Origin of the sequence: Clostridium acidisoli DSM 12555 (assembly GCF_900176305.1) — a bacterium.
GTDB classification, from domain to species: domain Bacteria; phylum Bacillota; class Clostridia; order Clostridiales; family Clostridiaceae; genus Clostridium_I; species Clostridium_I acidisoli.
Window position 1 is genome coordinate 1 of sequence record NZ_FWXH01000017.1, and the last position, 57671, is coordinate 57671.

The window sequence follows — 57671 nt, forward strand, 5'->3', positions numbered from 1 at the left end:
TATCCCCCACTTTGAGGCAGGTTACCCACGTGTTACTCACCCGTCCGCCGCTAGAAACCCGAAGGTTTCTCGCTCGACTTGCATGTGTTAAGCACGCCGCCAGCGTTCGTCCTGAGCCAGGATCAAACTCTCAATTAAAAGTTTGATTAAGCTCATTTCGCTTAATTTATTATCTAATGTTATTTCTAACATCAAAAGAATTTGCTGGTTTACTTAATTCTTATACTCTGTTTAATTTTCAAAGATCACTGCGCTGTCATCTGACAGCTTATATAGTATATCACGGTTTCAAACTCTTTGTCAACATATTTTTTCATGTTGATTTGTAGCTTGTCACTTGCGACGTGTTTTATAATATCATAATTTATCACTCTTGCTAATATTATATACTTTATTGTATTAATTTAAACCTAAAATTCTAAATTTATCTACATTTTTTACACATTTACTTGTACTGATACACTAGGCAATGTGTATTTGTTACTTTTACATTTATTACTATATTAAACATTGTTTTTTAATCCACAAACCCATGAAGCCTTTTTATGATGAGTACTCTACTATTTTTTATCTATAACACTAATTTAAATATTATTAAAAATATAACACCAGGCACTCCAAAAAAGCCTGCTATTAATGAAGTTACTATATTTATCCCAATTGCTAGTCCAAAATGTACCCCAACTAAATTTACTAAAAATAAAAGTATAGTTCCAAGCACTGCATTTATTATCAACTTTATTAATATCTTAAGTGGCCATGCTAGAAGTTTAACTACGATAAACAATGCAATTATTGCAATTAAAAAATAACCCACGTATTCCATTTAATTATCCCCCCGATTACAAGTTAATCTACATTTTCTTCATCTATGTGGATATTAAACCCACTAACTTTTATATTTAACTTTTTAGCTTGTTTAATAAGATATGCATATTTTGATCTAGCAGCTGCTTCTTTATATATTGCATAATCAACAAGCACTGGTTCATTTACAGTTTCAAAATAATCTCTACATTCCTGTAACTCTTTTATTGCTTCTTCTATTGCTGAAATTATATTTTGTTTGTCCTCATCATAGCTTTTATCATTTTTAATTCTGCTTCCCTTTTTTATGGTCATAAAAAAACCTCCCATTTCATATCTCCTTACAATTATAGACATAAAATGGGACAAATATTCCTTATATTTCTTTTCTACCTTCAAGTGCTTTTGATAAAGTCACCTCATCTGCATATTCAAGTTCTCCACCAACTGGTATTCCATGAGCTATTCTAGTAACCTTAACGCCAAGTGGCTTAAGCAATTTCGATATATACATAGCAGTAGCTTCACCATCAACATTTGGATTAGTTGCAACTATTATTTCTTTTATATTATTCTTAGTTCTAGTAACAAGTTCTCTAAGTCTTATAGAATCTGGACCTTTACCCGACATAGGTGATATTACGCCATGAAGTACATGATAAACTCCATTATATTCTCTAACTTTTTCTATTGCCATTATGTCTTTAGGTTCTTCAACTACACAAATTAATTCTCTATCTCTACTTGGATTTGAACAAATTGCACACGGGTCTGAGTCTGTAAAGTTTCCGCATACTGAACAATATTTAATGGTTCCTCTTGCTTTTATAAGTGCATTTGCGAATTCATCCACTTCATCCTTTGGTAAGTTCAATACATAAAGTGCCAGCCTTTGAGCTGTCTTATACCCTATACCTGGGAGTTTAGCAAATTCTTCAATTAATTTTTCTATTGCCACTGGATAAAAATCCAAAATATTCACCTCAATTATTATTAGAAAAAATTCTAACCTTACATCATATTAGAACATTCCGGGTATGTTCATTCCACCTGTCATTTTCTTCATACCTTCTGATGAGTCTTCCTCTGCTTTTTTCAAAGCTTCATTACATGCTGACATTATTAAGTCTTGTAACATTTCAACATCATCTGGATCAACAACTTCTGGGTCTATTGTTATGTCAACTAATTGTTTCTTACCATTTACAGTAGCTTTAACAGTACCTCCACCAACACTAACTTCATAACTTTTGTTTTCAAGTTCTTTTTGCATATCCTCCATTTGTTTTTGGAACTTTTGTGCCTGCTTTAATAAATTGTTCATGTTTCCTCCGCCCATTCCTGGGAATCCACCTTTTGCCATATATAAAACCTCCTAAAATATTTTCAATTTAATTTTTATCATTTAATTATTTTACCATTTACAGTGTCATTCATCAATAATATCAACAATTTCTTCACCAAATGTTTGCTTTAAAATTTCTTCTGGAGAAACTTTTGACTCCTCACTATTTTCCACACTATACTTTATTTTAACTCTTTCCTTAAGTACTTCAGAAAAAATCTCTTCCACCTTTTTATTATTTTCTTGTCTTTGAAGATTTTGTTTACTAAAATTATAGTTTTTTTCAAACCTTATTTCTATTATACTACCTTTACATGATATTGGTTCACCATTTGTAAGATGGGCCCCTAAAACTCTAAGCCTTCTTGCTTTAAAAGTTTCAATTATATCCTTCCAAACTTTCTTCACATCTTCTAACGTTATTTTTGAATCATTGTTAACAAAACTTTCTTCTACCTCCTGGATAGGCTCTGCTTTTTTTATTTGTTTAGCTGTTCTCTTTATCTCCTCTTTAACATTTCCCAAAGTAGATTCATTATTAAAGCTAATACTTCCACTTTTTATAATTTTCTCTACCTTATTTAGTCTTGCTAGTATTACTTCATTAGATGTATCATATTCAAATTTACACATTTTTATAATTGCTAACTCTAAATATATCCTACTCTGCTTACTCCATTTAGATTGCTCTTCTGTTTCTTGGAGTATTCTAATACATCTCATTATTTCTTCTATTCTTATTTTATTGGATTGTTCTTTTAGTGTTATTATATTTTCTTCTGACATATCTATTATTTCTTCTGGTTTTTTGCTCACCTTAACCATCATAAGATTTCTCATATGAACTATGAAGTCTTTAATGAATATGTTTATATCTTTACCACTGATTACAACCTCATCTACTACTATCATTGCGTTCTCAACATTTTTTTCTATTATTGAATCAGTCATTTTAATAAGATATTCATTTGTTACAAGTCCAAGCATATTTACAACATCATCATATTTAACATTGCCCGCACCTACAGAAATAGCTTGGTCTAAAACACTAATAGCATCCCTCATAGCTCCATCTGATATTCTTGAAATCAATCTAAGACTCTTATCATCTGCCATTACTCCCTGCTTAGTAACAATTTTCCTAAGCAATTCAAACATATCATCCTTCTTTATACGTTTGAAATCGAACCTTTGACATCTAGAAAGTATTGTTATCGGAAGTCTTTGAGGATCCGTTGTTGCTAGAATAAATATCACATTTTTAGGTGGTTCCTCTAAAGTTTTCAAAAACGCATTTACTGCTCCCATGGATAACATATGTACTTCATCTATTATAAAAACTTTAAACCTACTCTCATGAGGAGGATATTGAACATCATCTATTATATTCCTTATGTCTTCAACACCATTATGTGATGCTGCATCTAATTCAACAACGTCAATAGCTAATCCTTCATTTATTTTTTTGCACATGTCACATTCATTACACGGTTCTCCATCAATGGGATTTAAACAATTTACCGCTTTAGAAAGTATTTTTGCAGTAGAAGTTTTACCAGTACCTCTAGTACCACATAATAGGTATGCATGTGCTATTCTATTACTTTTTACTTGATTTTTTAATGTTATAGTTACATGTTTTTGCCCTACAACTTCATCAAATTTTCTAGGTCTCCATTCTCTATAAAGTGCCTTGTATCCCACTTCTTCACCCTCTTTGTACATTAACTTATTATAATTATATTATACTATTAGTGTTTGATTTATTATATAACAAAAAAGATGCTATTATAAGCATCCCAATTTTTTAAATTATTAAATGTTGTGCACCTTGCTTCGACAATAGCCCATAACCGTTACTTATATAGTTAGCTCAAACTAGGTTTTTCCACGGCACACGGAAGTGTTCACTTACCGCTGCTTTCTTCCGAACCTGACGGGTTTCATGAATTTCCGTTGCGTGGGACCCGGCTCTCAACACCACTTTTATAAGACAGACATTACAGACTAAAGCCTACACAAGGACTTCAACCCTGCTATAGCGGATTGCAGGTTACAAGACACCGCTAACTCCCCGTCTAGCACAACAAAGTTTTAATGGCGGAGAAAGGGGGATTCGAACCCCCGGTTGAGTTGCCCCAACACACGCTTTCCAGGCGTGCTCCTTAAACCTCTCGAACATCTCTCCAAATAGATTTTCCTTATAAATTACGATATTAATTTTTACACATTTCATTTAGTTAATGAAACAATGCTTTTTTATTATAGCAAATAATACTTTTTAAATCAAGAAAATATTTGTGCAAGTGTTTTTAATATATCTATAGTCATTGTATTTTGTCATATACATATATCGTATTCAATTTCATTTTTTAATATATCTTCCAATTGAATTTTTTGAGACAATTTACTAGTATCCATCATAAACATATTAAGAACGTTTACATCGGCTTTTACAACATTTTTTATATATCCTAATTGTTCAATAATATCTTCTGGATTTTTACCTAAAACACTCAAAGATTTAATATATAAAGTGTCTCCCTTGTTTATTGTATTTTTCATCTTTTCATATTCATTAAACTCATCATAGTTTGCATCACAAAAAACATCCTCTCTACTTACCCCAAATTTCACAAAATCACTAATTTGCATATTTAAGGATTGTTTTTCTACCAAAGGTCTAATATATGCGATTTTTTTATTAATCATACCTAATATACCTCCCTTTTTTAATTAAATTATACTCTATTGACTAAAAAAATACAATTATCAAAATATTATAAAAATAAAATTAATAAAAGCATTTTATTATATTTTTATTAACTAATTTATTTTTTCATATCTATGTTGTAAAATTATGATTATATATAACTATATAAAAAAATTCACCTTAAGGAGTGATGAAATGAATCCAGTTGCATTTTCAATATTCGGTCTTAGTATACGTTGGTATGGTATAATAATTGCCTGCGGTATGTTGCTTGCAATTATACTTTCTAGCTATACTTCAAAAATTAGAGATGTTAATTACGATGAACTTTTAAATATTGTTTTAATATCCTTGCCTTTAGCAATAATAGGCGCAAGACTTTATTATGTTATCTTTAACTTCAAGGATTATATTAGCAGCCCAATGGATATAATTAATATTAGGCAAGGCGGTCTAGCAATACACGGCGGCGTAATCGTTGGCTTAATTACATGTTTTACATATTGTTATAGAAAGAATTTAAAATTTTTAGAATATGCAGATGTGGCTGCACCTTCAATTATAATTGCACAAGCAATAGGAAGGTGGGGTAACTTTTTTAATCAAGAAGCACATGGTGGTCCTGTTTCATATAGTTTTATAAAACACTTCCCAATGTTTATACAAAAAGGCATGTACATTGATGGTGTTTATTATCATCCAACCTTCTTATATGAGTCAATTTGGGATTTGTGTACATTTTTCATTTTAATAACTATATTAAAAAAGTCAAAACGTCCTGGAATAGTAATCGTAAGTTATATTGGTTTATATTCCATAGGTAGATTTTTTATAGAAGGCCTTAGAACTGATAGCCTTATGCTTGGACCATTAAGAGTAGCACAGGTAGTTAGCTTGTTAGGTTTTATATTCTGGATATGTTCCTTAATATTTTATTTTAGAAAAAAGCCTTCCAAATGATGCTTATTAAATAAAGATTGAGATTCCCATGAATACTTAAGAGGAATCTCATCTTTATTTTACAAATACATTTTATTAATAAATTTAATCCCACTTATAGTTTTAAAATATTTATTTCTAATTGATATAATAGCTTCTCTATTTATATTGTCTTCAAAAACATTTACAATAAAATCCGCTTCAATTAACATCTGAAACTCTTTGCCATCTATTTTTGCGTAGCTATGGTGATTTCCTATCAAATGTAATATTCTACCCATGCTTTCATCTGTTATTTTATATTTTTGTAATATACTTTTAGCAACTGCTGGTCCTTCCATTTCTTGATATTTACCGGCGGATGAATTGTATTTTTCTTCGCTTACTTTTATCCCAATATCATGTAATATTGCTGAAACCTCCAAAATAAACTGACTATTATTGTCTAAACCCTCAAGTTCTCCTAAGGTCTTAGCAAATCCATACACTTTTATTGCGTGATTTATTCTCCTAACATCCCCACCAAAATATTCAATCATGTCACTCATTATGTTTTTTATCATAAACCTCACCTCTTAATTTAAAACTTAGAACTCGTTATCCAGAGACGTAGTAGCCGTTATCTCCCACTTTGAACAAGGTAGGAGTGTTGCAGATGGTATTCATCTGATAACTATAGAGTACATCTGTATTTGAATTTTATCAATAATTAAAAAGTGTAAGCAATATAACTTTGCTTACACCTTTTAATTATTGATTTGCTTGATCGCTTCCACTAGCATTATTATTATTATTATTTTGTCTGTTGCCCATTACACTTTTCATTACTGTGTCTGCTTGTGTTTGTGTTATAACTCCTTGTTTTACCAGGTCATTCAAAGCATTAGACCCACCATTTCTTCTGCCACCTCCATTTGACCCTTTCCCAGCTTCATTACCTTGAGTTCTAGTTGTAAGAGCAGTTAGTATCTTTGATGATTGACTATCTGTTATTGTACCGGCTTTAACTAGTGAATCTAAGTTAGTTTTGATCCTTTTCTCCATAGCACTCTTATCAAATTTTTTTCCTTGCTGTGTGCCGCCTCCTGCATTTGAAGCATCCTTACTCTGACATCCTACAAACGAGAAAATCGACATGCTTACTATTGCTATTACTATAAGTATTTTACTAAATCTTTTCATACTTTCACCATCCCATATATTCGTTCTATGCTTAAAATATTATCTTTTATTTGTGTAAATCACTTGGCAACTTTGTGAATAATTCATGAACCGCTTATTTTGAGCAAAAAAATAAATGGATTATTTAAATCCATTTATTAAAATATTGGCGGAGAAAAAGGGATTCGAACCCTTGGTGGAGTCTCCCCCACAACAGTTTTCGAGGCTGTCACCTTCGACCTCTCGGACATTCCTCCACGTTATTTTTAATGCAAGTTTCACCTTATTATACTATTTTATATATAAAAATCTCAAGTAATCGCTATATCATTTTAAAAAACATTATCTATTATATACTGTAGTGTTTGATTTTGGATATTTGTTTAAATCCCACTGATGATCTCTAGCCATTTGCTGGTCGGAAAGATCAAAATATCTGTATGATAGAATTTTTTTCCCATTTGTAGTCACAGGATCATCAAATGTAGCATCAACTTCTGTATAATTTCCATTAATTTTTACTATATTCCATGCATGAGATTCACCATTTGCAGTTCCCTTAACAACGTAACATTGCACTCCTGCCATATTTAAAAGCCTAAACATAGCCTTAGAATAGCCCTCACAAACAGCCTTTCCCAAAACTAAAACACCATAATCTGTGAATGATTGTTCTGGAAGTGTTCCTTTAATATAATTATCATAGTCATAGGAGGTATTATTTACTATATAATCATGAATTGCAGTTTCTTTTTCTAAATCATTCATTTTAGGATTTATAATCTTAGATATTATTTCTCTTGCTTTTATTTCTGTTTTATTCTTCATATCAAGCATCTGAGCTTTAGGTAATTTATATTTAAATTGAATTTTAATAACATATATATTCCCACTAGAATATATCGTGCCACTTGCACCTTGAACACCATAATCAATATCATAATAATCATCTAAAATCTTATTGATTGTAGTTAGATTATATGTACTTGAATTATAGTTGTTTATCTTTATTGATACACTGTCTTTAAAGTTTTCCAATGAGTTTTTTATTACATTATAATACTCATCGTAAGTATTTACAGTATAATCATAAACTTCTAATTGATCTTTTATCTGTGTTTGTGAATTATCTTTACCTATATTGTCGTTCACATCAATTTGCTTGTCTGACTGAGTGCTACTACTTGGAGCATTACTCAAAGATTTATTTAAATCGCTCTTATTTCCTGCCTTACCTGCTTGAGTCTGAACCTTATTATTACCTCTTTTTATATCTGCACTTTTATTACCATATATTGATGCTGTATAATTAAGTAGTTTGTAACAACTCTGAACTATATTTTCTTTATATACAATCCCACATGTAGCACCTAAAACAATAAGAAGTATCAAAAATTTATTTAAAACTTTCACTAATTCACCCCCAAATTAGATCTGCCAATAAATGCAAAGTCACCTAATATTTTTAAAAAAATCCGTAATTATATTGCTGCATTCCTGCGAGTACAACCAATTAACGTCCACATTATAATTTAAATAATCATTTTGAAGTAAATTTAAACAGGAACCTGCTGCACCCATAACAGGATCAAAAGTTCCAATATATACTTTTTTTATTCTTGCTGCAGCTATTGCCGCTGCACACATTGGACAAGGCTCTAAAGTAACATACATCTCACAGCCACAAAGTCTCCAATTTTCAATAATACTTGATGCTCTTCTTATAGCCAATATTTCAGCATGTGCTGTGCAATCCTTAGACTTTTCCTTTTCATTATGTGCCTTAGCAATTACTTTTCCTTCTTTTACAATTACAGCACCAACTGGGACTTCACCTTCATTAATTGCTTTTTTTGCTTCATCTATTGCTACATCTAAAAACCTTTTGTCCATTGCTTTGCTCCCTATTATAAATCTGTTCCTCTTATTATATCATAATAATCATATTAAAAATGTATAATTATTACATTCATATGCCTTATTTTTAAGTTCTTAAAAACAAAAAAAAATGCCAGTTTTATTACTGACATAAAATATATTTAAAGGGGTAATCTTTATATTACTATAATACCCCTCTTTTGTTATGTTTATGTTGATATATTGTTACAATATTACTTTAATTTGATAATATTTTGTGAACTACTTTTATTTAAAGTTTTTCTTTATGGCTTCAATTACTTCTTTATATTCAGCAACAGAAAGTGTAACGGGATTTTCTCTGTTCATTGCAAAAGTTCCACCCCATTCAACTTCACCTTTATGTTTAGGAACTATATGAAAATGTAGGTGATGAAGTGTATCTGCATACGCACCATAATTAACTTTATCTGCACCAAAAGCTTTAGAAACAGCCTTTGCTGCTCTAGCCACATCTTTTGTAAACAGCGCTAATTCTTTGTCATCTAAATCAAATAATTCCTTAACATGATCTTTATAAGCAACTATACATCTACCTTTATGTGTTTGATCTTTAAATAAGTATAATGTAGAAACCTCTAAAGGACAAACCTCTATCATTATTTCATCTAACTTTTCATTTTTATTACAATAAAAACAATCCTTATCTTTTGACATTGCTATTCCTCCTAAAATTTAATATCTCATTTATAATATCTTCAACTTTCATTATAATTATTTATGTTAACATTAACAATATATATGTTCATATTATTTTAAATTAACTATATTTCTTCATGTTAACGTGTTCTTTCATTGTTCTAATTATAAAAAAATAGCCAACTCATCTAAAAAGATAAGTTGACTATTTTTTGGTATATATATAAATTTAATTACTGTGCGTCTTCACTCTTAATTGGTTTTTTCAAAATTGCTAACAAAAGACAAGTTACTATTGCACCAATTAAGATTGCTAGAATGTAAAGTAGTGGATTTCCATTAACTAAAGCAATTACAAATATTCCGCCATGTGGAACTGGAAGTCCTATATTGAAAAATAGTGCAAGTGCACCTGCTACTGCAGATCCAATTGCTGTTGCTGGAATTACTCTAGCAGGGTCTGCTGCTGCAAAAGGTATTGCACCTTCTGTTATAAAGCAAGCTCCCATCACATAACAGCTAAGTCCAGCTTCTCTTTCTTGTTTACTAAATTTGTTTTTGAAGAAAGTAGTTGCAAGCGCAATTCCAAGCGGTGCAGACATACCTCCTGCCATAACAGCTGCATGTGGATAATAATTTTTCTGTTGTATCATTGCAATTCCAAATGCAAAGGCAGCTTTATTTATTGGACCACCCATATCTATTGCCATCATTCCACCTAAAATTAAACCAAGGAACACTTTATTAGCAGTTCCCATAGAACCTAACCAATGTTGAAGTCCAAGATTAATTGCTTCAACTGGACCATCTATAGCAATATACATTATTGCACCTGTTATAAGAATTCCGAATAACGGATATATAAGTACTGGCTTTAAGCTCTCAAGCGATTGAGGAAGCTTAGAGAATAACTTTTTAAGAAATAATACTACATAACCACCAAGGAATCCAGCAATAAGACCACCAAGGAATCCAGCTTTACTGTTATATGCTAAAAATCCACCTACCATTGCAGGTGCAAAACCAGGTCTATCTGCAATACTCATACCTATAAAACCGGCAAGTACTGGAACCATTAGTGCAAATGCGTTATCACCACCAACAACTGATAGCAATTTAGATATATATGCAAGTTGAGGGTTACTACTCTTTTCAAAAATAAATGAAAGAGCTATCAATATTCCTCCACCTATGATAAATGGAAGCATATTTGAAATACCACTCATAAGATGCTTATAAAAACCCACTCTTTCACCTGAAGATGATTTTTCTGTGCCACCTTCATGTTTATAGATCGGAGCGTCTCCATTTAAAGCTTGGTTTATAAGTTCTTCTGGCCTCTTTATTCCTTGGACAACAGGTACCTGAATAACTTTTTTACCATTAAATCTTGCCATTTCAACTTGCTTATCAGCAGCTACTATTATACCTGCCGCTCTCTCTATTTCGTCGTCAGTTAATCTATTTTTAACACCAGTAGAACCATTTGTTTCTACTTTAATGTCTACTCCCATATCTTTTGCTTTGTTCTTTAATGCATCAGCTGCCATATAAGTATGCGCTATTCCTGTTGGGCAAGCTGTTACCGCTAACACTAAACCTTTTGAACCTTCAGACTCTACGACTACAGATTCTTCTGCCTTTTCTTCTTCTAGTTTTTCTTCTTCTTGACTATCAATTAAACTTAAAACCTCTTCTTCTGTTTTAGCTGCTAGTAATTTTGTTTTAAAGTCTGGATTCATTAGTAGTGTTGATAATCTTGATAATGTTTCTATATGAGTGTTGTTTGCACCTTCGCTGGCAGCAATCATAAAAAATATATTTACTGGAGCGCCATCTAATGCGTCATAATCAAGACCAGCATCAGATCTTCCAAAGGCTAGCGCTGGTGTTTTTACTGCAGCAGTTTTTGCATGAGGTATCGCTATCCCATCACCTATACCTGTAGAAAATTCTGATTCTCTTTTTAATATTGCCTTTTTATACTCTTCTTTATCATTTAGTCTTCCAGCGCTGTCCAACTTATTCACTAATTCATCAATTACTTCTTCTTTACTGCTTGCCTTTAAATCTAAAATTATAGTGTCTTTTTTTAAAAGTTCTGTAATCTTCATATTTTCCTCCCTTACACACCCTTATTTTTCTCAAAATTTTTAAATAATATATTAAATACCATAACATTTTTATATAAATTCACTACAGATAAGTGGTGCATCAATTAATCAATTTTAGTTACGACCACGCCTGATAGGTAATGCTCCACATCTTCTTTTTTGCATAAATCCTTTGAAAATGCTGTAGCACTTCCTGAAGTAGCTCCCCACCTAAATGCTTCAAGCAGGTCTTCTGTCTCTGAATATTTAGCTAAAAATCCTGCTATAACTGAATCTCCTGCTCCAACTGAATTTTTTACTATTCCCTTTGCTGGAGATGCATGATACACTCCACTTTCACAAATTAAAAGGGCTCCTTTTTCAGCCATAGATATAATTACATTTTGAGCACCCATATCTATAAGTTTCTTCGCATATTTTATAATTTCATCTATATTTGTAAGTTCTTTGTTAAAAATTTCACCCAGTTCGTGATTATTAGGCTTTATTAAAAATGGCTTATTCTTAAGTGTAGCAACTAAAGCATCACCAGTAGTATCTACTATAGTTTTTACATTTTTAGCTTTGCACTTTTCTTGCAATACAGCATATATATCACTAGGAACAGATTTTTGAACATTTCCTGCTAGAACAAGATAATCATCTTCTGTAAGATTTTCTACTATTTTAAATAATTTATCTAAATCTTCTCCTGTAATTAAAGGTCCTGATCCATTTATTTCTGTTTCTTCTTTTGACTTAAGTTTAACATTTATTCTAGTGTCTTCACTTACTTCAATAAAGTTAGTTTCAACACCTTGACTCTCTAATGAATCAATTATAAATTTTCCAGTGAACCCACCAATAAAGCCCAAAGCTTTACTTTTTACTCCAAGATTATTTAAAACTCTTGATACATTTATACCTTTTCCACCAGCAAATTTTTCATCGCTAGCTACCCTATTAACCAATCCAGATTTAAAATCGTCAACATTTATAACATAATCTATGGCAGGGTTGAAAGTTACAGTATATATCATTTTTACCCACAACCTTTTCTGTTTTTTAATTACTACATACCTATAATAATATAAAAATGCGCATTAAACAACACATATACGCAAATTCAATCAAATATTTTTTATATTTTTTTAATTTCACTCACATTTAAACATATATATGTAAATTTTTATCACCACAATAATCTAATTTAAATCAAATTATTAACCTATTATTCCAAATTATTAAGTAATAATTCATTCAATTTAAATGATTAAAGCTTTCATCCCCTTACTTTGAAGATGAAAGCTTTAATCTAATTAATTTCCATTGTCCTAATATTATATATAAATATTGCTACATAGCTCTATAGTATTTAAGCAAATATATTTATTAACAGTACCCCAATTAATCCCATGACTGAAATTATTGTTTCCATTACTGACCATGAACGCATGGTTTCGCCAATGCTAAGTCCAAAATATTCCTTAAACATCCAAAATCCAGGATCATTTACATGTGAAAATATAAGACTGCCTGCACCTGTTGCTAATACCATTAATGCTGGATTTGCATTTGTAGAAGAAATCATTGGTAATACAAGCCCTGCAGTAGTCATTGCTGATACCGTAGCTGATCCTAAAGATAATCTAAGTATTGCTGCAATTCCCCATGCTAAAATTAAAGGGGATATATTGCTTCCTGACATAATCGCTGCTATATACTTGCCTACACCACTATCTATAAGTACTTGTTTAAATGCACCACCGCCTCCTACTATTAATAATATCATTGCAATTCCGCTTGCTGCCTCGGCTAAGATTTTCATTATCTCTTCCATTTTCTTGCCTCTCATTATACCTAATGTAAAGATTGCAACAATAATGGATATAAACATTGCCATCAATGGGCTTCCCACAAATTCTGCAAAATGTCTAACACCAGATGTCTTTGGAAGCACAATTTCACACACAGCTGAAAAAGCCATTAATATAGGTGGGATAATTGCAGTTAAAACACTGGCCGAAAAACTTGGCATCTCTTCCTCTTCAAAAATTTTAGCTTTAAACATATTATTGGTAGCTTTATGATCTATGCCTTTTAAAAATTTAGTAAAAACAGGTCCTGCTATTATTACTGTAGGTACTGCTATTATAATTCCATAAACCAACGTCATGCTAATACTTGCACCATATATAGTAGCTATTGCTACAGGCCCTGGATGTGGTGGCAAAAATCCATGTGTAACCGACAGTGCCGCTGCCATTGGAATTCCTATGTATAAGAGTGGTAATTCAGTAAATTCTGCAATTGTAAATACTAGTGGTATTAATAGTACGAAACCAACTTCATAAAACATTGCTATTCCAACAATAAAACCTGTTATAACAACTGCCCATTGTATTCTTTTTATACCAAATTTATTAATTAAACTTCTTGAAATTCTTTGTGCTGCTCCAGAGTCTGCTATTATCTTTCCAAACATAGCACCAAAACCTAAGATAAGAGCGAGACTTCCTAGTGTTCCTCCAACACCATTTTGTATAGAAGTAACTGTATTAACTGGATTCATCCCTTCTGCGATTCCAACAACTAAAGCTACAAGAATTAATGATATAAAACCGTTTACTTTACATTTAATCATAAGTACTAACAACAATAACACACCAAATGCTACAATAACTAATGGCATTTTTATTCCCCCTAAAATTTTTTCAAAATTCTGATAATTTATTTTTGTTTATTCCTTATATCTTCTTAATCATTGAAGGCGCAAAGGTTCTTAATAGTAATAAATTGCGAAGCATGGGTGAAGGGTTTTCACCTATGCTTCGCGGTGAAAAGGCTATGGATCTATCCATAAACACTTCACCTTTTATCCGCGCTTAGCAGGGATAAAACCCATCAACTCGCCATTTGGCGACCCTTCACCTTTTAACGTGCGAAGCAATCGCTAAAACCCTTCACTTTACTTCGCAATTTCTTCATATTATGAAACAGCTTTATTCCATATATCCGCCCTTCATAGGTGATACTGCACATTTAGTATAAATACCTAAAACCCCTTTAGTATATTTAGGTGTTGGCTTAATCCATTTTTCTTTTCTATGTTTTAATATACCTTTAATCTCATCTTCAGTTTTTTTACTTCCAACTACCCCTATTATGTCTATACTCCTTGCTGGTATGTCTATCTTAATTAGATCATCTTCTTCAACAAGTGCAATTGGTCCACCTTCACTTGCCTCTGGAGATACATGTCCTATTGCTGGTCCTCTAGTTGCACCTGAAAATCTACCATCTGTAATAAGTGCTATAGATTCTACAAGTTCTGGGTCTGACGCAATTGCCTCCGTTGTATAGAACATCTCTGGCATTCCTGAGCCCTTCGGTCCTTCGTACCTTACAAATACTGCATCACCCGGTTTTATGTTTTTAGTTAATACCGCTTTAATTGCATCTTCTTCACAGTCAAAAACTCTGGCCTTTAAAACTACTTGCATTAACTTTTTTGATACTGCAGAATGCTTTACAACTGCCCCCCCTGGTGCTAGATTTCCTTTGAGAATAGCTATAGCACCCTGTTTTTGAATTGGATTTTCTTTTGACTTTATCACATCTTCTTTTTTAACTCCAAGGCTTTCTATAAGCCTTTCATGTTCTTCATAATATCCACTTTTCTTTATATATTCTAAATTCTCTCCTAATGTTTTCCCTGTAACAGTCATAACATCTAAATGTAAAAATTCTTTAATTTCTTCCATTATCGCTGGAACACCACCCGCATTCCAAAAATATGAACCTGGATAAAAACCACTTGGTCTTATATTAAGAATGTATGGTATTTTTCTATGAATTTCATCAAATAATTCTGGTTCTATTTCTATACCAAGTTCGTGAGCTATTGCTGGAAGATGTAACAATCCATTGCTAGATCCAGCAATTGCCGCATGTACCATTATTGCATTTTCAAAAGCTTGTTTAGTCATTATATCTGAAGGTTTTATTCCTAGTTCAACAAGTTTAAGTGACTGTACCGCTGCCCTTTTAGCTGCATTTTTAAGTTCCTTTGAATTTACTGGGATTAATGCTGTTCCAGGTAAAGCAACCCCTAAGGCTTCTGCCATAACCTGCATGGTTGAAGCTGTTCCCATAAATGAACACGCTCCGCAACTTGGACAGGCATTATGTTTATAATAATCATATTGCTCTTTAGTTATTTCTCCTCTTTTATACTGTGCATCATAAGTACCAATTTGTTCAAGTGTAAGCATTTTAGGTCCTGGATTCATAATCCCACCTGGAACTAATATTGCTGGCATATTAAGCCTTGCAATTGCCATTAGATGTGCTGGTACTGCTTTATCACAACTAGTTATAAATACACCTGCATCAAAAGGAGTTGCTTCCACATGTATTTCTATCATGTTTGCCATCATTTCTCTTGATGGAAGTGAAAAATTCATACCATCATGACCTTGTGATTCACCATCACATATGTCTGTTACGAAAAATTTAGCTGCCCTGCCTCCACTTTCATTTACAACCTTAAATGTTTCATCTACCAAAGTATCAAGATGTGCACTTCCTGGATGACTGTGTCCAAAGCTACTTTCTACTATTATCTGTGGTTTCTCAAGATCTTCTAGTTTCCAACCTGCACCAAGTCTCAAAGAATCAATTTCAGGAGCTTTTTGTCTTATTTCTTGACTTTTTAACATATAGATCACCTCATATTTATAATTATTTGTATTACAAATTAGTGTATATTTTAGTAATAACTTGTGTTTTATTAATATTTATTTGATTTATATCTAAAGTTGTATTATAACTTTAGATATATAATACTATGTAATCGTTTTTTAGTCAATAGTTTTTTCACAATGCAAAATAAAGTTTCACATAGCAAAACACCCCAAGAAATATCAATATATCTCTTGGGGTGTTTAATTATTTATTTTAATTTTCTTAGGTCACTTATAGTTCTCTCAGCATGTCTTCTAGCATAAATTGCTGCAAGCTCTGAATCCTTATTTTTAATTGCGTCTAAAATAAACTTATGTTCATGGATTCCGCCTTCTGGTCCAAGGCTTTCATATAAAGTTCTCTGATGGTATTCAAGCACATTTCTTAGTAATTCATTTACTTTTATAATCAAAGTATTTTGTGTTCCCTCCGAAATTTTCGTATGAAACTTTAAATCCTCTTCTGTGAATTTCTTCATGTCATTGCTATAACTTTTCATTTTTTCATAACTAAATTGAAGTTCTTTTATTAAATCTTCACTTGCCCTTTCAGCACATAATCTAGCTGTTTCGGGTTCAGTAATTAATCTAAATTCCAGTATATCCATATAGTTATCTCTGTCCAAAATAAGCATAGGCAGTAAACTGTTTAAATAAACTGATGGTCCCAAATCATTTACAAAAGTTCCCCCACCTTGTTTTTTAGTTATAATGTTTAGCGTTGCTAGTTTTTCAATGGCTTCTCTAACAGATACCCTGCTTACATTTAACTCCTCTGAAAGTTTTATCTCTGACATAATCTTTTGTCCAGGTTTCCATTCACCAGTAAAAATTTTTTCCTGAATATTTTCTAGAACCTTATCACTTGTTCTACCATCTTTCATATGAAATCTCCTATTTTATCTATCTTTGAACACTACCAGAAGTATTTCCACCTGCAACAGCCATTATTTCATCTTCACTACAAAGGTTAAAATCACCTTCCACAGTATGTTTCAAAACAGCTGAAGCTGTAGCAAACTCTAAAGCATCTCTTGAATTTGCCCCATTAACCAACTTATAAACAAGTCCTGCTGCAAATGCATCTCCTGCGCCAACTCTATCTTCAATTGTAAAATCGTATTTCTTAGATTGATACAATTCATTTCCATCATAAATAAGGGCTGACATTGCATTATGTGTTGCTGAATAGTTCTCTCTTAAAGTAGTTACAACATATTTTATATTAAATCTTTTTTGCATATTTGAAAAGATGTTTTTAAAATTATCTAACTCTACTCCTTGCTTTGCAAAATCCGCAACAGAATATTCTTTATCTTCTTCACTATTTATCCAACCAAAACAAACATCCACATCTTTTATTATATTAACCATAACTTTTTCAAAATCAGGATAATCCCAAAGTTTGTTTCTATAATTTAAATCTACGCTAATACGTATACCTTTTTTCTTTGCATAGTCAGTAGCTTTTTCAACTAAAGTTATACATTTTTCTCCAAGAGCAGGTGTTATGCCTGAAAGATGAAACCAATCCGCATCCTTAAAAACCTCATCAAAGTTTATTTTCTCTGCATTTATATCACATATTGATGAATGCTTTCTATCATATACTACCTTAGAAGGTCTTGTTGATGTACCTTTTTCAAGAAAGTATATTCCTAGTCTTTCCCCACCTCTAACGATATAATCTGTTTTTACTCCATAACTTCTTAAAAAATTTACTGCACTTTGACCAATTTCATTTTCAGGTAATCTAGTTAAAAAATAAGAGTCCATACCCATATTAGCTAAAAACACAGCTACATTTGCTTCTGCTCCACCATATATAGCGTCAAAAGACCTAGCTTGCGTAAATCTGCTATGACCTGGTGTAGTTAGTCTTAGCAATAACTCTCCCATTGTAACTATTTTCTTTGCCATTGTTATTCCTCCTGAAATATTATTTTCTAGCTTCTTTTACTTTTGCAACGAATTTTTTTGCTGTTTCTGTTATCTCTTGATAATTTCCAGTTTTAGCCCCACCTATAAGTTGGCCACCAACGCCAACAGCTACACAGCCATTTTTGATCCATTGCTCTACATTATCAAGACTAACTCCACCAGTTGGCATTATTGGAACTTGTGGAAGAGGTGCCTTTACATTTTTAACCATACTTGGTCCATAAGCATCTCCTGGGAATAACTTAACTATATCTACTCCAGCTTCCATAGCTCTTATCATTTCAGTTATTGTCATACAACCAGCCATGTATGGTATTTGATACCTGTTACATAGTTTTGCACTTTCTAAGTCAAAACCAGGGCTTACAATATATTGTGCTCCAGCAAGTATTGCAATTCTAGCTGTTTCACTGTCAAGTACAGTACCAGCTCCAACTATTAATTCTTCTTTTGAAAATGTATTTTTTAGTGTAGTTATAACCTTGTCAGCACCAGGTACTGTGAAAGTAACTTCTATAGCAGGAATTCCGCCCTCTATGCAAGCCTTTGAAATTTTAACTGCTTGTTCTTCATTATCTGCTCTAACTACTGCAACCACACCAACTTCTTCAATTCTACTTAAAGTGTTTATTTTTTCGATCATACTATATTCCTCCTAATTTTTATTATTTATTTTATGCAAAAATTATAGTCTTATCCTTACATGTTTCATTATACAAAACTGTGTTTCATTAATCAAAACCTATTTATGCTATATTTGATATTTATCATTAAATATCATTGTTTAATTAAGCATTTCTTTGAATTTCTAATAAAATGAAAGGAAACCTATTACTTATCCTCTGTAACCAAGTTCCCTAGATATTTTTCCTGCATATTCAATTATAAGCTTTGAAAATTCCTCAATTTTTTCCTCTTTAAAACTTATTATAGAACCAGAAATACTAATTGCACCACAAACATCACCTTTATAATCTAATATCGAAGTAGCTGTGCATCTTATTCCAATTTCATTTTCCTGTTCATCTATTGCATATCCCTTTTCTTTTACATCTTTAATTACTTCCTTGAACTTATTAAAATCTGTTATTGTGTATTCTGTTAATTTTTCTATTTTGCTGCTATTCCAAATATTTAGAACTTCTTTATCTGTCATATGTGCAAGCATTGATTTTCCAACTGCAGTGCAATATACCTGACTCCTCTTTCCGATTTTTGAATACATTCTTATTGGGTTCTGAGATTCAACTTTTGCTATATATATGATTTCAGTACCTTCTCTAACTACTAAATGTATGACTTCATTAGTTTTTTCCATAAGTTCCTGTAACAATGGTCTAGCTGCTGTAACCACATTCATTTTTTCAACCTTTTTGCTTCCAAGCTCAAATAACTTTAAAGTTAATTTATATTTGTTAGTATCTTCATTTTGCTGCACATAGCCTTTAACCATTAACGTATATAAAAGTCTATGCACCGTGCTCTTATGCAGATCCACCTTTTCGCTTATTTCAGTTAAACCAAGTCCTTCGTCATATTCAGATAAGACCTCAACAATCGATAAAGATCTCTCTACTGATTGTACTACCTCCTGCATTTAAACACTTCCCTTCTTATACACAATATAAATATAATATATTTACTAGTGAAATATTTCAAGCTTTTTTCTTTAATACAAAAAACATCTATTTTTTAAATTTAGTCACATTAATTTAAAATTATTGTTGCATATTTTTTAATGTTGTGGTATATTAACTTTACAATTTACATATGAATACTATTCTTTCATAAGTTTATCTGCGCCACGATATTAAATTGTGGTTATTATAAAAGGAGGTTTTATTTTATGAACAAACATGTAAAAACACTACTTTTATTTGGACTTATTTTAGGGACAACTTTGCTTCCAACCAGTTTTTTAGTCAATGCCTCTTCCATATCTTCTAATGCAAAAAAAGCTCCAGCCACGTGGAAAGCCTATCCACTGATTAGAGTAAAGCAAGCATCAACAGCCGGTCCTGTGGGTTACACCGTTTCACAAATTAAAAATGCCTATGGTTTAAATCAAGTTTCAGCAACCGGCAAAGGCCAAACCATAGCAATCGTAGATTCCTACGGTAGTCCCACAATACAAAATGACTTAGCTGCATTTTCTAAACAATTTGGAATTTCTTCAGGAACCCTAACCGTAGCCTATCCAACTGGAAAACCCAGTAGTACAGATGGAGGTTGGGCCCTTGAAACAGCTATGGACGTTGAATGGGCTCATGCTGTAGCACCAGATGCAAAAATTCTCTTATGTGTTGCAAAATCTGATTCTAGTGATGATTTAGTAGCTGCTATTGATTATGCTAGTTCTCATGGCTCTCAAGTTGTATCAAACAGCTGGGGTGGTTCAGAATTCGATGGCGAAGATTCCTATGACTCACATTTCCAGCATTCAGGAACTGTTTATTTAGCATCTTCTGGTGATGATGGTTCTGGTGTAGAATGGCCGGCAGTATCACCTAATGTATTATCCGTTGGAGGTACAACATTGAATATTGATTCTGCTGGAACATATAAAAGTGAAAGTGGATGGTCTGGCTCTGGTGGTGGGACAAGCTCCTATGAACTTACACCAAGTTATCAATCTAATTTAACAAGCATTATAGGAGACTACCGTGGAAATCCCGACATTTCTTGGGATGCTGATCCTAATACTGGAGTTGCAGTTTATAGTACTACAAAATACAATAGCAAGTCTGGCTGGTTTCAAGTTGGTGGGACAAGCCTTGGATCTCCAAGTTGGGCTGGTCTTGTAGCATTATTTGATCAAAGTCGTGGAAGTGCTCTTAACAGCTTCGATACTATTTCTAGTCTTTACAGTGCATCAACTTCAGCATATAATACAGACTATCATGATGTTACTACAGGAAATAATGGCGATTTCTCTGCTAAATCTGGATATGATTTAATTACTGGTATTGGTAGCCCAAAAGCCAACGCACTTGTTCCATACATTACTAATGCAACTAATTTAAAAACTAAATAGCTTCTATTAATATAATTATATATTTTGTTTTAAGGTTGATAACTGTCTTATTGTTATCAACCTTCTTTTAAATTGTAGGCCTAATCTTATATTTTAGTTAAGGTTTTATTTCATTGATAATTATAAGCATGTATAATAAATATAGAATCATACCTCAATTTGATTTTAGTTAGGAGATTTAAATTAATGAAAAAAAATAAATTTATACTATTTACCGCCATTTTTATAATGATATCATTGGTTTTTAATGGTTGTAGTTATAATTCTAGTAGTTCAAATACATCAATAAATATAAACAAAAAAATAATTGCCTTTCCATCCAATAGCAAATATTATACAGGCCTTACTTCTATGGATAAAGTAAAATGGGGTTTTATTGACGAATCAGGCAATGTTGTCGTAAAACCAAAATATGATAGTGCAACAAACTCAAATGATGGCTTAGCAATAGTAACTCTTAATGGTAAAAAAGGTTATATAAATTCAAATGGTGTGATGGTTATTAATCCTCAATTTGATGCTGCTGATCAATTTAAAGATGGTATTGCAAGAGTTTTTATTAATAAAAAATGCGGGTATATTGATATGACTGGCAAATTTATCATTAAACCTATATATGATTTGCTTGGTAATATTTCTGATGGAATGATATCAACATGGCTAAATAAAAAATATGGATTTGCCGATACCACTGGCAAAATAATTATTAAATCTCAATTTAGTGATGCAAATGATTTCCATGACGGTTTGGCATTAGTTAGAGTATCAGATAACCATTATACCTACATTAACAAAAAGGGTACTATTGCTATTGATAAACAATTTATATCCGGAAGTGATTTCAGTGAAAATTTAGCAATGGTAAAAACAAACGATAGCCTAGGTTTTATTGATACAAATGGAAACTTTATTGCAGAGCCTAAAGCTAATTATATGCTTTCATTCTCAGACGGATTAGCACCTATACTTATACATAATGAATGGGGCTTTATTGATACAAAAGGCAATATTGCTATTAATCCACAATATCAAGGCGTACAAGCTTTTGAAGATAAATTAGCCGCTGTAGAGATAAATCATAAATGGGGTTTTATTAATACCAACGGTACTATGATTGTTAAACCTCAATTCGAATATGTTTTTCCTTCTGAAGACGGAATTAAATTAGTATCAAAAGGTACTGGCATTAATTCACGATATGGATATATGGACAAAAACGGAAACTACATGTTACCTCCTAGCTTAAAGTATGCCAAATCTTTTTCAAATGGTCTGGGCTTAATAAGTAAAGATGGATTTAATTTTGAGTATATTGATGCAAAAGGTAAAGTTATTTTTAAATTAAATACATAATTTCTAATTTATTTAGGTATACAAGCTATAACAACTTGCTCCGTTTTTTATGCGTAATTTTCAAATGACAAATAGAATATCAAATTTAAGCAAAATTAAAAACCTTGCAATCCGTTGAGATTACAAGGTTTTTCTTTGGTGCACCTGAGAAGATTCGAACTTCCGGCCTGCGGTTTAGGAAACCGTCGCTCTATCCTACTGAGCTACAGATGCATACCGTTTACCTAAACATTTTATTACAGTTCTTATATAATGTCAATATTAACACTGCTTTAAAAAGCAAAACTCATTAAATTAGCAATTCCTCAACATATAAATCTTTTCTAACCTTTAAATCTATAAATTCGTTTTCATCAAATAAAAGCGGTGCGTTTAAATTATCTGGATCTACCTTTATTATTTTGCATACTCTTCCATCATTAAGTAGTGCTTTTTCTCCAATATAAAAATTCACAATGTGATTTGTAAACAATTTACAGTATTCATAATCTAGTTTTCCTAACTCCTCCTTCTGAATTATTGCTAGTGCTTCAAAAGGTTTTCTTTTTTCTCTGTATGGTCTTCTTGAATTTATTGCATCAAAAACATCTGCAATAGCTATTATCTTTGCAAAGGTAGGAATCTTTTCGCCTTTAATTCCAAGTGGGTAACCAGAGCCATCCTCTCTTTCATGATGTAATAACACACCTTGACTAACTGTTTTATCTAAAAATGGTATTTTACTTATATAGTTATATGCAACTAATGGATGAGACTTAATGTCCTTAAGTTCATTTTGAGTTAGTTTTCCTTCTTTGCATAATACTTTATTATTTATCTTGGTTTTACCAAAATCGTGGAGAATTGCACTATATACTAACAAATTCAATTGAACTTCATTAAGTCCAATCCATTTTCCTAATATTAAGCTTAAAGCTGAAACGTTAACACCATGTCTATATACTGTGTCCATCCCACTTCCGTGTAGTACAATGTTTTTTATAATAAGGTTTGCTGGATCCATTTCGCTTTTTACTTTTATTGCAAAATTTCTTACTTCTTCTATTCCTGAAACCTGAAGGTTGTCCATGCCATTAAAAATTTTTTGTAAATCCCCTGTGAGTTCATTGAAACTTTCTTCAACTCTCTCCATCTCTTCTTCTTTTAATTCATCGGCATTGGGTTCTGCATATACTTCTATTTTATTATATAGATATCTTTCCTTCAGTTTTGATATTGCCATTTCCGTAATAGGAATTCCTTCTGCTATTAAAACCTTATTATCATACATAATATTTTTTACAGCTATCATTCCTGCTTCTAAATCATTTATAGCCACATTCCTTTTCTTGGTTTTCATCCCCGTTAACCCCCAAACAGAACTTATTGTCATTTTTTCATTATAATAAAAAACATATATACTTATATTATAATTATTTTTAGCTTATTGGTAAATATATTATTAACATAATTTACAAACTTGTATTGATTTGATATTATTGTGGTATACTTATTAATAAATGGAGGTGTATTAATTATGGTAGACCAGTTAAAAAAAGCTCTTCTTGCAGGACTTGGTTCAGCTGCTTACACCTATGAAAAAGCGTCTAAAGTAATAGATGAGATGGTAGAAAAGGGTAAGCTAACTGTTGAAGATGGAAAAGAACTTTCTCAAGAGTTAAAAAAGAATATTGCTGAAAAAAGCGAAAAATTTAAACCAGTAACAAAAGATGAAATAACTGAACTTTTGGGTAATGTAAACTTTGTTACAAGAGACGAAATTGAAGACATAAAAAACAGACTTAGTAAACTAGAGGAAAAACTTCTATAATATATACTTAAAAGCCCAAACCTATGTGTTAGGGCTTTTAGTTTTAATTTGAAGGAGAAATGATTATGCGTAGAGAATCTGTACATAGGTTAAGACAAATTGTAAAAGTTTTTATTTATTATGGCTTTGGTTTTCTTGTTGATTCCAAATTCAGCAAAGACGACAACTCTCCTGCCAATTTAAGAAAAGCTTTCGAGGAATTAGGCCCAACTTTTATAAAAATAGGTCAGATTTTAAGTACTAGAACAGATCTTTTACCTTCGAATTATATTGATGAGTTATCTAAACTTCAAGATAATGCTCCTATTGAAGATTTTAATAATATTGAACAACTTTTTATAAACGAATTTCATGATACAATAGACAATAGTTTTTTATACTTTAACAAAAATCCTATTGGTTCTGCTTCAATTGCTCAAGTACATGAAGCTATATTAAAAGATGGTAGATTTGTAATTGTAAAAATTCAGCGTCCACAAATAGCGGATGAAATGCATATAGACTTATCTATTTTAAGTAAGATACTCCATCTTACTAAAGCTAAATTTACAGATACTATAATTGACTTAAAAGATGCTATTGATGAACTTTTAAAATCAACTGAAGATGAGTTAAATTTTAGGAATGAAGTTTTAAATTTAAAAAAATTTAAGGCTTTAAATAATGATGTCAATTATATTTACGTACCTTATATAATTGAAGACTTTTGCACAAAAAAAGTTATAACTATGGAAAAAATAGACGGTATTAAGATAGATGATATATCTTCACTTTCTAAGGCAGGTTATAATTTGGAGGATATAGGACGAAAACTTTCTATTTCTTTTTTTAAACAAGTTTTTCAAGATGGCTTTTTTCATGCAGACCCCCATCCAGGAAACGTAATTATTCGCCAAAATCAAATATGTTATATAGATTTTGGTCTAATGGGTTCACTTTCAAAATCTCTAAAAGATTCGCTAAATAAGGCTATTGTTGCTTTAGCTTACCGAGATATAAATGAACTTGTGTCCATCCTTATGTCTATCGGTGTTAGAAAAGGTCATATAGATAAAAACTCTCTCTATGAAGATGTAGAATACCTTCTTAGTACTTATCTTTCAACTTCACTTATGAATATAAAGGTATCTTTGCTATTTGAAGAAATATTTGAAATAACAAAAAGAAACAATATCCAAATACCGAAGGAGTTAACAATATTAGTACGAAGCCTTGTTATAACCGAAGGAGTTCTTTCAACGATTTCACCTGATTTAGTATTAATTGATTTAATTATGCCCTATATAAAATCACAAAATAGAAATACATTTATTAATGATTTTGAGTTTGATGAGTTTATGTTACATAGCCTTAAATTTATGAGAGCTTCTTCTCTCGTTCCATCAAAATTCATTGAATTTTCAGATAGTATTATAAGTGGAAGAGCTAAGATTCAGCTTAATCACAATAATTTGGATCAGCCAATTAAAAATCTACATAGAATGGTTAACAGGATTGTCTTTGCAGTTATAATATCTTCAATGATTATTGGTTCATCTCTTATTTTAAGAACGAATATAGGTCCAAAACTTCATGATATATCAATTATAGGAATAACTGGTTTCATTATTGCTGCTTTAATGGGTTTCTATCTTCTTATATCAATATTAAAATCTGGAACCTTATAATCTTATTTTTAGTCCATCTAAAATGCAATCCATTACACATTCGACAGTATCTTTTATATCTTCTTGACCTACTGATATTTCATAAATGGCAGAAGAACAAAAAGTTCCTATTAATGAATATGCAATTAATCTAGAATTTCCTTTCTTTATTATTCCTTCATCCATAGCATCTTTAATGTACATTTCTATATCACACATATATTTTTTCATTATATCTCTAAGTTCAAACTGCCTAATTTCTCTTCCCCAAAGTTGACTTGCAACAACTTTAAAAAAATCCCTATTCCTGTGTACAAGAATTAGTATTCCTTTAAACATTGCTCTTAATTTGCCAATAGAATTATCTTCATTTTCTAGTGAAGTATCGATTTCATCTTGAGTTAATCTCATACCTTCATCCATAATATATTTAAATATTTCCTCTTTACTTTTAAAATGATAATATAAGGTTCCTTTTGCAACACCTGCACTCATAGCTATTTCATCCATTGTTGCTCCATCATATCCTTTAATTGAAAAAACTCTTACAGCTGAGTTAAAAATTAAATTTTTAGTTTTATTCATAAAATCACCTCAAAATTTCCATACTTATACTAGGGTCACCATACATTAATATATGATAAACTTGTTAATTTATATATTATACTATGAAAATATCATAATACAATATACAAATTAACAAGTTTTGTATTGTACTTTGACATATATAACGAAACAACTTATAATCTAAATTAAAAACAAGATGAGGTTTTTTTTATGATTAAGTATTATGATAGGAAAGCAAAAACTTATAATATAGAAAAAGTTGCTGGAGATAGCTATTTAAACTGGACTTATTCTTCACCAATTGGAATGTTTTTATTAGAAAAATTAATAAAGAAAAAAATTTTTTCTAAGTTCTATGGTTATTATTGCAATACAAAGCTAAGCAAGGGCAAGATAAAAAAATTTATAGATGATTTTAATATTGATACATCCCAGTTTAAAGATAACCCAGAAGCCTATAATTGCTTCAATGATTTTTTTTATAGGAAACTTAAAGAGAATGCTAGACCAATTGATAAAGTTTCTAATTCTCTTATATCTCCTGGAGATGGCCGTCTTACAGCGTTTACTAACATTGACCTTAAAAACTTAATTCAAATTAAGGGTATAACTTACAGTCTATATGACTTTATAAAAAATGATGATGTTTCTAAAAAATATGCTGATGGAACTTGTCTTATTTTAAGACTTTGTCCAACTGACTATCATAGATTTCATTTTTTAGATAGTGGTTTTTGTGATGTTTCTAAAAAAATTAACGGTGCTTATTATTCAGTTAATCCTATAGCCCTAAAGAAAGTAAATAACCTTTTCTGTGAAAACAAAAGGGAATGGAGTTTATTTCATTCAGATAACTTTGGAGACGTACTTTATGTTGAAGTTGGTGCGACTTGTGTTGGATCAATTATTCAAACTTATTCTCCTAACAAAAAGATATCTAAAGGTGAAGAAAAAGGCTATTTTAAATTTGGAGGCTCAACAATAGTGTTATTTTTTGAAAGTAATGCTGTTTCTATTGATAAAGATATATTAGAACAATCTAGCCTTGGTTTTGAGACTAAAGTTAATATGGGTGAAACTATTGGGAATAATCTATAAAAGATTGTTAAAAAAACAATTATATGTTGAAATGTTTATCAGTTGGGATTATTGCCTAGTTTTGTGGTATTAATTTAATAATTTAATCATGAAATCATTAATAATTTCATGATTCCATGCTAGACTTAGTAGTTTTTTTAACAATCTTTTAAATGAAGTTCTTTCATTCACTTAAATATGTTATAATTGTTTTTGGATTTTTAATTTACTTTTTGGGAGGAAAAAGATGATTACAATAGTTCTAGATGGTAAGGAGATACAAACAGAACAAAACAAGACTATTTTAGAGGTTGCAAGAGAAAATGGTGCTGATATACCAACTCTTTGTTTTCTAAAAGACTGCGGAAATTTTGGTAAATGTGGTGTTTGTCTTGTTGAAGTAGACGGAAAATGTGTAGCTTCTTGTGTAGTTAAAGTTAAAGACGGCATGGTAATACAAACAAACACAGAAACAGTAAATGAAAGAATAAAGAAAAGGGTGTCTATGCTTTTAGACAAACATGAATTTAAATGTGGCCCTTGTTCAAGAAGAGAAAACTGTGAGTTCTTAAAACTTGTAATAAAAACTAAAGCTAAAGCTTCAAAACCATTTTTACCAGAAGATAAATCTGAATATATAGATGCTAGAAGTAAAGCAATCGTAATCGATAGATCTAAATGTGTTTTATGTGGACGATGTGTAGCTGCTTGTAAAGAATTCACTGGAACATGTTCAATACAATTTGTAAAAAGAAACGGACAAAGAGCTGTTGGAACAGTAGACGATAAATGTTTTGACGATTCTACCTGCCTTTTATGTGGACAATGTGTAATTGCCTGTCCAGTTGCTGCAATTACAGAACAACCTGGAATAGCTAAAGTAAAAGCTGCATTGGAAGATCCTAAAAAGCATGTAATTGTTGCTATGGCACCTGCTGTTAGAACTGCTATTGGTGAATTATTTAATATGGGCTTTGGAAAAGATGTTACTGGAAAACTTTATACAGCATTAAGAATGCTTGGTTTTGATAAAATCTTTGACATAATATTTGGTGCTGATATGACTATAATGGAAGAGGCCACTGAATTACTAAAGAGAATTAAAAACAATGGTCCCTTTCCAATGTATACATCATGTTGCCCTGCTTGGGTAAGACAGGCTCAAAATTATTTTCCTGAATTACTAGAAAATCTTTCATCAGCAAAATCACCTCAACAAATATTTGGTACTGCAACTAAAACTTATTACCCTGGAATATCAGGAATTGATGCTAAAGATGTATTTACAGTTACAGTAATGCCTTGTAATGATAAAAAATACGAAGCTGATCTTAAAGGCATGGAAACCGACGGCTTAAGAGATATAGATGCTGTTATAACAACAAGAGAACTTGCTAAAATGATTAAAGATGCAAAAATTAAATTTGCAACACTTGAAGACAGCCAAGCTGATCCAGCAATGGGTGAATATAGTGGTGCGGGTGCGATTTTTGGAGCAACTGGTGGAGTTATGGAAGCTGCTCTTAGATCGGCTAAAGATTTTGCAGAAAATGCAGAACTTGAAAACATAGAGTATAAAGAAGTAAGAGGCTTAAAAGGTATAAAAGAAGCTACTGTTGAAATTGCTGGCAATAGTTATAATGTTGCTGTCTTAAACGGAGCTGCTAATGTATTTGAATTCATGAAATCAGGAAAAATGGATGAAAAACAATATCACTTTATAGAAGTCATGGCTTGTCCTGGTGGCTGTGTAAATGGTGGCGGTCAACCTCACTTAACTGCATTAAACAGAGATACTGTTGACTATAAAACATTAAGAGCGTCTGTTTTATACAATCAGGATAAAAATCTTGCAAAGAGAAAATGTCATAAAAATCCTTCTATAATAAAGATGTATGAAACTTACTTTGGAAAACCGGGTGAAGGGCGTGCCCATGAGCAATTACACTATAAATATAGTAAGTAAATATTTTTAAATAAAGAAAGCAAACTCAAGATATTTTGAGTTTGCTTTTTTTTACCCTTAACAAATTGCAAATTTATTACTATAATAGGATTAATGTTATTGTAACTTTGTGTTATAATATTAAATAAAAAGTATAGCCTATTTGTTTATTTTCACGCTAATATGAGTTATATTATCTTGATGGGGGATTAATGTGTTATGTTATTAGAAAAAGAGCTTAGCGACAAAAGCATTGAAAAAAATTTTAAGTATCTAAATCTACTTTCCAAACAATATCCTACAATTAATGAGGCTTCAACTGAAATAATAAATCTTCAAGCAATTTTAAATCTTCCAAAAGGTACTGAACATTTTCTTACGGACGTACATGGAGAATACGAACAGTTTATACATGTGTTAAAAAACGCTTCTGGTGTTATTAAAAACAAAATTGATGATATATTCGGAAATAGACTGATACAAAATGATAAAAAAAGCCTATGTACTTTAATTTATTATCCTGAACAAAAGCTAGATATAATTTTAAAACAGCAAAAAAATATTGATGATTGGTATAAAATAACTCTTTACAGATTAATTGAAATTTGTAGAAATGTTTCTTCAAAATATACGCGTTCAAAAGTTAGAAAAGCTCTTCCAAAGGACTTCTCTTACATTATAGAAGAGTTATTACACGAAGAATCTGATGATATGGATAAGCAAGAATATTATGGAGAAATAATAAACACCATAATTAGTATAGATAGAGCTCGTGATTTTATAATTGCAATATCAAAACTTATTCAAAGATTAGTTATTGATAGATTGCACATAATTGGTGACATATTTGATAGAGGCCCTGGTGCCGACATAATCATGGAAATGCTAACAAATTACCATGCTGTAGATATTCAGTGGGGAAATCATGATATAGTTTGGATTGGTGCCGCTTCAGGCTCTGAAGTGTGCATGGCAAATGTAATAAGAAATTCTGCACGATATGCTAACCTATCAACAATTGAAGATGGTTATGGAATAAATCTTATGCCACTTGCTACTTTTGCTATGGATTTTTATAGTGAGGATGACTGTGAAAAGTTCTTACCAAAAATTGAATACAATAGAAATTACACTGTAAGTGAAATTCAATTAATTGCAAAGATGCATAAAGCTATTGCTATAATTCAATTTAAACTTGAAGGTGAAATTATAAACAGACACCCAGAATTTAAAATGGATTATAGACTGCTTCTAAATAATATTAATTATAATAAAGGTACAATTAATATAGATGGAAAAACTTACACTTTAAATCAAACTAGTTTTCCTACAATTGATCCAAAAAATCCTTATAAACTTTTAGATGAAGAATTAGAGCTTATAGAAAAGTTGAAGTCTTCTTTTATTAACAGTGAAAAATTAAATAAACACGTTCGTTTTTTGTTTTCAAATGGAAGTTTATATTTAAAATTTAACTCCAATTTATTATATCATGGATGTATACCTTTAAATGAAGATGGAAGTTTTAAAGAAGTAACTATTAAAGATAAAAAATATAAAGGAAAAGCTCTTTTGGATAGGCTAGATATACTAGCTAGAGAAGGTTTCTTTTACAAAGAAAATACATCTGTTAAACAATATGGCATGGATATTATTTGGTACCTTTGGACTGGTCCATTTTCTCCACTTTTCGGTAAGGAAAAAATGACCACTTTTGAACGATACTTTATTGATGAAGATGAAACTCACTATGAAAAAAAAGATCCATATTATAAATTCAGGAATGATGAGAAGGTTTGTGACAATATATTGATTGAATTTGGATTAGACCCAAAAGAATCCCATATAATAAACGGTCATGTCCCTGTAGAAAGCAAAAATGGTGAGAACCCAATAAAAGCTAATGGTAAACTTATGGTCATAGATGGTGGTTTTTCTAAGGCTTATCAATGCAAAACCGGAATTGCTGGATATACTTTAATATATAACTCCTTTGGTTTACAACTTGTATCCCATGAACCTTTTGAATCTACAGAAAAAGCAATAACTGAAGAAACTGACATACTTTCTTCTAGAATATTGTTGGAACAAGTTGTAAAAAGAAAAATGGTTGGTGATACTGATATTGGTTTTGAATTAAAAAATCAACTTCATGAATTAAAGCTTCTACTATTAGCTTATAAAAAAGGGCTTATTAAAGAACAAACAAAAAAATAGATAAATGATGTTTCTTAATAATTAGAAATTACAAAGTGCAGATGAAGGGTTTGACTGGCGCAGCAACCGTTAAAACCCTTCACCTACTTCTTTTAGTCTTATCCTATCTTTATTGCTCTCATAGATAAAGATCTGTTATATATACCTTCATATATGAATTTAGCCTCTTCATTTTCTTCTTGCAATGCTGCTATATATAGCAATGGTAAAAAGTGTTCATCCGTAGGCAAAGATAATTTTGCTGATTTACCTATACTTTTGTAATTAATTAAATCTAAATGATTTTTATTTTTTATAGCATTTGCAACATAATTATCAAACTCTAATGCCCATTCAGCAGGCTTTGCATAAACATCATAGTCAAGCTCTCTTAAATTATGCACTATGTTGCCGCTTCCAATTATCAGAATTCCATTTTCCCTAAGTGCTGCAAGTTTTTTACCAAGCCTGTAATGTTCCTCATTGCTAAGTGTGGCATCAATACTCATTTCAAATACCGGTATATCTTCTTTTGGATATATATGTCTTAAAATAGTCCAAGCTCCATGATCAAGTCCCCATGCAGTTGTTCCTTTAACCTTCTCATCCTTTAACTGGTTTAGTGCTATTTCAGCATATTTTTTTGCACCTTTCGGGCTATATTTTATTTTATATAGTTCTTCTGGAAAACCATAAAAATCATATATAGTCTTAGGTTGATCTTCATCTGTAATATATGTGCCTTTAGTCATCCAATGTGCCGATATAACCATTATTGCTTTGGGTTTTTCTATCTCATCTGGAAGCTTTTTAATTGAATCTATATAATCATTTGTTTCTATTGCATTCATAGGACTTCCATGTGCTATAAATATTGCTGGTAATTTTCCACTCATAATATCTCCCCCTAAATAGTATGTTTATTACTTTATGTAAGTATGATACTATAAATTACTTTATTATGTCAAGTAATTACATTCCAAAGTAATTTTATAATCTAAAAAGGATTTATTTTTTTAAAAGGATAAATTCTTAAAACAACATGACCATCTATTGATTTAATATTTATAGGTCCAAAATTTCTGCTATCATTACTTACAGATCTATTATCACCTAACACGAATACAAATCCTTTCTTTATTTTAATTTTTTGATTTTCATGAAGATACGTTCCTCCATTTGTAATTATTGTGCTATCAATGTATTTTTCATCTAGTTTACTTCCATTTAAATAAATTTTACCGTTTGTAATTTCAATTTCATCTCCTTCGATGGCTATAACTCTTTTTATATATTTATCTTTACTTACATCCCCACTGTCAAATGTTATTATTTCTCCCCTTTTTACATTTAAAAAATGAGGTGATATATTCTCTGTAATTACTGAATCATTTGGTTTAAGCGTAGGTAGCATAGATGTCTGATTGACAACTGCCCTTGCAAATACATAAGTTCTTAGTGTTAAAGAAAAAACAATTGCTGAACCTATACAAATGGTCCAATTGATTACTTCCTTTTTTATATTCTTCATTATAACTATCCTCCAAGTTTTATTTCTTATGTATAAATTTTACCATTTATGCTTAAATAATAAAAGACACGAAATCATTACTGAATGTTCTCTTGTTTCTTTGTATAATATTTTATTTACATTTAAAAGAATGGAATATGTCAATTTAAAAAAATTGTCATATCCCATTCTTAATATATGAAAATTACTATAGTAATTAGATTTATTTTTTTATTTAATATCAAAATCCTGCGATGAGGTACTAACTATTTTAGCATCCTTTTTACCAATTATAGCCCCAGTTTTTGATAAAAACACTTTTTTTGAAACTATAGTATCCATAAGATTACTTACATCAGTTTCAGTTAAAATAGGCTGTCCATTTGTATCCTCCTTAATATTATCTATAGCTAAAGAGAAATTTTTTCCGTCTTCTTCAGTGGTAAATCTCATAGTAAGTTTGTGTGACATACTTTTCACCCTCCTTTTTTTAATTTATAAACTTCGCTTATGCATTTGTTAATACATTCTCATCAATTTTTTCAATTTCTTGCACTGGAAAATTTAAAACCTTACCTATTGCAGATACCACATCGTATATGTCTTGATCTACAGCTGATGTAGCTACATTCTTTATTGTAGTTTTTTTAAGTACGTTTTTACCATCTGAAGTTTCTCCTACTTTTGTTACTATAACAACAGAAGTTGAAACCTTTGTTGCTGCTGCCATACCTATCCCTCCTCTCTCATTATTCACTTATATATATGCTTTTGTTTAGTTTAATGCTAAATTTTTTACAATTTTATAAATTTAGCTCTTTGCTGTTACAAAAGATATATATGCTCTTTAAGATATCTAGTACACAAGTTTGAAACATAAAATTTAGTAACTTATCTTATATTGATTTGTTGCATATGTTGTTAATATGTTGTATATTTATTACATGGGAAAGTACGATGAATTAAGGTGATATAATGAAATTTTTAACTCCCGGTGAAAAAGTAAAAAAACTAAGAACTCAACTAAATTTAAAACAAGAAGACTTGCAGGATGAAAAAATCACTCAAGGACTAATAAGTATGATTGAAACAAACAGGAGAGAAGTTACACCTCAAGTTGCTTTAAAAATATCTAATAAATTTAATAAGAAAGCTACCGAGCTTAATCTTATTTTAAACATAGACGAGAATTATTTAACTCGGTATCCAAAACAAGATGCTGAGTTATACTGCTTTAAACAACTTAAAAATGAAAAGATAACAATTGTCAAAATTGATGAAATTTTTGAGATTACAAATATGTTTGATTTATTAGCTGTTAAAGCCGAAACTTATTGCAAACTAGGTGCAATCTGGTCTGATAAGAGAGAGTTTAAAGAATCTTGTGACTGTTACACTCATGCTAAAGAAATATTTATTAGTATTGGTATAACTGAAAAGTTAGGATATATATACTGGAAAATAGGAGATTCTAAAGCTAACATTCTAAAGTATGATGAGGCAATTGAGTATTATTTATTAAGCCAACACTATTGTATATTGTATAATGACTCTAATACTAATAAACGTCTTCTCTGTTCATTATCAAATGCTTACCAAAAATCAAACAAGCTAGGACTAGCTTTGGATACTATTAATGAATTTTTATCTATTTATGACGAAAAAAAAGAGCATAGACTGTATATCTATGCTCAAATAATTAAAGCAGCTTGTTATGAGAAAAGTGGAAATTTTGATACAGTTATAAGTATATGTAATTTTACCATATCAAAAATTTTCGACTCTAATGATCCTGCTTTAGGTTATTTATATTCCCTTTTAGGTTTAGCTTATTGTTACAAAGATAATTTTAAAAAAAGTAGCTATTATTTTGATTTAGCTGAAGCCTTAAGAAGTAAGATTGATAAAACAAATCTAGGCTCCACTCTTATAGATAAATCAACTATATTTATAAGACAAAATCTATACACTGATGCTATAGTTTCTACTAATTTAGGTTTAAAATATTCAAAAACTTACAAAAATCTTGAATATCAATTAAGAGGTAATTATACATTAGCCTATATATATTTAAAGTTAAACGATGTTAAAAATTTAGAAGCTGTGTATCTAAACATTATTGAATTATTAGAAAATAACGATGTAAAAAACCTCTGCAAAATTTATAATAAATTAGCACTTATATATCTAAATCAGGAAAAAGCGGAGTTATGCAAAAAATATCTGTTATTATCCGATGCCATTTTAACAAAATAATTCAATTAAACTACAATATACAATCTTACAACTTAAACTTAAGTACCATCTCATTTAGAATTTGCGCCATTTCAGCTTGACTTTGAGCAGTATTTGCAATTTCATCTACACCTTGGGATACTTCTTCCATGCTTTCTTTTATAACTTCTGTACTTTCTAAGGAACTTTTTGCCATGGAAGACATATCTTTCATTCTATAATTAACTTCATCAATTGTGCTTGTGAGTTCACCTGTCATATCTGCTATTTCTGACGACATTTTACTTATAAAAGTTGCATCATCATAATATTGTCCACCCATAGTACTAACTCCTTCAAGCTGTGGTCTTACATTTTCTCTAATAAATTTTAATATCTCATCACTATTTTGTGATAGATTAGCAAATGCACCCTGTACTCCACCAATAGTACTTTGAATACTTTCAACGGATTTAGAAGTCTGCTCTGCAAGTTTTCTAACTTCCTCAGCTACAACCGCAAATCCTTTTCCCTGTTCACCTGCTCTTGCGGCCTCTATAGCTGCATTTAATGCCAATAAATTTGTTTGTTCAGAAATACCTGCAATAGTATCTGCCATTTCTTTTATATCTTCAACTACTTTTCCTTTCTCAATAGCCTCTAATATATTTGATTCTTTCTGAACCAATATATTCTCAATACTTTTAATGGCTTGTTTACCTTCACTTTGTACATTAACGGCTCTTTCCTTTGATTTTACTGAACTATCGCTACCATCTGTGGCTTTTTGAGACAATACATTAATCTTAGAATCAACTGCTCCAATTGATAATGTTATTTTCTGTGAAGTAGTATTAGTATTATCAACTTTTGTAAATATATTTTTCGTCTCTTCATTTATTTGTTGGAATTTTGAACTTATTTCTTCAACAGTTGCTGAAAGTTCTTCACTTGAAGCACTTAAATTCTGAGAATTATCCAGTATATTTTTTATAATTCCAATAAGTTCATTTTTCATTAAAATAAACGCACTAACCAATTCTCCAACTTCATCTTTTGACTTTAATAAATGATTATAGCTGTCATCCTCTGACAAATCAAAATCTGCTGTCTTTTTTACCAGCTTTGTTGCTAAAACTATAGGTTTTGAGATTCTATTTCCAATTATCAAACCTGTCACTGAAAATATACATGTCATAATAATAGCAAGTACAATTATAATCTTTTGCAAATTGGATACCTCTGCAAATATATCTGATTGCTTTACACTTATAACCATTATATTCCCATTTATCAATTTGCTATACCCATATACATTTTTATCACCATTAAAATTTGCATAAGTGAACCCTGATTTGTTTTTCCCCATAGTTGCTGTAACAGCTTTCAAACTACCATTTTGAATTTTTGATAAATTATCTTTAGATGTGTATACTTTATCTACCAAAAAATCATATTTATCATTCATTAAAAAAGCAAATCCATTATTATATACTTTTACATTATTAATCATCTTAGCATAGTCATTAAAAAATAAGTCTATAGCAATAACCGCAACTAACTTGTTGTCTTTGTATATAGGCTTCGTATAAGCAATTCTCATATCTTTACTGTCAGCTTTACCGCTTGCGTCCACATGTGGGTCACTCCATATAGCACTTCTAGATTTTATAGGATTATAATACCAGCTCATGCTACTTTTACTCTCATCAAAATCATTTATTGTAAATTTGTTTTCTTTTTGAAATTGTCTATTAGTACTTGTTCCTTCATAACAAATTTGATATAAATCCTTTGTTATTTCTGGATTTAATATTAAAGTTATACCAAGTGTTTTATTTTGACTTTCTCCTATCCTTTTTATTGTAGGATCAAGCGAATCAACATAAGACTTAACATATTGACTATCAGTAGCTGCTCTATTCTCATCATACGTTGAAGAAAATATACTTTCTACATTACTTGCAGTATTTTCTGTACTTAAAAGCAATTTGTTTATATCATTTGATTTATTTTCAGAAATCTCTACAAGTTTATCCTCCGCCTCCTTTTGTATAGAAGCCTTGCTCTCATTAACACATATTGTAGAAATCACAACTGAAGTTATAAGACAGCATATAGTTATTGATGCAATTATTTTGTATCGGATGCTTGCCTTAAAATTTTTTAGTTTTTTCAATTTTAACTACTCCTTTTTAATTTATAGAATTTTCTTACTTTTATTTATCGTGTTATAACTATAAATCTTTAAAGCAATACGCTGTTTTTTTATTCCAACTTAAACCAATATGTAACTTATTTTACAATATAGTTTAATTTATGTTATTATTTATATGAAACACAACAAACATTTTACCAAGGAGAATTCATATGAAGTTTAATAAAAAACTTATCTACTCTCTATTAACACTTTTGTTGTTATGTTGGATTGGAAACATAATTTATTATAAAAACCACATTATAGATAATCCCATATTTTTAAAGCATTATTACAGCGTGAACTCTAATAATTTTTTATTATATTATCTTGATGATATTAATTCTCAAAATAAAGTAACTAACCTGGAGTTTCCTGAACTTGGTACTGAGTCCATACCTTTTAGTGAATCTGACTTGAATACTGACAACCGCTATTATAGTCTAAAAACATTATCTGTCACCCCTTTTTATTATATAAATGGTACTGTACCAAATAGATATAAAAATAAAGTTATTACTAAAGCAAACATCACTTTTTCTAATGGCAAAACCCAAACTATAAAAATAGGTCAAATAAAATTACTTGATAATAATTTGAAGACAAGCAGTTTAAATCAAGGTGGTGTTTCTTGCTCTAGTGACAATAGTGGAGACTTCAGCTTTACTACGGACAAAGACATTTATATTACTGGTATAAATACTAAGTCTTATTACCTGGTTAAGGATGTCATTGAAATAAGCATTGATGGGAAACCTCTATCTAAAGTAAAATTTCCAATTATGTTAAGAGCAAAATATCAAATTGATATATCTTACAATTTTAATTTTAGCAAAAATCCATCGGTTAAAAATAATGTATATTTATTTAATTTAGAGCTACTTACAAAAGATCTAAATGGAAATAACGGCATTACTCCCTGCTATATAGAAATGCAACCTAACATGCCAGATGATCTTAACATTGATGTTTTAAAAAATGAAAAAGGAAGTGATTAATATATATTCTTCTGGTTATAACAGATTATTTTGGGGAATGGTATTTATTTTATTTCACATAAATATTGGATACATAACTATACTCCCAAGTTTTATTGCGTATTTGTTTATTTACTCTGGCCTTAATATTTTATCATCACAACATGAAGCATATAAAAAATTGAAATTAATTGTAATTATACTAATCCTCCTTTCTTTAAAAGATATATTTTATAATTCTGCTACTAATTTTCTATCAGCCCAATTTTACGTTTTAAGCTTGAGTTCTTTAATTGATATTGTTTCAGGTATCCTTAATTTATACTTAATATACACTATACTAAATACAATATATGAACTTTGCAAGGCTAGGGCTCTGAATAAAACTATAGATAATGTAGTAGACTCTTTTACTTTTTATTTTATAACTTCTTTAATAATTTTATTTTTTATACCCTTTTCACTAAATCTAACTAGAGATCTTAAGCTTTTAATTATTATTCCTGCAATTTTTAAATTCATTGCATCTGTGATTATTGCTGGCATATTTAGGCGCTGTAGATTATTACTAAAAGAATAATTAATCATTAGAAAGGCGGACTTTGCAAATGAAAATTAAAAACCTTAACTTTTACTTTTTTGGAGACCCTGGCAATTATGATGAATACAATCCATCATATATCTGTAATAAAAATCTTGTCCCTGAGATATTATACATAATAGCATCTAACAAACCATTTTCAATATCTAACTATGAAATATCTAATATTCTAAATATAAACATTTCAAAAATTGATGAGCTTATTAATAATCTTAAAATTATTAACGCTATAGAAATTAAAGATGATACTTATAGATTGAATTTTCCAGTATTTTTAGAAAAAGATACTTTACAAATACAGAACTATTTAAAAGATATAGGTGAAATACTTTGTAATAAAATAATTTCTTTAAGTCCTTTGATTAATGAAAAAATATCAAAATTGCAATGCTCAAAATATCAAACTACAAAAAGAACTCTTTATCATGTGATTTGTGATTATGTTTTTGACGATATTGCATTCGACTTCTTTGGAGAAAAAAATATTTTTTGCACATCAAAATTACAACCAGACAATAGAGATTATATTATTATTGCATATGAGAATAGTAAACTGATAGACACTTACAGCAATCATCTATTATGCAGCAGTAACAATTACAAGAGTAATGGCTTTACTTTTAACAGTTTTGGAGATTCAGATGGTTCAAGAAAAGATATTTTTAGGTTTTTCAGAATGATTCAAAAAAACATTACTGATTCTAATCCTTTTTATAATTTAAGCATATCCTATATAAAAATATTAGATGATATGAATAAAGAATTGATAAAAAATTGTGGACAATTAGTAAACTTCATAATTAATAAGCATCCAAAATATCTTGACCTATGTCTCAATGAAAAAAAATTGGTTGACTTTCTAAAAGAACTTGATTATATAGATATTAATGAACTTGATAATTCTATATCTATAAATGTTCCATTTTTCTATACATATGAAAAGCCTATTATAGAGGATATATCGTCTATAATTCTTGAAACTCTATTCCCAACAATAAAGGATTTTTTTGAAAATTTGTCTTTTAACTTACCTGATTTAACATCCGTGAAGCATAACGTACCTACAAAAGAAATCGGAAATGAATTATGGCATCAAATTTTTGGAGCTACTAACGAGTATCTAGTCAAAACTAATTTTGTTCAATCACCTGAAAAATTAGATGGTGAGGGTAGATATTTAAAAAGTATTACATTGAATATTTAATAAAATTTTCCTTTATTACTATTGTTATTGACATTAATTTCTTATAGATTTATAATTCTTATAAATCATATAGGAAAGGTTGGTATATTATGTCTGATATTAAAACTAGCTTTATTACAAAATGTATTCATGTTGGCAACGATATAGATAAGGAAACTGGAGCAATTCGAAGACCTCTTACTATGGCAAACAGCTATAGACTACCAGAAGATGCTTCTACTCTTAATTGGAGCGATCCAAACAATTTAGTCTATACTAGAAACACCTCTGCTAATCAAACATACCTTCAAGAAAGATTGTCAGCTTTAGAAGAAGCTGAAGATTGTGTTGTTTTAGCCAGTGGTGTTGCTGCTCTTTCAGCTGTATTTTTTACATTTCTAGATAAGGATTCTCATGTAATTTGTTCTAACGTCTCATACATAGCTGTTTACCGTTTGTTAAATGAATATTTACCTGAAAAATATGGTATAGAAGCTACCCTTGTGGACAGTTCAAATATAGAAGAAATAAAAAATGCAATAAGACCTAACACCAAACTTATACATATAGAAACACCTGGAAATCCCACTACTAGAATAAGTGATATTGAAGAAATATCTAAGATTGCAAAAAAAGCCGGAGCTCTACTTTCTGTAGATAGTACTTTTGCATCTCCGTTTTTGCAGCATCCTCTTGGTCTTGGAGCAGATCTTGTTGTTCACAGCTTAACAAAATACATAAATGGACATGGAGATGCTATGGGTGGAGCTGTGCTTGGAAGCAAAAAACTTGTAGATAAAATCAAACGTGAAGCTATGGTAAATGTAGGTGGTGCAATAAGTCCTTTTAATGCATGGTTAATAATGCGTGGTGTTGTTACTTTACCATTACGTATGAAGCAACATAGTGAAAGTGCACTTAAAATCGCACAGTTTTTAGAAGCCTATCCATCTGTAAAATTTGTTGCCTATCCTGGTCTTAAAAGTCATCCTCAGCATGAAATTGCAAAAAAACAGATGAGCATGTTTTCTGGAGTTATATCTTTTGGGCTTAATGCCAATGTTGAAACTCATAATAAATTTGTTAATTCTTTAGAACTTATTATTTCAGCAGTTTCTATAGGCCATGATGAAAGTTTAATTGTTTATACTGGTCCTAATGATGAAAGAAACCATTTTTACCCTGAAGAATTTAAACATGGTCATCTTAGATTTAGCGTAGGCCTTGAGGATCCTAATGATATTATAAATGATTTAAAACAAGCCTTTAAAAAATGTGGATTATAGTATCAGCTCATACATCAATGAATATTAATCATGTGGTCTGCATACGATAATTATCTAAAGGAGGCTTTTACATGGAAAAAACTAAATATAATTACAATTTTGAAGAAACTTCTCAAATAGAAGGTTTTGATATCGAATTAAACGAAGAAAGTGCAAGGCGTATTGATAGATTAGTTGACAATTATGAAAAGAGTATTGTTAATCATTTAGATGAAGAATATATACGCAAAACTAGTTTATCTGATCGTATTGCAGATAAAATGGCATCTTTTGGTGGAAGCTGGACATTTATTATAATTTTCGCTTTGTTTCTTGCTATTTGGATTATTTGGAATACATTATCGTTTACTGTATTTCATTTTGATCCATCACCCTTTATTTTGCTAAATCTATGCTTATCCTTTATTGCAGCTTTCCAAGCTCCCATTATTATGATGAGTCAAAACCGCCAAGCTTCAAGAGATAAAAATGAATCAATTATAGATTTCGCAATTAATTACAAATCCGAACAAGAAATTGATGATATACAAAACCACTTACATCGTCTTCAGCAAGAAGTTAAAGAGATAAAAGCATTACTTTTAGCTATTAAAGAAGAGGAAAGAAAATAACAAATGAAAAAAATCCCACAAACTAAGTGTTTGTGAGATTTTAATACGTCATATGAGATTTAAATCTACCACTAATTATTTCATATTGAATCTTTAATTATATGCTTCTTCTACAGCGGATTTTAAAATTTCATATGCTTTATCACAATCTTCTTTAGTTACTATAAGTGAGGGAACCATACGAATTACGGAGGTTCCTATTAATGTAACCAATAATTTTCTATCAAAACATCCATGTTTTATATTCTTACCTACAGGCGCATCAAACTCAACACCTACAAGTAGCCCTTTTCCACGAACTTCCTTCGTATGTGGCAGTGTCTTTAATTTTTTCATGAAATAGTTACCTACTTCTTTTGCTTTTCCTGCTAAATTATTGTCTAAAAGTTCATTGATTTGGGCAAGTGAAGCTGCACAACAACAGGATTACCACCGTAAGTTGTGCCATGAGATCCCGCAGTGAATGCTTTAGAAATTTCTTCTGTTGTACAAATAGCGGCTATTGGCATTCCACCCCCCATAGCTTTTGCCATAGAAACAATATCTGGTTTTATATTATAATTCATATAAGCCATAACCTCACCAGTTCTACACCATCCTGTTTGTACTTCATCTATTAGAAGTAGCATACCTTTTTCATCGCAAAGAGCTCTAATACCCTCCGTAGATTTTGGTTTCTGTAGCCAAAGATCTTCTCAAGAATTTGATTGGATACCACTGCATGATGATCCTCTTATGGCGATCCTACCAAAAGATTTTGAAATTCCAACAAGTGGCACTTATTCAATTTGTGATTTTCAAAATCAGCCTTTTATTATATCTGCAATGGATATTGATTATGACATACATCTTGCATTAACAGATTCAAACGTAACCCCATATATTAGATTTTCTTCAACCGATGATCATGCAATTATTTCTATGGTAGCAAATCACCTTGGCATTAGCATACTTCCAAATTTAATTATTCAAGAATGGTCAAGTCAAATTACCGCCCTACCCCTTGAACCATACTCCTTCCGAAGCTTAGGAATTGGAATAAAATCGCTAAAAAACACTTCACCTGCTTCTAAAAAATTTATTGAATACGCAAAACGGATTATACATGCTACTTCTCTTGAATTATAAATAAAAAAAAGATATCAATGGTTGATTTGTATAACCATTGATATCTTTAGTTCGTCACTCGTTGACTGTCCTATCATTTTTTTTGTTTAATAAATCACGAATATTACCTGAAGTAAAACCCATAGGACATATAGTGCACCAGCTCCTTGGCTTAAAAATTACGCCTACCAAAAATGCAATTAATGTTGCTACTTCCATAAAATAAAGTACTGTTCTACCTAAAGTATATATACCCTTAGGTACAGCCCAGAACATCAATCCAATAAAACTTCCCATCATAACTAACCAAATCAGAAATCTAAAACCTTTCGTGTGTGTCCATGAAGGCATAACACGTTTTCTTGAAAAAGGAATTGTGACCTTACCTATAAAAGATCCTCTTGGACAAATACGAGCACAGCTCATTTTTCCTCTTCCAGATAACGCTATTAAAATCGGTGTAAACATACATACAAAACCATAAAGACCAAATGGTGGCCAAATATTAGCTACTACCATCCAGCATATAGTAATAATCCATGTCCATTTTTGCTGAGACTTTATCCATTTTTTATTGCTTATATTATCCTTTTTTAATGCAATTAATTTTTGTTTCCCCAATTTCCACACTCCCTATAAACATATTTATTTATTAATTATACAATACCAATATGTTTTATAGAAATTATATTTCAGTGACTAATCACTGTCAATAAACACTTGAAATAACTCTTCAATTAAATAGTACCAATATCAAAGGTTTTTATATCTGGACATATGAAGATGATATAATGCCACACATAATAGTCAAAAATCGATTACATTTTATGGTATAATATTATTAAATAATGTATAACAAAGGAAGTGAATCTATGCGTCGATTTTTATTAAGCAGCACTCTTAACACACGTGATTTAGGTGGATATCCCATAGAGTGTGGCAAAAAAAGCACATCATATAAGGTATTCCTGCGTAGTGATGTTCCACTTCAAGTATCGGATGATGATATAGAACTATTATTATCCAATAATATAACAACAATTGTTGACCTTAGAAGCGATGCTGAGGTTGAAAGCAAATCCTATGCTTTAAAAACTGATAAAAGATTCGAATATTATCATTGTAAAATACATGGAGACGGATGTTTGCCTTCAAGTGTTGAAGCTGTTCCAGATTCATACTTTGATATGGTAGATGAGAAAAAAACTGTACTTAACATCATGAGAGTATTTGCAAAGGCAAAAGGCGGTGTTCTTTACCATTGTACAGCGGGGAAAGATAGGACAGGAGTAATTTCGGCATTGATCCTGCTATTAGCTGGTGTTTGTAAAACAGATATTTTATATGATTATACGATTTCAGAAGCATATTTAGGTCCTATGTTACAGCAGTTTTGTAAAAGCAATAAAAATGTTGATATAAATATCATAACTCCGAAAATAGAGTATATGGAGAAATTTCTAGACATGTTTATACAAAAATATAACTCTGTAGAAGAATATTTTTGTGAAATTGGTTTAAGTGATGGTGACATATTGCAATTAAAAGCCAAATTAATAAATGGTATATTGTAACAAAATAATGATGTCATTAAAATCATGCGAAACAATGATAATTTATATTTTGTAAGGAGATGAATGAATGTGAAAAAGACAAACTCTCCCTTGTTGAAAATAGGGCTTCTCATATTTGCTGTGACTATGATAGTTCAAAGATTCATTACACAAATATCCAATTTTGTTGTAATATTGCTGCTTGTGATAGCAATTGCCCTTATAATTGTGGGTGGACTTAAAAAGAAAAAAAAGCTGATGAAAACCATCAACCTTTCAAAATTACTATATTTACTTAAGTTTTGGTGCGTCAGAAGGGATTCGAACCCCCGGCCAACTGGTTCGTAGCCAGCTACTCTATCCAACTGAGCTACTGACGCAAATCTTATTACCATAAGATTTTACCACACAAATATTTATAATGCAAATTATTTAAATATTAACATGGCAAAGTTTACTATGTTAATAAGCTTTATTTGAATTTAAAATGTTTTTATCATCAAAAACACTCTTTATTTTTTTCATGTAATCAACATTAACTTTATCTGTTACCTTAAGAAAATAAGGCCTTTTATTTAATCCAATACCGTGTTCCCCAGAAGGTAGTCCTCCAAGTTCTTTACTTTTTTCATAAAGATTACCTAGCAATAATACAGATTTTTTATTCCATTCTTCTTCACCCATGCTGCCTTTTATTACACATAAATGTACATTTCCATCTCCAGCATGTCCAAAACTTGTTATTTTAATTCCATACTTTGCTTGCACCTCTTTAGTATAATTGATAAACTCTGCCGTTTTATTTATTGGAACTACAATATCTATCGGTTCCTGCTCTGATACCGCTTCAACAGCAGTAACTAAGGCTCCTCTTATTTTCCATGTTCTATCTATATCTTCAATTTTATTTAATATAATAAAATCTATAGCTCCATTATTTAAACATACTTCTTTAGCTTTATTATAGTTAGAGATTACTTCAGAATCTTCATCACCATCAAAGGTTAACAACAAATAAGCTTCTCCTTTATCATCAGGAAATTTTAGCTGCAAATAATTTTCTGCATTTTCTATAACATCTTTTTCAATGAATTCTATTGCAGTTGGCTTTGAATTTTTATTAATTATTTTAATAACAGAATCTATAGCCTTATCTAATGAATTAAATGGAATCAATATGCTCACACTTTTTTTAGGTTTAGGTATTAGTTTTAAAGTAGCTTTAGTTATAATTGCTAATGTTCCCTCTGACCCAATAATAAGATCTTTGAGATCCAATCCAGAGCTATCCTTTATTACTTTTTCACCAACATTCATAATGCTTCCATTTGCCAAAACTAATTCTAATGCCATAACATAATTTCTGGTTACTCCATATTTTACAGCTCTCATGCCACCAGCATTAGTACTAATGTTCCCTCCTATGGAAGCACCTTTTTCCCCTGGGTCAGGTGGATAAAACAATTCTATTTTTTCTACATATTCTTGTAGATCTTTAAGTAGTATGCCTGGTTCTACCGTTATCGTTAAATTTTCTTTATCAAGCTCTAATATTTTATTCATTAGCGATAAATCTAGTACAATACCACCATTGGTAGGAATCGTGGCTCCAACTAAACCTGTTCCAGCTCCCCTAGGCGTTACGATTATATTGTTTTCATATGAAAACTTCATTATCAAGCTTACTTCTTCATTGTTTATAGGAAAAACAAGTACTTCTGCCTCTCCTTTATTTCTTTTTATAGCATCACTTAGATATTTTTCATCTATTTCTTTACCTAATTTAATTCTGTCCTTATCCTTTATAATTTCAAATAAATAATTATAATTCAACACAAACACTTCCTTTTAAAATGAAAAAAATTAAATTTATCTTTTAGAAAATATTATAGATAATTTATCTCCAACAAATTGTATTACTTGAACTACTAAAACTAGCAGAATTACAGTAGCTATCATTACACCAGTTTCATATCTGTAATATCCATATCTAATTGCTAGATCTCCAATTCCACCACCGCCTACAATTCCTGCCATAGCTGAAAAGCCTATTAAACTAACCAAAGTAACAGTAATTCCTCTTATTAAACTAGGAAGTGCCTCTACAATTAATACATCGGTTAATATTAATTGTAGCTTTGCTCCTGAAGCTATTGCCGCCTCTAAAACGCCTTTATCAATTTCATTAAAGGCTCCTTCCGATATACGTGCAAAGAATGCTATTGATGCAATAGTAAGTGGTACTGCTGCTGCCTTAGGTCCAATGCTTGTCCCAACTAATTGCTTAGTAAAAGGTATCAATAATACTAACAATATTACAAAAGGTAAAGAACGAACTATATTTATTATTATACCTGTCACATTATTAATAAACTTGTTTTTAAAGAACAATTCACTTGAAGTTAAATATAGTAAAAGCCCTAAAAGTCCTCCAACTACAATTGACAATACTATAGCAATACCAATCATATTTAAAGAATCAATAACCGCTTTTCCTAATTCACTTTTTAATATTTCTAATGTACTATCCAATTTATTCTACACCTCCTTGTGAATTATAAGAAATTTCATCTATATCCGTTACGTTCTCCTTTATATATTCTTTTGTTTTTTTAATTTCCTCACTTTGGCCTGTAATATTCACAAGTAAAATTCCAAGAGGTTTTCCTTGGATATAATCAATTTTTCCATGAATTATACTAATAGAAACATCAAATTTCTTAGATGCACTAGAAATTACAGGATCTACACTTTTATCACCTGTATAAGTTATTTTCACAAGCTCTCCTTGCTTTATTAGATCTTTTACTTGCAGTGGCAATTCAATGTCTAAATTTTTGCTAATTAAAGATTTTGTTACTTGTTTTTCAGGATTAGAAAAAATTAAATATGTATCATTTACTTCTTCCAAAACCCCATTGTTCATGACTGCTACTCTATGAAACAATTTTTTTGCAACTTCCATTTCATGAGTAATAAAAACAATGGTTTTCCCATACTTTTCATTAATTTCTTTAAGTAAACTTAATATTTCGTTTGTATTTTCTAAATCCAAAGCGGATGTTGCTTCATCACACAAAAGTATATCTGGATTATTAGCTAATGCTCTAGCAATCCCAACTCTCTGTTTTTGACCTCCACTTAACTTCGAAGGATAAACCTTAGCTTTATCCTTTAAGGTTACTAATTTTAATAATTCCTCAACTCTATCTTTCCTTTTTTCCTTTGGATAATTATTAGCTTTTAACACAAATTCTATATTTTCATAAACAGTTTTGCCACTTATTAGGTTGAAATGTTGAAATATCATTCCAATTTTTAACCTGACTTTTCTTAACTCTTCACCCTTTAAATTAGTAATATCTTGTCCATCAATAATAATTTGTCCGCTAGTAGGTTTCTGAAGCAAGTTTATTGTTCTAATTACAGTACTTTTTCCTGCTCCACTTAATCCTACTATACCAAAAATTTCTCCTCTATTAATTTTAAGTTTAACATCCTTAACTGCATCTATTTTTCCACCTTTTTGTTGGAAAACTACATTCACATTTTTTAATTCAATCAAAACTTACACCTCCAAAATGGATATAATTATTTCTTATCAATATACCATTGTGGCTTGTCAAAAGATTTAAACTCACCGTTTGACTTTTCAATAGCATCTCTAAATTCTTTTGATTCAACAGCAGCCTTCAGGTCTTTTCCCAATTGTTTATTTAAATCCTCTGTTCTAACAGCTACAACATTCTTATAATTTTCAGCTAATTTTTCTACCTTCAAGGCACTAGAAAATTTTAATCCAGCTGAAATTGCATAGTTTCCTGTGATAGTTGCAATATCAACACTGTCTAAACTTCTTGGAAGTTGGGCTGCTTCCATGGGTACAAATTTTAAATCTTTTTTGTTTTCTATTATGTCATTTTGAGAAGCTTTAGTTTGATCTATATTATCTTTAATCTTAATTAAACCTTCTTTTTGTAATAGTATTAATGCCCTAGCTAAATTTGATGCATCATTTGGTATTGCTACTTGTGCCCCATTTGATAACTTATCTAAAGATTTTATTTTGTTTGAAAATATCCCCATTCCAGCAGTTGGTACACTAATGACTGGTGATATAGCTAAATTGTTATCTTTTGCAAATTTTTGAAGATAAGCAGTATGTTGAAATAAATTAGCATCTATTTCTTTGTTAGCTAATGCATTGTTAGGTTGTATATAGTCACTAAATTCTTTTATAGATACCTTATATCCCTTATTTTCTAAAACAGGTTGTATTGCTTCTTTTACCATATCACCATAAGGTCCTGGGCATACTCCTATAACTATAATTTTTGTTTGTTTTTCAGCTGTATTATCAGAACCAGAAGTACTTTTCCCACACCCTACAATCCCTATAGATAATGTCAATGCTAATGCAATTCCCAAAAATTTTTTTAATTTAATCATTATTATTACCCCTTTAATCAGTATTTTTAAATCATATAAACTTATCCTAGTAATCATATGTGTTTATTATACTTTATATTTTTTATTTGTCAATTGTTTTGTGAGATATAATTAAGAACTTTTTAATTGAATTAAGTCCAACAAACTCAATACTTACACAAATTGAAGTCTTATGAATGATAACAATGGATAAATTAATCTCAAAAAATAAAAAAACAAGAAAATTTGTTTTTCAACAAATTTTCTTGTTTTAATTCTATTTATAAAACATAAAGCATCTAACTTAAGTTAGATGCTTTACTGGCGGAGAAAGAGGGATTTGAACCCTCGCGACGGTTACCCGCCCTACGCCCTTAGCAGGGGCGCCTCTTCAGCCACTTGAGTATTTCTCCATGCCCTCAGAATAAAAATCTTATATAAATTAAAATGGCGGAAAGATAGGGATTCGAACCCTAGGTACGGTCTCCCGCACGCCGGTTTTCAAGACCGGTGCCTTAAACCAACTCGACCATCTTTCCACATCATTGTGTCCTTGTGACATGTATTATTATAGCAACTTACATTCATCCTGTCAACATTTTTTTTATTTTGTTACAAACTTTTTCTTTTTACTACATAAGTAGCAGTTAAAAGCTTAATTCTATTCATACTTACATTATTGTAAGATAGCTTTTAAACTGTAAGCTTAAAGTCATGTATTATAAATGTTTATATCTCTATAATTAATACATAAGGAGTTATACTTTGTTTATAAAAAGGTTGCTCTTATAGAGTTGTAGTGTTATAATCACATAATACATTAATTATCTATAAATTTGGAGGTTTTATTCATGATAGAAGTAAAAAATGTGTCTAAGACATATAAAATGGGAAAAGAAGTTGTTACCGCTCTTAATAATGTCACTGTTAAAATAAACGATAGTGAATTTGTTGCAATTGTTGGACCATCTGGATCTGGTAAATCCACATTAATGCACCTTGTTGGAGGTCTTGATACCCCTACAGCAGGAAGCATATATGTAGATGGTAAAGATATAAGTAAATTAAAAGATAAAGACATGTCCAAATATAGAAATCAAACAATTGGTTTCGTTTTTCAATCTTTTAATCTTGAAAACACACAGACTGCATTAGAAAATGTAATGATGCCTTTGATTTTTGCAGGCGTAAGTGTTAAAGAAAGAAAAGCTAAAGCTAAAAAAGCTCTTGAAATGGTTGGCTTAGGAGATAAAATTAAGCATAAACCAAATGAAATGTCTGGTGGACAAAGGCAAAGAGTAAGTATTGCAAGAGCTCTTGTTAATGAACCACAAATAATATTTGCCGATGAACCTACGGGAAACCTTGATTCTAAAAATGGTGAACTTATAATGAAGCTTTTAAATGATTTGAATGCAAAAGGTTATACAATAATAATGGTAACTCATAATATGGAAGAAGCTAAAAAAGCAAAGAGAGTAATAACAATCAAAGATGGTGAAATACAAGGGGGTTCAGTAAATGAAATTTAGAGATGGACTAAAAATGGCATCAAAGGATCTCAGTCGAAGAAAAGGAAGAACCATCCTTACTTCACTTGCAGTTGCTGTTGGTACTATGCTTATAGTTACACTAGTCAGTCTTGGAACTTCTGGAGAAAATCTAATACTAGACAAGGCTAGCAGTAGCTCAAGTCTTAAAATGGTTCAAGTGTCTTCTATGAAATATTTTGATTCTGAAAATACGGATTATTCAGATCTGGATATGAATGAGATGTTTAAGAAAATTGATAATAATACAGTAAATAAATTAAAATCAATTTCTGGTGTTCACGAGACATTAGCAACTATAACTACATCCGTTAGCAATATTAAAATAGATAACAAGGACAATAATAAAGAAACTCAAATCACTGCTTTATATAATAATATGAGTAGTTTTACAAGTGAAGCAATAGCTTCAGTAAGAAAAGATAACAAAAACAATAGTTTAAAACCTATAATTGCTGGAAGAGCATTAATAAGTTCTGACAAAAATTCTATACTAATTGGTAAAAATTATTTGTCAGCTATGGGCATAACAGATTATAAAGGTGTAATTGGAAAGGATATTGTTATTACCGAAAATAAAACTGAAAATCCTAACATTACTATCCCTCCTATTCAAATTACCGGAAAAATAGTTGGAGTTATAAGTGATAAATTTGAGGATGGATCACCAATTATAACTTCGATTGATGTGGCAAATAAATTTAAAAGTTATTACTCACTTCAAGATGACTACATTAATAGCCAAGGTTATGATGGTGTTGTTATATATGCTAACAATATGGACAATGTTGAAAAAATAGGTAGTAAAATTAAAAATATGGGCTACTTTTATATGACTTATCAAGAACAAATTCAAAGTGTTAAAAATGTTTTTAATATTATGAATGCTATACTTGCAGTTTTAGGTCTAATAGTTTTATTTGTTGCTGCCATCGGTATTGTTAACACTATGATTATGGTTATATATGAAAGGACTAAATCCATTGGAATAATGAAGTCTGTTGGTGCAAATAGAGGAAATATTCACAGCATATTTATTTATCAATCAGGACTAATTGGATTTCTTGGTGGCTTAGTTGGACTTTTATTTAGCTTAGTTAACATAAAAATAATTCAAATTGCCCTTAAGATGTATCTTGAAAGTAAAAAAATAAAGGAAGTTGTAAACTTTACAATGCCTTCTTGGCTTATTATTGGAACCCTTTGTTTTTCAATTTTAATTTCTGTACTTGCAGGACTTTATCCATCTATAAAAGCATCAAAAATGGATCCAGTAAAAGCACTAAATTCATAAGGAAGGTGATTTAAATGAAGTTAATTGATTGTATAAAAATGGCTTTTGGCGATTTAAATAAAAGAAAACTGCGTACTATTCTTACTTCTTTTGGTATAGCAATCGGAACTATGCTTGTCATTTTAATGTCTGGCCTTGGTCAAGGTATTCAGACAATAAGTAATGATGAAATGAAACAAATGGATACCTTTAGAATAATAACTGTAAAACCTCAGCAACAAGTAAATAAAGATGAAACTAAGGATAAAAAAATAGATATCTCTACCTTAAACAAATTTAAAAATATTAAAGGAGTTTCAAATGTTTTAGCATCCATTAATACTACAGCTACAGAAATATCCTTAGACAATAAATCTGCTAAAAAGATTGATGTTAAAGGAAGCAACTTAAATTTCCCTATTTTCAGTGATGCTGAAAAAAATGAACTTAAGGCAAATAAGAAAAAGGTTAAAAAGTATGGCTCTAAAGAAATTATTGCCGGAAGCAATCTAAAAAAAGACGATAAAAACTCTGTTCTTCTTGGCCAGGGTTTATTGAAAAAACTTGGTGTGACAGATTATAAAAATGTTATAGGTAAAACTGTTTCATTAACAGTTTCTTTTCCTAAAATACAGGGAATGCAAGAAAAAGCACCTCTTACATTACATTTAACAATATCAGGTGTTGTTAACAAAGGCTACTCTCTTGGAGGTTATACAGTAACTACTTCTGATGAAACTGCTGCACAAATTCAAGAATATTATATGGGAAGTACTAATTATATAAATGATAAGGGTTATGATAGTGTGAGCGTGGAATGTAAAACTATGGCTGATGTCACTTCTGTAAATAACGCTATTACAAAAATTGGTTATGTAACCAATTCAGAGGCAAGTTATGCAGATCAAAGCAATACTATGCTCACTATTTTAAAGGTTCTTCTTACAGCTGCTGGCGTAATAGTTCTTCTCGTTGCATCAATAGGCGTTATAAACACTATGTCTATGGCTGTGCATGAAAAAACTAAATCTATTGGCATAATGAAAGCTGAAGGTGCTTCTAAAAAAACTATACGAAGAATATTTATTGTTCAATCTGGAAGTCTTGGATTTGTAGGAGGAGCTTTTGGTGCTATAATAGCTGTAGTTTTAGGCTTAGTTATAAACAAAGTGCTTATAGCTTATAATGTAGGTGGAATCGAAGCTGGCATGAAACTGGTAGATATTAAACCTTCTATTATACTTTTCACTATGATCTTCACTATTGTAGTTGCTATGCTTGCAGGAATTATCCCAGCAAGAAAGGCTGCTAAATTAAACCCAGTGGACTCATTAAGGTTTGAATAGACATAATATATTTGTAGCACATATAGCTAGGCTACCGCTTTAACAGCGGTAGCCTTTTAATTATACTTTATTTGACATCTTGTATTATTTGTATTAATATGTATAATACAAAGGAGGCTGAAATTATGATATTTAAATTAAATCTTGATAGTGATATTCCTATATATGTTCAACTCAGAAATCAAATAGTAATGGGCATTGGTTTAGGATATCTAAAACCAGATGAAAGTCTTCCAACTGTAAGGCATCTAGCAGAAGATATTGGTGTAAATGCCATGACTGTCAATAAAGCCTACACAATTTTAAAAAATGAAGGATTTATATCTATAAATAGAAGACATGGTGCAATAGTTAATGTTTCATCTGCTGACAATATAGAAGTCCGAGAAAAGCTAGAATCAGAACTTGCGTTAGTTATCTCTGAAGCTGGACTTAAAGGTATAAGTAAAAGTGATTTTATTACTATTTGTGATAAGTTATTTCAAGAGATGAGCGGTATTAATAAAGATCTCGTAATTGATTAAAAGGAGGACTTAAAATGGATATCATATATTTTGTCATTATATTTGTAGGTATCGTTGTACTCTTATGTGAAATTGCTGTTTGGATATCATCTTCTTACTCTAATAGAAATATAGTTTTTGGGGTAACAATTCCAACTAGTGAACTTAAAAATGAAGAGATAAACTTACTTAAAGTTAAATTTAAGTTGTTATGGCATAAATATCTTTTAATAAGTATTTTAACCTTTATTCCTGTTCTATTTCTACACAAATTCAGTCCTTATAATATTTTATACCTTGTGCTTTGGGCATGTATAGCAGCAATATACTTAGGAACAAAACCATATGTTACTATACATAATGAACTAATGTCAATTAAAAAACAGAATGATTGGTTTTGTGGTAATACTCATGAAGTTACAATCGACACTAAGGCTTCACACTTAAAAAATAAAAAAGTTATTTCAATCTATTGGCTTATAGGTTCCTTTGTTATTCCAATAGCTTGCCTACCAATAGTAAAAAGTACTACTTTAATCTTACCAATATCGGATCTGTTAATAAAAATACTAATTGTATTTTTATATAAATATACAATGAAGCTAAAAACTAAAGTGTATAGCGAAAATAGTGTTATAAATGTTGCATTAAACTGTGAGCGTCAACGCTTTCTATCATTATTTTGGACTATTGTTTCATATATAAATAGCCTAAGCATTTTTATAGCCTGCCTAATTATTTCAAGAATAGTTCCATATAACGTATTCTCACTAATTTCATCAATAACAATTGCGCCAATTTTAATGCTCCTATTAATTATGTATTATCTTAATAAATTTAAATATATTAAGTCAGAGCTTCTTAATAGTGACGACAAACCTATTATTGTAGATGATGATGAATATTGGATAAATGGTTTATTTTACTGTAACCCTAATGATAATTCATTTTTAGTTGAAAAACGTGGTGGAATCGGTGTTACATTTAACTTTGCAAAAAAATCTGCCAGGTCGATAATTTATTTAACCGGACTTTTAGTAGTAGGTACTGTCATTTTAATTGGGGGTATTAGTATTAGTCAAAACTCTTATACCCCAACGCTAAGTATTTCTAACAACGAGATAAAAATAGATTGTCCTATGTATTCTACAAGCTTTTATAAATCAAACATTTCTTTTGTATCATTAGTACAAAATATACCTAATAGTTCTAAAACAAATGGCTTTGATAGCTCTGAGTATCTAAGAGGACATTTTAGTGTTGATAATTATGATGGAGCAGCTTTATTATATGTTTTTCGAAACAACCCACCCTATATTGTTATAAAGCTTAAGGATGGAAATTATGTTTTTTTCAATGATAGGAACAAATCAGATACTTTAAAGCTATACACTAAATTAAAAAATTTAAACCAATAATAAAGGAAGCTCGTTACACAAATTTATAACGAGCTTCTTTTATTATTTTATTATATCTTTTCCCATGTATGTTTTTAATGCATCAGGAACTGTTATACTTCCATCTTCATTTTGGTAATTTTCAAGTATTGCTGCAACTGTTCTTCCTATAGCAACACCAGATCCATTGATTGTATGAACGAAAGCTGGTTTTGATTTTGCATCTTCTTTATACCTAATGTTAGCACGTCTTGCTTGGAAATCTTCAAAGTTACTACAACTTGAAATTTCTACATATCTGTTGTAACTAGGCATCCAAACTTCTATATCATATTTTAAAGCAGCAGTGAAACCTAAATCACCTTTGCATATTCTTACAACTCTATATGGAAGACCTAAAACCTGAAGAACCTCTTCTGCATCACTAGTTAATTTTTCAAGTTCATTATAAGAATCTTCTGGCTTTGTAAATTTAACAAGTTCTACTTTATTAAATTGATGCTGACGAACAAGTCCTCTTGTATCCCTTCCAGCTGATCCTGCTTCTGATCTAAAACATGCACTATATGCAGCAAATTTTTTAGGAAGTTCATCGCCTTTTAGAACTTCATCCCTAAAAAGATTCGTTACTGGAACTTCTGCTGTTGGAATTAAGAAGAAACCATTGTTCTCTATTTTAAATGCATCTTCTTCAAATTTAGGAAGTTGACCAGTACCTGTCATACTTGTTCTATTAACCATGTATGGTGGTAGTATTTCTGTATATCCATGTTTTTCTGTATGCAAATCTAAGAAAAAGCTTATAATTGATCTTTCAAGTCTTGCTCCAAGACCTTTATAAAAAGTAAATCTTGAACCTGCCACTTTTCCAGCTCTTTCAAAATCAAGTATATCAAGTTTTGTTCCTAAATCCCAATGAGCTTTGTTTTCAAAGTCAAATTTTCTTGGCTCTCCCCATTTTCTTATTTCAACATTATCCTCATCTGATTTTCCTTCTGGAACACTTGGGTTTGGAATATTGGGTATCCTCATCATTATGTACTCTAAATCTTCATCTACCTTTGAAACCTCAACATCTAAAGCCTTTATTTCATCAGAAAGCTTTTTCATATCTGCCATTATTGCATCAGTATTTTCTCCGGCTCTCTTAAGTTTTGCAATTTCCCCAGACTCAGTATTTCTCTTCTTTTTTAGGTTTTCAACTTCTACTAAAATTTGTCTTCTTTTTTCGTCTAGGTTTACAACTTTATCTATAACAGATAAATCAAATTCCTCTCCCCTATTTGTAAGTGCTTTTTTAATTTCTTCTGGATTATTTCTTATTCTTTTTAAATCTAACATACCACTTTCACTATAAAACCTTGTTTTATAGCTTCCTCCCTCCGATTTGTATTATATATAATTAATTTATTTACCTCTATAGAATATAGTTTATGCTATTTAAACTCACTATGTTAGTTTATCATTTATAAGGTAATTTTTCAATTATTCTTAATGTCTTTAATCCTTTTAAACATCAGTATCAAGTTTCTGAAGAAGTCCATTTCCGATTACTCCAATAAGCATAAGGATTGATATAATTGTCCATGTAACAGTATATCCAAAAGAATTTGAAACGTTTCCCATAACCATTGGTCCAAAAGCATATCCTGCACCAGATATGATAGGAAGTATGGAGTTAAGTCTTCCTCTATGAGAAGCCGGTGTATGATTTGCTACAAATGTACCTTCATTTGTAGATATCATTATTTCTCCTAAGGTCATTATAAATATAGATATAAAGAACATCGGTAATTTATTTATATATCCAAATATACCAAATGATACGGTATAAAATAACCCTCCAATTGCAATAGCTTTAAGTGGCTTTATTTTATGTAGAACTGTAGTTATTAGAGGAGTAAATGAAATCACTACAAGACCATTTATTGCTGCTACAAAGCCATAAAACTTTGCTCCATTTGACTTGAATAACTCTGCCATTTGAAGTGGAAGTGTAAAACTCCA

At 30.5% G+C, this 57671-nt stretch carries 54 protein-coding genes, 6 tRNA genes, 1 rRNA gene, 1 other RNA gene and 1 pseudogene (1 of these 63 running past the window's edge); 20 read left to right on the forward strand and 43 right to left on the reverse strand.

Annotated elements, in window-relative coordinates:
- The 9 genes from B8978_RS15250 to B8978_RS15290 all read right to left on the reverse strand — a co-directional run.
- Positions 1–138 (reverse strand): 16S ribosomal RNA (locus B8978_RS15250); the annotation flags it as partial.
- A gap of 433 nt (positions 139–571) precedes the next feature.
- Positions 572–826 (reverse strand): pro-sigmaK processing inhibitor BofA family protein, encoded by a 255-nt coding sequence (locus tag B8978_RS15255; RefSeq protein ID WP_084117059.1) that lies wholly within the window; start codon positions 824–826, stop codon positions 572–574.
- 23 nt (positions 827–849) lie between these two features.
- Positions 850–1122: a YaaL family protein gene (locus B8978_RS15260; RefSeq protein ID WP_084117159.1), complete on the reverse strand. Its 273-nt coding sequence runs from the start codon at positions 1120–1122 to the stop codon at positions 850–852.
- Between the two features lie 61 nt (positions 1123–1183).
- On the reverse strand, positions 1184–1780 hold the full coding sequence (gene recR / locus B8978_RS15265; RefSeq protein ID WP_139796067.1) for a recombination mediator RecR: 597 nt from the start codon (positions 1778–1780) through the stop codon (positions 1184–1186).
- Between the two features lie 48 nt (positions 1781–1828).
- Positions 1829–2170, reverse strand: coding sequence for a YbaB/EbfC family nucleoid-associated protein (locus B8978_RS15270; protein WP_084117061.1), 342 nt, complete (start codon positions 2168–2170; stop codon positions 1829–1831).
- Between the two features lie 66 nt (positions 2171–2236).
- A complete protein-coding gene (gene dnaX / locus B8978_RS15275; RefSeq protein WP_084117063.1) occupies positions 2237–3856 on the reverse strand; it encodes a DNA polymerase III subunit gamma/tau in 1620 nt (539 codons plus the stop codon).
- 118 nt (positions 3857–3974) lie between these two features.
- An RNA gene (gene ffs, locus B8978_RS15280) (signal recognition particle sRNA large type) lies at positions 3975–4239 on the reverse strand.
- A gap of 11 nt (positions 4240–4250) precedes the next feature.
- Positions 4251–4340, reverse strand: a tRNA-Ser gene (locus B8978_RS15285).
- 152 nt (positions 4341–4492) lie between these two features.
- The gene (locus tag B8978_RS15290) at positions 4493–4864 is read right to left on the reverse strand and encodes a recombinase family protein (protein ID WP_084117065.1); all 372 of its coding nucleotides are present in this window, start codon (positions 4862–4864) and stop codon (positions 4493–4495) included.
- Positions 4865–5060: 196 nt separating this feature from the next.
- Between B8978_RS15290 and lgt the strand changes: the two genes are divergently transcribed.
- Positions 5061–5825 (forward strand): prolipoprotein diacylglyceryl transferase, encoded by a 765-nt coding sequence (lgt, locus tag B8978_RS15295; protein WP_084117067.1) that lies wholly within the window; start codon positions 5061–5063, stop codon positions 5823–5825.
- Between the two features lie 59 nt (positions 5826–5884).
- Here lgt and B8978_RS15300 read toward each other — a convergent pair whose 3' ends face one another.
- From B8978_RS15300 to B8978_RS15365, 14 genes are all read right to left on the reverse strand, one after another.
- Complete coding sequence (locus B8978_RS15300) at positions 5885–6367, reverse strand: HD domain-containing protein (RefSeq protein WP_084117069.1); 483 nt, start codon at positions 6365–6367, stop codon at positions 5885–5887.
- 187 nt (positions 6368–6554) lie between these two features.
- Positions 6555–6986, reverse strand: coding sequence for a hypothetical protein (locus tag B8978_RS15305; protein WP_084117071.1), 432 nt, complete (start codon positions 6984–6986; stop codon positions 6555–6557).
- Positions 6987–7132: 146 nt separating this feature from the next.
- A tRNA-Ser gene (locus B8978_RS15310) sits at positions 7133–7222 on the reverse strand.
- A gap of 85 nt (positions 7223–7307) precedes the next feature.
- Positions 7308–8378 (reverse strand): transglutaminase domain-containing protein, encoded by a 1071-nt coding sequence (locus tag B8978_RS15315; protein WP_084117073.1) that lies wholly within the window; start codon positions 8376–8378, stop codon positions 7308–7310.
- A 39-nt stretch (positions 8379–8417) separates the two neighbouring features.
- Positions 8418–8858, reverse strand: a complete 441-nt coding sequence (locus tag B8978_RS15320; protein ID WP_084117075.1) for a nucleoside deaminase — start codon at positions 8856–8858, stop codon at positions 8418–8420.
- A 252-nt stretch (positions 8859–9110) separates the two neighbouring features.
- Complete coding sequence (locus tag B8978_RS15325) at positions 9111–9539, reverse strand: HIT family protein (RefSeq protein ID WP_084117077.1); 429 nt, start codon at positions 9537–9539, stop codon at positions 9111–9113.
- A 215-nt stretch (positions 9540–9754) separates the two neighbouring features.
- Complete coding sequence (locus B8978_RS15330; protein WP_084117079.1) at positions 9755–11635, reverse strand: PTS fructose transporter subunit IIABC; 1881 nt, start codon at positions 11633–11635, stop codon at positions 9755–9757.
- 104 nt (positions 11636–11739) lie between these two features.
- Positions 11740–12654, reverse strand: a complete 915-nt coding sequence (pfkB, locus tag B8978_RS15335; RefSeq protein ID WP_084117080.1) for a 1-phosphofructokinase — start codon at positions 12652–12654, stop codon at positions 11740–11742.
- 335 nt (positions 12655–12989) lie between these two features.
- Positions 12990–14306, reverse strand: coding sequence for a gluconate:H+ symporter (locus B8978_RS15340; protein ID WP_084117082.1), 1317 nt, complete (start codon positions 14304–14306; stop codon positions 12990–12992).
- Positions 14307–14616: 310 nt separating this feature from the next.
- Complete coding sequence (gene ilvD, locus B8978_RS15345; RefSeq protein WP_084117084.1) at positions 14617–16335, reverse strand: dihydroxy-acid dehydratase; 1719 nt, start codon at positions 16333–16335, stop codon at positions 14617–14619.
- A 233-nt stretch (positions 16336–16568) separates the two neighbouring features.
- Positions 16569–17243 carry a FadR/GntR family transcriptional regulator gene (locus B8978_RS15350; protein WP_084117086.1) on the reverse strand — a complete coding sequence of 225 codons (675 nt, stop codon included), beginning with the start codon at positions 17241–17243 and terminating at the stop codon, positions 16569–16571.
- A gap of 19 nt (positions 17244–17262) precedes the next feature.
- Positions 17263–18279: a sugar kinase gene (locus B8978_RS15355; protein WP_084117088.1), complete on the reverse strand. Its 1017-nt coding sequence runs from the start codon at positions 18277–18279 to the stop codon at positions 17263–17265.
- Between the two features lie 19 nt (positions 18280–18298).
- The gene (locus tag B8978_RS15360; protein ID WP_084117090.1) at positions 18299–18943 is read right to left on the reverse strand and encodes a bifunctional 2-keto-4-hydroxyglutarate aldolase/2-keto-3-deoxy-6-phosphogluconate aldolase; all 645 of its coding nucleotides are present in this window, start codon (positions 18941–18943) and stop codon (positions 18299–18301) included.
- Positions 18944–19135: 192 nt separating this feature from the next.
- The gene (locus tag B8978_RS15365) at positions 19136–19897 is read right to left on the reverse strand and encodes an IclR family transcriptional regulator (protein WP_084117092.1); all 762 of its coding nucleotides are present in this window, start codon (positions 19895–19897) and stop codon (positions 19136–19138) included.
- Positions 19898–20146: 249 nt separating this feature from the next.
- On the opposite strand from B8978_RS15365, the gene B8978_RS15370 reads away from it, so the two are divergent.
- Complete coding sequence (locus B8978_RS15370) at positions 20147–21334, forward strand: S53 family peptidase (protein ID WP_084117094.1); 1188 nt, start codon at positions 20147–20149, stop codon at positions 21332–21334.
- Between the two features lie 186 nt (positions 21335–21520).
- On the forward strand, positions 21521–22687 hold the full coding sequence (locus tag B8978_RS15375) for a WG repeat-containing protein (RefSeq protein ID WP_084117095.1): 1167 nt from the start codon (positions 21521–21523) through the stop codon (positions 22685–22687).
- 136 nt (positions 22688–22823) lie between these two features.
- On the opposite strand, the gene B8978_RS15380 is transcribed toward B8978_RS15375, so the two are convergent.
- Positions 22824–22900, reverse strand: a tRNA-Arg gene (locus tag B8978_RS15380).
- A gap of 76 nt (positions 22901–22976) precedes the next feature.
- Positions 22977–24026 (reverse strand): HD-GYP domain-containing protein, encoded by a 1050-nt coding sequence (locus B8978_RS15385; protein ID WP_084117096.1) that lies wholly within the window; start codon positions 24024–24026, stop codon positions 22977–22979.
- A gap of 177 nt (positions 24027–24203) precedes the next feature.
- Between B8978_RS15385 and B8978_RS15390 the strand changes: the two genes are divergently transcribed.
- Positions 24204–24497 (forward strand): phasin family protein, encoded by a 294-nt coding sequence (locus B8978_RS15390; RefSeq protein ID WP_084117097.1) that lies wholly within the window; start codon positions 24204–24206, stop codon positions 24495–24497.
- A gap of 65 nt (positions 24498–24562) precedes the next feature.
- Positions 24563–26164 carry an ABC1 kinase family protein gene (locus B8978_RS15395; protein WP_084117098.1) on the forward strand — a complete coding sequence of 534 codons (1602 nt, stop codon included), beginning with the start codon at positions 24563–24565 and terminating at the stop codon, positions 26162–26164.
- On the opposite strand, the gene B8978_RS15400 is transcribed toward B8978_RS15395, so the two are convergent.
- A complete protein-coding gene (locus B8978_RS15400) occupies positions 26159–26728 on the reverse strand; it encodes a TetR/AcrR family transcriptional regulator (protein ID WP_084117099.1) in 570 nt (189 codons plus the stop codon). The two genes, B8978_RS15395 and B8978_RS15400, sit on opposite strands and share 6 nt — an antisense overlap.
- Before the next feature lie 192 nt (positions 26729–26920).
- Here B8978_RS15400 and B8978_RS15405 point away from each other — a divergent pair, with 192 nt between their 5' ends.
- The 3 genes from B8978_RS15405 (at position 26921) to B8978_RS15415 (ending at position 31949) form a co-directional block, all read left to right on the forward strand.
- Positions 26921–27808, forward strand: a complete 888-nt coding sequence (locus tag B8978_RS15405) for a phosphatidylserine decarboxylase (RefSeq protein WP_084117100.1) — start codon at positions 26921–26923, stop codon at positions 27806–27808.
- 226 nt (positions 27809–28034) lie between these two features.
- On the forward strand, positions 28035–29753 hold the full coding sequence (locus tag B8978_RS15410) for a ferredoxin hydrogenase (protein ID WP_084117101.1): 1719 nt from the start codon (positions 28035–28037) through the stop codon (positions 29751–29753).
- 198 nt (positions 29754–29951) lie between these two features.
- Complete coding sequence (locus B8978_RS15415; RefSeq protein WP_084117102.1) at positions 29952–31949, forward strand: fructose-1,6-bisphosphatase; 1998 nt, start codon at positions 29952–29954, stop codon at positions 31947–31949.
- A gap of 98 nt (positions 31950–32047) precedes the next feature.
- Here B8978_RS15415 and ygiD read toward each other — a convergent pair whose 3' ends face one another.
- The 4 genes from ygiD to B8978_RS15435 form a co-directional block, all read right to left on the reverse strand.
- Positions 32048–32824, reverse strand: a complete 777-nt coding sequence (gene ygiD / locus B8978_RS15420) for a 4,5-DOPA-extradiol-dioxygenase (protein WP_084117103.1) — start codon at positions 32822–32824, stop codon at positions 32048–32050.
- 101 nt (positions 32825–32925) lie between these two features.
- Positions 32926–33459 carry a signal peptidase I gene (gene lepB / locus B8978_RS15425; protein ID WP_084117104.1) on the reverse strand — a complete coding sequence of 178 codons (534 nt, stop codon included), beginning with the start codon at positions 33457–33459 and terminating at the stop codon, positions 32926–32928.
- A gap of 210 nt (positions 33460–33669) precedes the next feature.
- Complete coding sequence (locus B8978_RS15430; RefSeq protein ID WP_084117105.1) at positions 33670–33909, reverse strand: DUF2922 domain-containing protein; 240 nt, start codon at positions 33907–33909, stop codon at positions 33670–33672.
- Between the two features lie 37 nt (positions 33910–33946).
- On the reverse strand, positions 33947–34168 hold the full coding sequence (locus B8978_RS15435; protein WP_084117106.1) for a DUF1659 domain-containing protein: 222 nt from the start codon (positions 34166–34168) through the stop codon (positions 33947–33949).
- A gap of 245 nt (positions 34169–34413) precedes the next feature.
- Between B8978_RS15435 and B8978_RS15440 the strand changes: the two genes are divergently transcribed.
- Positions 34414–35694 carry a helix-turn-helix domain-containing protein gene (locus tag B8978_RS15440; RefSeq protein ID WP_084117107.1) on the forward strand — a complete coding sequence of 427 codons (1281 nt, stop codon included), beginning with the start codon at positions 34414–34416 and terminating at the stop codon, positions 35692–35694.
- A gap of 25 nt (positions 35695–35719) precedes the next feature.
- Here the strand turns inward: B8978_RS15440 and B8978_RS15445 are convergent, their stop codons facing one another.
- Positions 35720–37831, reverse strand: coding sequence for a methyl-accepting chemotaxis protein (locus B8978_RS15445; protein ID WP_084117108.1), 2112 nt, complete (start codon positions 37829–37831; stop codon positions 35720–35722).
- A gap of 191 nt (positions 37832–38022) precedes the next feature.
- On the opposite strand from B8978_RS15445, the gene B8978_RS15450 reads away from it, so the two are divergent.
- Complete coding sequence (locus tag B8978_RS15450; protein ID WP_084117110.1) at positions 38023–38847, forward strand: hypothetical protein; 825 nt, start codon at positions 38023–38025, stop codon at positions 38845–38847.
- 396 nt (positions 38848–39243) lie between these two features.
- Here the strand turns inward: B8978_RS15450 and B8978_RS19950 are convergent, their stop codons facing one another.
- Positions 39244–39414, reverse strand: a complete 171-nt coding sequence (locus tag B8978_RS19950) for a hypothetical protein (RefSeq protein WP_176212725.1) — start codon at positions 39412–39414, stop codon at positions 39244–39246.
- Between the two features lie 20 nt (positions 39415–39434).
- Here B8978_RS19950 and B8978_RS15460 point away from each other — a divergent pair, with 20 nt between their 5' ends.
- The 3 genes from B8978_RS15460 to B8978_RS15470 all read left to right on the forward strand — a co-directional run bounded on the left by B8978_RS15460 (position 39435) and on the right by B8978_RS15470 (position 42507).
- Complete coding sequence (locus tag B8978_RS15460) at positions 39435–40631, forward strand: hypothetical protein (protein ID WP_084117113.1); 1197 nt, start codon at positions 39435–39437, stop codon at positions 40629–40631.
- Between the two features lie 89 nt (positions 40632–40720).
- On the forward strand, positions 40721–41896 hold the full coding sequence (locus B8978_RS15465; RefSeq protein ID WP_084117115.1) for a trans-sulfuration enzyme family protein: 1176 nt from the start codon (positions 40721–40723) through the stop codon (positions 41894–41896).
- 71 nt (positions 41897–41967) lie between these two features.
- Entirely contained in the window at positions 41968–42507 is a 540-nt protein-coding gene (locus tag B8978_RS15470; protein ID WP_084117117.1) for a DUF1003 domain-containing protein, read from the forward strand.
- 93 nt (positions 42508–42600) lie between these two features.
- On the opposite strand, the pseudogene B8978_RS15475 reads toward B8978_RS15470, so the two are convergent.
- Positions 42601–43169, reverse strand: a pseudogene (locus B8978_RS15475) (aspartate aminotransferase family protein); the annotation flags it as partial.
- On the opposite strand from B8978_RS15475, the gene B8978_RS15480 reads away from it, so the two are divergent.
- Positions 43162–43635 carry a LysR family transcriptional regulator substrate-binding protein gene (locus B8978_RS15480; RefSeq protein WP_341435483.1) on the forward strand — a complete coding sequence of 158 codons (474 nt, stop codon included), beginning with the start codon at positions 43162–43164 and terminating at the stop codon, positions 43633–43635. The pseudogene B8978_RS15475 and the gene B8978_RS15480 sit on opposite strands and share 8 nt — an antisense overlap.
- A gap of 54 nt (positions 43636–43689) precedes the next feature.
- Here the strand turns inward: B8978_RS15480 and B8978_RS15485 are convergent, their stop codons facing one another.
- Entirely contained in the window at positions 43690–44235 is a 546-nt protein-coding gene (locus B8978_RS15485; RefSeq protein ID WP_242950577.1) for a 4Fe-4S binding protein, read from the reverse strand.
- A gap of 251 nt (positions 44236–44486) precedes the next feature.
- Between B8978_RS15485 and B8978_RS15490 the strand changes: the two genes are divergently transcribed.
- Positions 44487–45188, forward strand: a complete 702-nt coding sequence (locus B8978_RS15490; protein WP_176212726.1) for a tyrosine-protein phosphatase — start codon at positions 44487–44489, stop codon at positions 45186–45188.
- Positions 45189–45470: 282 nt separating this feature from the next.
- Here the strand turns inward: B8978_RS15490 and B8978_RS15495 are convergent.
- From B8978_RS15495 to B8978_RS15525, 7 genes are all read right to left on the reverse strand, one after another.
- Positions 45471–45547 (reverse strand) — tRNA-Arg (locus tag B8978_RS15495).
- Positions 45548–45629: 82 nt separating this feature from the next.
- Complete coding sequence (locus tag B8978_RS15500) at positions 45630–47000, reverse strand: FAD-binding oxidoreductase (protein ID WP_084117123.1); 1371 nt, start codon at positions 46998–47000, stop codon at positions 45630–45632.
- A 36-nt stretch (positions 47001–47036) separates the two neighbouring features.
- On the reverse strand, positions 47037–47699 hold the full coding sequence (locus B8978_RS15505; RefSeq protein ID WP_084117125.1) for a methionine ABC transporter permease: 663 nt from the start codon (positions 47697–47699) through the stop codon (positions 47037–47039).
- 1 nt (position 47700) lies between these two features.
- A complete protein-coding gene (locus tag B8978_RS15510; protein ID WP_084117127.1) occupies positions 47701–48732 on the reverse strand; it encodes a methionine ABC transporter ATP-binding protein in 1032 nt (343 codons plus the stop codon).
- Positions 48733–48758: 26 nt separating this feature from the next.
- Entirely contained in the window at positions 48759–49616 is an 858-nt protein-coding gene (locus B8978_RS15515) for a MetQ/NlpA family ABC transporter substrate-binding protein (protein ID WP_084117129.1), read from the reverse strand.
- Positions 49617–49917: 301 nt separating this feature from the next.
- Positions 49918–50008, reverse strand: a tRNA-Ser gene (locus B8978_RS15520).
- 35 nt (positions 50009–50043) lie between these two features.
- Positions 50044–50134: transfer RNA gene (locus B8978_RS15525), tRNA-Ser, on the reverse strand.
- A gap of 312 nt (positions 50135–50446) precedes the next feature.
- Between B8978_RS15525 and B8978_RS15530 the strand changes: the two genes are divergently transcribed.
- The 5 genes from B8978_RS15530 to B8978_RS15550 all read left to right on the forward strand — a co-directional run bounded on the left by B8978_RS15530 (position 50447) and on the right by B8978_RS15550 (position 55685).
- Entirely contained in the window at positions 50447–51127 is a 681-nt protein-coding gene (locus B8978_RS15530) for an ABC transporter ATP-binding protein (RefSeq protein ID WP_084117131.1), read from the forward strand.
- The gene (locus B8978_RS15535) at positions 51117–52439 is read left to right on the forward strand and encodes an ABC transporter permease (protein WP_084117133.1); all 1323 of its coding nucleotides are present in this window, start codon (positions 51117–51119) and stop codon (positions 52437–52439) included. Before B8978_RS15530 ends, B8978_RS15535 begins: the two co-directional genes overlap by 11 nt.
- A 14-nt stretch (positions 52440–52453) precedes the next feature.
- A complete protein-coding gene (locus B8978_RS15540) occupies positions 52454–53764 on the forward strand; it encodes an ABC transporter permease (protein ID WP_084117134.1) in 1311 nt (436 codons plus the stop codon).
- Between the two features lie 125 nt (positions 53765–53889).
- The gene (locus tag B8978_RS15545; protein ID WP_084117136.1) at positions 53890–54288 is read left to right on the forward strand and encodes a GntR family transcriptional regulator; all 399 of its coding nucleotides are present in this window, start codon (positions 53890–53892) and stop codon (positions 54286–54288) included.
- A 14-nt stretch (positions 54289–54302) separates the two neighbouring features.
- A complete protein-coding gene (locus B8978_RS15550) occupies positions 54303–55685 on the forward strand; it encodes a DUF5808 domain-containing protein (protein WP_084117138.1) in 1383 nt (460 codons plus the stop codon).
- A gap of 42 nt (positions 55686–55727) precedes the next feature.
- On the opposite strand, the gene serS is transcribed toward B8978_RS15550, so the two are convergent.
- Positions 55728–57005 (reverse strand): serine--tRNA ligase, encoded by a 1278-nt coding sequence (gene serS / locus B8978_RS15555; protein ID WP_084117140.1) that lies wholly within the window; start codon positions 57003–57005, stop codon positions 55728–55730.
- Between the two features lie 168 nt (positions 57006–57173).
- Positions 57174–57671, reverse strand: partial view of an MDR family MFS transporter gene (locus B8978_RS15560; RefSeq protein WP_084117142.1) — the end only. Its footprint extends 717 nt past the window's final position; the window shows 498 of its 1215 coding nt (coding positions 718–1215); its start codon lies off the right edge, out of view; its stop codon occupies positions 57174–57176.

Coding starts and splice junctions, on each gene's coding strand:
- B8978_RS15435 (WP_084117106.1), bottom strand. CDS start 34,168: ATGGCAGCAGCAACAAAGGTTTCAACTTCTGTTGTTATAGTAACAAAA.
- B8978_RS15350 (WP_084117086.1), bottom strand. CDS start 17,243: ATGAAAGATGGTAGAACAAGTGATAAGGTTCTAGAAAATATTCAGGAA.
- B8978_RS15465 (WP_084117115.1), top strand. CDS start 40,721: ATGTCTGATATTAAAACTAGCTTTATTACAAAATGTATTCATGTTGGC.
- B8978_RS15450 (WP_084117110.1), top strand. CDS start 38,023: ATGAAGTTTAATAAAAAACTTATCTACTCTCTATTAACACTTTTGTTG.
- B8978_RS15540 (WP_084117134.1), top strand. CDS start 52,454: ATGAAGTTAATTGATTGTATAAAAATGGCTTTTGGCGATTTAAATAAA.
- B8978_RS15390 (WP_084117097.1), top strand. CDS start 24,204: ATGGTAGACCAGTTAAAAAAAGCTCTTCTTGCAGGACTTGGTTCAGCT.
- B8978_RS15375 (WP_084117095.1), top strand. CDS start 21,521: ATGAAAAAAAATAAATTTATACTATTTACCGCCATTTTTATAATGATA.
- B8978_RS15550 (WP_084117138.1), top strand. CDS start 54,303: ATGGATATCATATATTTTGTCATTATATTTGTAGGTATCGTTGTACTC.
- B8978_RS15460 (WP_084117113.1), top strand. CDS start 39,435: ATGAAAATTAAAAACCTTAACTTTTACTTTTTTGGAGACCCTGGCAAT.
- B8978_RS15385 (WP_084117096.1), bottom strand. CDS start 24,026: ATGAAAACCAAGAAAAGGAATGTGGCTATAAATGATTTAGAAGCAGGA.
- B8978_RS15410 (WP_084117101.1), top strand. CDS start 28,035: ATGATTACAATAGTTCTAGATGGTAAGGAGATACAAACAGAACAAAAC.
- ygiD (WP_084117103.1), bottom strand. CDS start 32,824: ATGAGTGGAAAATTACCAGCAATATTTATAGCACATGGAAGTCCTATG.
- B8978_RS15290 (WP_084117065.1), bottom strand. CDS start 4,864: ATGATTAATAAAAAAATCGCATATATTAGACCTTTGGTAGAAAAACAA.
- B8978_RS15330 (WP_084117079.1), bottom strand. CDS start 11,635: ATGAAGATTACAGAACTTTTAAAAAAAGACACTATAATTTTAGATTTA.
- lgt (WP_084117067.1), top strand. CDS start 5,061: ATGAATCCAGTTGCATTTTCAATATTCGGTCTTAGTATACGTTGGTAT.
- B8978_RS15535 (WP_084117133.1), top strand. CDS start 51,117: ATGAAATTTAGAGATGGACTAAAAATGGCATCAAAGGATCTCAGTCGA.
- B8978_RS15320 (WP_084117075.1), bottom strand. CDS start 8,858: ATGGACAAAAGGTTTTTAGATGTAGCAATAGATGAAGCAAAAAAAGCA.
- B8978_RS15365 (WP_084117092.1), bottom strand. CDS start 19,897: ATGCAGGAGGTAGTACAATCAGTAGAGAGATCTTTATCGATTGTTGAG.
- pfkB (WP_084117080.1), bottom strand. CDS start 12,654: ATGATATATACTGTAACTTTCAACCCTGCCATAGATTATGTTATAAAT.
- B8978_RS15370 (WP_084117094.1), top strand. CDS start 20,147: ATGAACAAACATGTAAAAACACTACTTTTATTTGGACTTATTTTAGGG.
- B8978_RS19950 (WP_176212725.1), bottom strand. CDS start 39,414: ATGATTAATTATTCTTTTAGTAATAATCTACAGCGCCTAAATATGCCA.
- B8978_RS15400 (WP_084117099.1), bottom strand. CDS start 26,728: ATGAATAAAACTAAAAATTTAATTTTTAACTCAGCTGTAAGAGTTTTT.
- B8978_RS15470 (WP_084117117.1), top strand. CDS start 41,968: ATGGAAAAAACTAAATATAATTACAATTTTGAAGAAACTTCTCAAATA.
- B8978_RS15305 (WP_084117071.1), bottom strand. CDS start 6,986: ATGAAAAGATTTAGTAAAATACTTATAGTAATAGCAATAGTAAGCATG.
- B8978_RS15395 (WP_084117098.1), top strand. CDS start 24,563: ATGCGTAGAGAATCTGTACATAGGTTAAGACAAATTGTAAAAGTTTTT.
- B8978_RS15545 (WP_084117136.1), top strand. CDS start 53,890: ATGATATTTAAATTAAATCTTGATAGTGATATTCCTATATATGTTCAA.
- B8978_RS15355 (WP_084117088.1), bottom strand. CDS start 18,279: ATGGCAAAGAAAATAGTTACAATGGGAGAGTTATTGCTAAGACTAACT.
- serS (WP_084117140.1), bottom strand. CDS start 57,005: ATGTTAGATTTAAAAAGAATAAGAAATAATCCAGAAGAAATTAAAAAA.
- B8978_RS15490 (WP_176212726.1), top strand. CDS start 44,487: ATGCGTCGATTTTTATTAAGCAGCACTCTTAACACACGTGATTTAGGT.
- B8978_RS15340 (WP_084117082.1), bottom strand. CDS start 14,306: ATGCCATTAGTTATTGTAGCATTTGGTGTGTTATTGTTGTTAGTACTT.
- B8978_RS15270 (WP_084117061.1), bottom strand. CDS start 2,170: ATGGCAAAAGGTGGATTCCCAGGAATGGGCGGAGGAAACATGAACAAT.
- B8978_RS15255 (WP_084117059.1), bottom strand. CDS start 826: ATGGAATACGTGGGTTATTTTTTAATTGCAATAATTGCATTGTTTATC.
- B8978_RS15440 (WP_084117107.1), top strand. CDS start 34,414: ATGAAATTTTTAACTCCCGGTGAAAAAGTAAAAAAACTAAGAACTCAA.
- B8978_RS15415 (WP_084117102.1), top strand. CDS start 29,952: ATGTTATTAGAAAAAGAGCTTAGCGACAAAAGCATTGAAAAAAATTTT.
- ilvD (WP_084117084.1), bottom strand. CDS start 16,335: ATGTTAAAAAGTCAAGAAATAAGACAAAAAGCTCCTGAAATTGATTCT.
- B8978_RS15405 (WP_084117100.1), top strand. CDS start 26,921: ATGATTAAGTATTATGATAGGAAAGCAAAAACTTATAATATAGAAAAA.
- B8978_RS15325 (WP_084117077.1), bottom strand. CDS start 9,539: ATGTCAAAAGATAAGGATTGTTTTTATTGTAATAAAAATGAAAAGTTA.
- B8978_RS15530 (WP_084117131.1), top strand. CDS start 50,447: ATGATAGAAGTAAAAAATGTGTCTAAGACATATAAAATGGGAAAAGAA.
- B8978_RS15260 (WP_084117159.1), bottom strand. CDS start 1,122: ATGACCATAAAAAAGGGAAGCAGAATTAAAAATGATAAAAGCTATGAT.
- lepB (WP_084117104.1), bottom strand. CDS start 33,459: ATGAAGAATATAAAAAAGGAAGTAATCAATTGGACCATTTGTATAGGT.
- B8978_RS15360 (WP_084117090.1), bottom strand. CDS start 18,943: ATGATCGAAAAAATAAACACTTTAAGTAGAATTGAAGAAGTTGGTGTG.
- B8978_RS15430 (WP_084117105.1), bottom strand. CDS start 33,909: ATGTCACACAAACTTACTATGAGATTTACCACTGAAGAAGACGGAAAA.
- B8978_RS15515 (WP_084117129.1), bottom strand. CDS start 49,616: ATGATTAAATTAAAAAAATTTTTGGGAATTGCATTAGCATTGACATTA.
- B8978_RS15300 (WP_084117069.1), bottom strand. CDS start 6,367: ATGATAAAAAACATAATGAGTGACATGATTGAATATTTTGGTGGGGAT.